Genomic DNA, 56,044 nt, shown 5'->3' with positions numbered 1-56,044 from the left:
CAGCCGGGCCTTCCAGTCCGGCGGCGGCAGCACGTCGTCGTCGAGGAACACCACCCACTCGCAGCACGCCGCGCGCCACCCGGCGTTGCGCGCGGCGGCGGGGCCGCGGCCGCCGGAGCGCAGCACGCGCGCCGAGCGCGTGGCGGGCAGCGGGCCGGGGTCGGGCCGGTCGTCGACCACGATCACCTCGCGCGGCGGCGGGCCGGAGCCGTGCTCCAGCGCGTCCAGCACCACGGCCAGGCTCTGCCTGCCCACGGTCGGGACGACCACCGCGTAGTCCACGCCCGCGCCGGGGTTCGCCGCCGCGCTCATCGCCGCACCACGAACCGGCCGATCGCGAGCAGGTCCACCGGCGCCGAGCCGAAGCACTCCAGCGCGTCACGCGGGTCGTCGACCATGGGCCGCCCGGCGGTGTTCAGGCTGGTGTTGACCACCACGGGCAGGCCGGTGCGCCGCTCGAACTCGGTGAGCACGCGCGCCACCAGCGGTTCGTCCGCCGGGTCCACGGTCTGGGCGCGGGCGGTGTGGTCCACGTGCACCACGGCCGGGATGCGGTCGCGCCACTCGGGCTTCACGTCGTGCACGAACAGCATGTAGGGGCTGGGGAGCGGTCCGCGCTCGAACAGCTCGTGCGCGCGGTCGGCCAGCACCATCGGCGCGATCGGCCGGAACTGCTCCCGGCCCTTGACCTCGTTGAGCCGGACCAGGTTCTCCTCCTTGCCGGGGTGGGCCATCAGCGAGCGGCGGCCCAGCGCGCGCGGGCCGTACTCGCTGCGGCCCTGGAACCACGCCACGACCCGGTCCTCGGCCAGCGCCTCGGCCACCGCGACGGCCACGTCCCCGGGCTCCTCGTAGGCGATCGCGGCCCGGTCCAGGTACTCCCGGATCTCGTCGTCGGTCCAGGAGCGCCCCAGGTCGGCGCCCGGCATCGCCCCGGCGGGCTCGCCCGCGTCGGCGACCACGGTCAGCGCCGCGCCGAGCGCGGTGCCCGCGTCGCCGGCGGCCGGCTGCACCCAGACCTCCTCGAACGGGCCCTCGGCGAAGATCCGCGTGTTCGCCACGCAGTTCAGCGCCACGCCGCCGGCCATGGTCAGCCGTCGGTGCCCGGTGCGCTCGTGCAGCCACCGGGCGAGGTCCAGCAGGACCTCCTCCAGCCGCACCTGCACGCTCGCCGCCAGCTCGGCGTGCTCCCGGGTCACGTCCTCGTGCGGCTCGCGCTCCTTGGCCAGGGTCGCCCAGTCCAGCGGCGTGATCGCGAACCCGCCGTCCTCGGTGGCGCGGACGTGCTCGCGCATCAGGTCCAGGTGCCGGGGCTCGGCGTAGGAGGCCAGCGCCATCACCTTGTACTCGTCGCTGGAGCGCAGGAAGCCCAGGTGCTCGGTCAGGTCCTCGTAGAACAGGCCCAGGGAGTGGGGCAGGTGCTGCGCGGCCAGCGTCTCCAGCCGGTGGTCGCGGTAGCTGCCCGCCAGGTGCGAGCGGCACTCGCCGCGGCCGTCGTTGACCAGCACGGCGCAGTCGCCGCCGTAGGGCGCGGCCAGGCCCGCGGACGCCGCGTGCGCCACGTGGTGCGGCACGAACCGCACGATCGCCGGGTCCAGGCCCGGCAGGGCGGTGGCCAGGAAGTACGGGGCGCGGCGGGCGTACTCGGTGCGCAGGTCCTCCCACGGCACGTCGCCGGGCTCCACCAGGTCCGGGTCGTAGGAGTAGGCGACCGCGTCCAGGTCGGCCGGCGTCAGCCCGGCCCGCTCCAGGCACCAGCGGGCGGCCAGCTCGGGCTGCTCCCACGCGGAGAAGGGCACCGGCCGCTTGCCGTGCTTGCGCCGGGAGAAGCGCTCCTCCTCCGCGGCCGCGACCACCTGCCCGTCGACCACGAGGGCCGCGGCGGGGTCGTGGAAGATCGCGTTGATGCCGAGCACGCGCACGGCGTTCCCCTTTCGCTCCTGTGTGGACCGACCGGTCCGACCGGCCCGGCCCCCGGCCCGCCTACCCGACGAGGTGCCGGTCGAACGACCGCCGCAGGCCCTCGGCCAGCGCGATCCGGGGCTCCCACCCCAGCAGCTCGCGGGCCCGGGAGATGTCCGGCCTGCGCCGCCGGGGGTCGTCGGTCATGGCCCCCACGTGCTCGACCCGCGACGCGCTGCCGGTGAACTCGACGATCCGGCGGGCGACCTCCAGCACGGTGACCTCCTCGGGGTTGCCGAGGTTGACCGGGCCGAGGTGGTCGCTGCCCGCCATCGCCAGCAGGCCGCGCACCAGGTCGTCCACGTGGCACAGCGAGCGGGTCTGCCGCCCGTCGCCGTGCACGGTCAGCGGCTCGCCGGCGAGGGCCTGGCGCAGGAACGTCGGCACCATCCGCCCGTCGTCGGGGCGCATCCGCGAGCCGTAGGTGTTGAAGATGCGCACGATGCCCGCGTCCACGCCGTACTCGCGGGCGTACGCGCACGTCAGCGCCTCGCCGTAGCGCTTGGCCTCGTCGTAGACGCTGCGCGGGCCGATCGGGTTGACGTTGCCCCAGTAGGTCTCGCGCTGGGGGTGCTCCAGCGGGTCGCCGTAGACCTCGCTGGTGGAGGCGACGACGACGCGGGCGCCGTTGGCCCGCGCCAGGTCCAGCGCGTGCTGCGTGCCCAGCGCGCCGGTCCTGAGCGTCTCGACCGGCATCCGCAGGTAGTCGACGGGGGAGGCCGGGCACGCCAGGTGCAGGACCAGGTCGACCGGGCCGGGCACGTCGAGCGGGTCGCACACGTCCGCGACGACCACGTCCAGCCCCGGGTCCTCGGGCAGGTTGGCGGGCGAGCCGGTGCGGAAGTCGTCCACGCACACCACCCGCGCACCGCCCGCCAGCAGCGCTTCGCACACGTGCGAACCCAGGAAACCGGCGCCGCCGGTCACCACCGCTCTTTCGAAACCCATGAAAGTGAGCTACCCGGGGAACGCGGGTGTAACCACCGCTTCCCCGGGTACCACCCGCTGGCGCGCCGCGCCGGACCACGCGGTGGACGGCCGGTCGCCCGACGTCTCGGCGGCCGGGTTCCCGTTGCCGCGGTCCCGGGTCGTGGGACCCGGCCGCGCCCTCAGCCGGCCAGGGCGTCCCGCTCCACCACCACGTCCGCCGTGCCCTCCACCCGGTAGCCCACGCCGCGCACGGTGGTGATGAACGAGGCCGCGTCGCCGAGCTTGCGGCGCAACCGGCGCACGTGCACGTCCACCGTCCGGGTGTCCACGGTGCTCGTCCCGCCCCACACGGTGTTCATCAGCGCCGCCCGCCGGTGCACCTGGCGGGGGTGCGTGCACAGGTGGTGCAGCAGGTCGAACTCCAACCTGGTCAGCTCCACCGACCGCCCCCGGCGCAGCACGCGCCGCGAGTCGACCAGGACGCGCAGCGCGGGTTCCGCCCGGCGCCCCGGCAGCTCGCGAACCGGCAGCTCGCGCACCGGCGACCCGACCACGACCTCCGCCTCGGGCAGGTCCAGCGCGGCCCGCAGCGCGTCGGCGAGCCGCTCGGCGTCCTCCACCGCGCGGGACGGGGCGGCGGACAGGCGGATGGCGATCGTCACCTCGACGTTCGTCACACCGGGGAATGCGTTCACGGGGACGATCCGACCAGCGCGGCCGGCTCCGGGTCAACGCCTCCCGGCACGTGGGAACCCTTGACAAGGGGCATGATGGACCCATGACGAGGAGCATCACCCTGAACAACGGCGTCACCATGCCGCAGCTCGGCTTCGGCGTCTTCCAGGTGTCCACTGAGGACACCCACGCCGCGGTGACCGAGGCGTTGCGGGTCGGCTACCGGAGCATCGACACCGCCGCCGCCTACGGCAACGAGGAGCCCGTGGGGCGCGCCCTGGCCGATTCCGGCCTCCCGTGCGACGAGCTGTTCGTGACCACCAAGCTGTGGAACTCCCACCAGGGCTACGACGAGGCGCTGCGCGCGTTCGACACCAGCCTGGGCAAGCTCGGCCTGGAGCGGCTGGACCTGTACCTGATCCACTGGCCCGCGCCGGGTCAGGACCGCTACGTCGACAGCTGGCGGGCGCTGGGCAAGCTGCTCGCCGACGGCCGCGTCCGCGCCGTCGGCGTGTCCAACTTCCAGCCCGCGCACCTGGAGCGCGTCATCGAGGCCACCGGCGAGGTGCCCGTGCTCAACCAGGTGGAGCTGCACCCGTGGCTCCAGCAGGAGGAGCTGCGCGCGTTCCACCGGGCGCACGACATCGCCACCGAGGCGTGGAGCCCGCTGGCCCAGGGCGGCGACCTGCTCGCCGACCCGGTGATCACCTCCCTCGCGGAGGAGCACGGCCGCACGCCCGCCCAGGTGGTGCTGCGCTGGCACGTGCAGCTGGGCAACGTCGTCATCCCCAAATCGGTGACGCCGAGCCGCATCGCGGAGAACTCCCGGATCTTCGACTTCGAGCTCGGCCAGGACGACCTGGACCGGGTCAAGGGCCTCGACCGCGGCCTGCGCACCGGCCCGGACCCCGACACGTTCGGCTGACCGGCCCCGCTCACACCTCGACCGGGCCGCCCGAGCGCCAGTACTCCCCGCCGGCCCGGTCGAGCAGGCCCTCGTCGACCAGGTACCGGCGCACGGTCACGTGGTCGACCTCGCCGCCCTCGCACCACGTCCGCAGCACCGCCACCACGTCCCGCTCGGCGTAGCGCCGACCGGGTTCGAACGCGGTGCTCACCTGTTCGAGGACCGCCCGCCTGCGCTCGCGCTGCGCCGGGAGCCTCACCAGCCGCTCCCCGCGGAGGAACGGGTCCTCCCGGACCCGGTTCGCCCGCTCGACCCGGGTGGCCTCCTCGAACAGCTCCTCGCGCACCCGCAGTCCCGCCGCGTCGCCCACCACCAGGCCGGCGGTCCGCAGCCGGCGCAGCGCGGCCTCCACACCCCGGCCGTCCAACCGGGTCGCGTCGACGACCTCGGCGCTCGTGCGCGCGCCCAGCACGAGCGCCGCCACCACGCGCAACCGCTCCGGTTCCGCCAACAGGCCGATCAACGAGTCAGGGGTCACGGGGGACAGCCAACCTGAACCGCGCCGCCGGTGCACCCGCGTTGAGGGCGGACCTTAATACCCGTGCGCACTGATCTCCTCTTTCCCCTGGCCTCGGTGGAGCCCGTCTTCGGCATGCCCACCGAGCACGCCCGCAAGTTCCAGCAGGTGGCCGCGGAGCAGGACCTGGTCATCGACGTGCGGGCCACGAACCCGCACGCGGTGGCCTGGTTGCGCGCGGGCGCGCTGCCCAAACCGGAGGCCGTCAAGGCCAAGACCATCGACGACCTGGACGTGCGGCTGGGCGCGTCGGCCGGCCACCGCGGCCTGGTCGGCTACTTCCCGCCCGCCTTACCCCGGCACGACCTCGGCGACCGCCTCCTGCGGCGCTACGACCAGCGGCGGGTCGAGTTCGACGCGCTGCGCGAGAAGATGGCCGCGTTCGAGCGGCGCGGCGAGTACGTGGTGCGCGAAGGCGTCGTGCACGGCTACGACCGCCGCGGCGCGCTGCGCCCGCTGACCGGCGACCACGACGTGTTCGACATCCACGCCTCCGGCGGGCGGGCGCTGAGCGACCTCCGCTACGACCGGGCCGTGGCGACCATGATGTCCCTGGACATGGGCGTCACCCACGGCGCCCACATGTACTGGCGGCCCACCACCACGGCGGACCGGGCGATGTTCGAGTCGATCGCCGGCAGCCACGACCCCAAGCTGCGCTTCCACCCCGACGGCACGCTGACCTCGGGCGACTACCGCCGCTTGAACGCCGGGATGAGGACGATCACCAGACCCGCCACCGCCGCCCGCCCGTACGCCAAGGTCTCCAGGGTCGGCAGGCCGAAGGGACCGGTGTCGCCCGCGTCGGTGATGAACAGCCGACCGTAGAGCAGGAGCAGGCCGACGCCGTAGCAGCGGGCGTGGTGGTGGCGCCAGGCGAGCGCGACGCCCGCCAGGCCGGTGCAGACGTACAACGTGTGGTTCGTGCCCTCGCCCATGGGCAGGAAGGGGATCGACGCCATGACGATCTGGAGCACGCCGACCACGAGCGCGAGCAGCTGCGCCCGGCTGAACCGCCCGGTGTCGGACGCGGTCGGGCCGCGCACGGGAGCTGTGTTCCGCATGGGGCCGGACTACCCGGAGCTACCGAGATCATCCCTGGTCAGGGCGTTGTCCTCCCGTGGGGACGCCTGGGGTTACCCGATGGGGTGAGGGGTTGTGCGGGCTGCGTGACGAGGGTGGGCGCGGGCGCGTGGGTGTGACACGCGGCCCGCGCTCCGCCACGCCCCCACCCGCCCTCACCCCAGCAACCGACCGACCTCCGCCCCCGCCCCGCTCGCCGCCTCGGCCGGCTCCCGCCGCCCGGCCAGCACGTCGGCCACCGCCCCGCTGATCACCGCCGAGACCTCCGCGTACCTCGCCCCGTACGCGGTCCGGCTGCGCGCGGTCGCCAGCGGCCCCGCGAACCCCGCCAGGTTCGGGTCCCACTGCCAGGCCAGGTCGTCCACCGTGTCGGTCCGGTTGGGCAGCGCCCCCAGCCCGCCGCCGAACTCGGTGGCGTTGTCGCGGGTCTCGGCGAGCCAGGCGAGCAGGTCCCACGCCTGGTCGACGTGCCCGCTGCCCCGGCCCACCACCCACGTCTGCCCGCCCAGGGCCGTCGCCGTGCCCGCGTCGCCGGCGGGCAGCGGCACCGCCGCCCAGTCCAGGCCGGCCTGGTTGAACACCGGGATCGAGCCGGGCCCGGCGACCACCATGGCGCACCGCCCGTCGGCGAACCGCCGCGCGACCTCGTCGGCGCTCCACCCCGGCAGGTCCGCCGGCGCGCCGAGGTCGTCGACCAGCCCGCGCAGGTGGGCGAGGGCGTCGACACCGGCCGGCGCGCCGAGGTCCGCCACGTCCCCGCCCGCCTGCCACAGCACCGGCAGGAACGTCGCGGTCAGATCCTCGCCCACGGCCGGGAAGCACAGCCCCGCCCGGTCGCCGCCGGTCAGCGCGCGGGCCGTGGCGCGCAGGTCCGCCCAGGTGGCCGGGGGCCCGGCCACGCCGGCCCGCTCGAACACCGCCCGGTCGTAGACCAGCGCCGTCGTGGTGCTGCGCAGCGGGACGCCGTAGAACCTGCCGTCGTGGGTGGCGCTCTCGCGCACCGGGTCCAGGAACCGGTCGGTCAGCGGCCAGTCGGCGAACCGCCCGGTGAGGTCGGCGAGCGCGCCCCGCCCGGCGAGCCGGGGCAGGTCCGGCGAGTCGACGGCCGCGACGTCGGGGAAGGTGCCGGCGGCGGTCGCCCGGACGAGCGCGTCCCGGAACTCCTCGGGCGACATCGACCTGCGCTCGACCCGCACCCCCGGGTGCTCCCGCTCGTAGCGCGCCAGCAGGTGGTCCACGGCCTGGTCGGCCATGGGGGAGTGGGTGAAGTGGTCCCACCAGGTCAGGGACACCTGGTCGGGCGTGGTGGGGTGCCCTCCGGTGCAGGCCGCCGCGGTCAGCAGCATCGCCGCCGTGAGCAGTGCTCGTACACGCATCCCGCTCCACCCTCCGGGGTAGGCGCCCTGGTCCACGGACTCCAGTCGTCCTACTCCGCCGCGGAACGCGGTGTCAAGATCGGTGGTTCAGACCTTTGGCTTCTTCCGGAGCCGGTCCCGGGAGGCGCGCTCGGCGCGGCCCGGTGGAGCGGCCTCCGGGGTCGGGTCGGCCGGCGGCGGCGCGGGCTCGCCGGGCTCGGCCTCGGCGAGGTAGGTGGCGGCCAGCTCGTCGTAGATGGGTGTTGAGCTCATTCCCCGGATCCTGTCCGGCCACCGGTCCCGGCGCTGCCCCTCTCACTCCTGTGGGTTACGTTTTTGGCCGAACGGGGCCGCAGTTGTGCGGAGACGGCCTGGTGGGACCGGGTGAACGGGCGGACCGTCCCGGGACGCGCCGAGTGGAAGGCCCGCCTTCCGGGTGGATCACCCAAGAAAATCCGATGGGTCGGTTTGAGCGCCGGTAACAGGGGTATCCGTGCGCACGATGAGGGCGTAGGCGGCCACCGCCCCCCAGGCCGCCTGGCAAGTCCCGGTCGGACCCCACTCCCCCCAGGGGTCCGACCGGGCACCTCAGCCCTTCGTGGGGTCGTGGCCCCAGTTCATCAGCGAATAGCGCCACGCCGTGTGCTCCACGTCCTTGTCCGGCCGCTGCGCCAGGTGCCGGTGCACGTACCCGACCACCTTGCGCATGTGCCGGTAGTCGTCGTCGCCGAGGTCGTCCTGGCGGGTGCGCAGCAGGGTCACGATCCGACGGCCCGAGGCGTGCCCGGTCGACTCGCCGTCCCCGGCGGAGTCGCCCACCCGCCCGGACTCGTCGGTGCCCAGCCACTCCTCCAGCTCGCCCGCGGTCAGGTTGACCGCCCGCCGGAACTCCTCGCGGGTCCCGCGCCTCTCGTCGTCGTCCACGATCTCCTCCGTTTCGCCTGGTCCCCGGGGGTACCCCTCAGAGGCCGGATGATTCGGACGCCGGATGACCCGATGGGAGAGAAGTCATGGCCGAACAGTTCCGCAAGGGTGAGGACGTGGAGTGGTCGAGCCACGGCTCGACCACCCACGGCGAGGTCCAGGAGGAGATCACCTCGGACACCGAGGCGGCGGGTCGGCGGGTGAGGGCGTCGGAGGACGACCCGCAGTACCGGGTGCGCAGCGCCAAGAGCGGGCGCGACGCGGTGCACAAGCCCTCCGCGTTGCGCCCGCACGACGACTGACGCCCCGTCCCGGTCACCTCACGACCGGGACCCCGGCGGGGTGCGGCGCTTCGGGGCCCGGTGCCGGGGCTGGCTGATCTCCGGCGGCTCCGGCGGGTCCGGGATGGACAGCACGACCGGCTCGCCCGGCGCCACGGTGACCTCCTCCCCGTGGTGCGAGGTGTGCAGCGCGTCCCCGGACAGCACCCGGTAGGTGGCCCGGCCCGGCTCGACCTCCACCGCGAGCAGCGTGCCGCGGAAGGTCAGCCGGAACGCCAGCCCCTCCAGGCCCGGTGGCAGCCGCGGCGCGAACGACAGCGCGCCGTCGTGGTCGCGCATCCCGCCGAACCCGGCGACCAGCCCGATCCACGCGCCCGCCAGCGACGCCATGTGCAGTCCGTTGTGGACGTTCTTGTGCAGGTCGTGCAGGTCGGTGAACGCCGCCTCGGCCAGGTAGTCGTAGGCCAGCCGCAGCGCGCCCACCTCGGCCGCCAGCACCGCCTGCGTGCCCGCCGACAGCGACGAGTCGCGCACCGTCCGCGCCTCGTAGTAGGCGAAGTTGCGGGCCTTCTGCTCCGGGGTGAACGCGTCGCCCCGCACGTGCATCGCCAGCACCAGGTCCGCCTGCTTGACCACCTGCTTGCGGTACAGGTCGAAGTAGGGGTAGTTCAGCATCAGCGGGTACTCGTCGGGCTCGATCCGGTCGAAGTGCCACGCCGCGTGCGAGGTGAACCCCTCGGCCTGCTCGTGCACCCCCAGCAGCTCGTCGAACGGCACCAGCATCCCGTCGGCGGCCTTGAGCCAGGCCGCGGTGTCCTCGGCGGTGACCCCCAGCCGCTCGGCCACCTCCGGGTGCCGCCCGCACGCCTCGACCGCGTTGCGCAGGTTCCGCTGCGCGATCAGGTTCGTGTAGGTGTTGTTGTCCACCACCGCCGAGTACTCGTCGGGCCCGGTGACGCCGTCGATGCGGAACCCGCCGTGCTGGTCGTGGTGCCCCAGCGACATCCACAGCCGCGCGGTCTCCACCAGGATCTCCGCGCCGTGCTCGCGCTCGAACGCCAGGTCGCCGGTCATCGACACGTACTGCGCCACCGCGTGCGCCACGTCGCCGGACACGTGGAACGCCGCCGTGCCCGCGGGCCAGTACGCCGAGCACTCCGCGCCGTTGATCGACCGCCACGGGAACGCCGCGCCGCCCTGCCCGAGCACCTTCGCCCGCTCCCGCGCCTTGTCCAGCGTGGAGTGCCGCCACCGCAGCGCGTCCCGCGCCGCCTCCGGCAGCGTGCAGGCCAGCACGGGCAGCACGAACATCTCGGTGTCCCAGAACGCGTGCCCGTCGTAGCCGGGCCCGGTCAGGCCCTTGCCCGGGATGGCCCGCGTCTCGCCGCGCACCGCCGCCTGCATGACGTGGAACAGCGCGAACCGCACCGCCTGCTGGAGCTCGTCGTCACCCCGCACCTCCACGTCGGCGGCCGCCCAGAACTCGTCCAGGAACCGCCGCTGCTCGGCCAGCAGCCCCTCCCAGCCGGTCTGCCGCGCCCCCGCCAGCGCCGCCTCCACCTGCGCGCGCAGCGCCGGCACCGACCGCTTCGCCGACCAGCCGTAGCCGAGGTACTTCACCAGCCGCAGCTTCCCGCCCGCCGGCACGTCCACGGCCGCGGTGAACCGGGCCAGGTCGCCCTCGGCGCTGATCTCGGTGCGCACCCCGTCGCCGGTCTCCAGCTCGTGGTCCATCGCGGCGGCCATGCGCAGCTCCGAGTTGCGCGCGTGGTGCGCCAGGATCGCCCGGCCGCCCGCGGCGTGGGCGAAGTCCGCCACCAGCGGGTCCTCCAGCGCCGCCGCCACCCGCGGGTCGTCGCTGTCGTGCTCGACCGGCTCGTTGGCCAGCAGGTCGGACTGCACCACCAGCTGCACCCGCTCGTCGGTCTCCACCTCGTACAGGATCGCGGCGACCGCGCGCTGGGTCAGCGACACCAGCCGCTCGCTGCGCACCGTGATCCGACGGCCGGTCGGCGACTCCCACACCGTGCGGCGGCGCAGCGTGCCCGCGCGGAAGTCCAGCTCCCGCTCGTGCTCGTGGGCCTTGCCGTAGCGCATGTCCAGCGGCTCGTCCTCCACCAGCAGCCGGATCACCTTGCCGTCGGTGACGTTGACGATCGTCTGCCCGTCCTCGGGGTAGCCGTAGCCGGACTCCCCGTACGGCAGCGCGTGCTCCTCGTAGAAGCCGTTGAGGTAGGTGCCGGGCAGCCCGCGCGGCTCGCCCTCGTCCAGCGTGCCGCGCATCCCGATGTGGCCGTTGGACAGCGCGAACACCGACTCGGTGCGGCGCAGCTGGTCCACGGCCAGGCCCCGCCAGCGCAGCAGCCAGGGCAGCACCTCCCAGCCCGCCGACCCCGAGCCGTCGGTGGCGCCCTCGGCCACCAGGTCCTCCGACGCGACGTCGTCGGGGGTGGTCGTCGTCCCGCCGGGCGCGGTCGCGGCCTCGCTCGGCCCGTTCGCCGTGCCGCCCGGCCCACCGCCGGCATCCCTGTCGAACGCCATCAGAGCAGCTCCGCCACGTCGTCGACCACCACGTCCGCCCCGTGCGCGAGCAGCGCGTCCCGCTGCCCGGCCCGGTCCACGCCCACCACGTACCCAAAGCCGCCCGCGCGGCCCGCCCGCACCCCCGCCAGCGCGTCCTCGAACACCGCCGCGTGCTCCGGGGCCACCCCCAGCTCGCGCGCGCCCACCAGGAACGAGTCCGGCGCGGGCTTGCCCCGCAGGCCGTCCCGGCTGATCACCACCCCGTCCACCAGCGACCGGGCGAACCGGCTCAGGTCGGCCGCGTCCAGCACCCTGCGGGCGTTGGCCGACGAGGTCACCACCCCGATGTCCAGCCCGAGCGCCGCCGCCGCCTCCAGGTACCGGACCGTGCCCGGGTACGGCGCCACGCCCTCCTGCCGGATGACCTCCTCCAGCAGCTCGTTCTTGCGGTTGCCCACCCCGTGCACGGTGTCGGCGCCCGGCGGGTCGTCGGGCGCCCCCTCCGGGAGGGTCACGCCCCGCGAGGCGAGGAACTCGCGCACCCCGTCGTAGCGGGGGCGACCGTCCACGAACCGCGCGTAGTCCAGCTCGGTGAAGGGCGCCTGGCCGCGCGGGACCAGGAAGTCGTCGAAGGTGCGCCGCCAGGCCCGGCGGTGCAGCACGGCCGTGCTGGTCAGCACGCCGTCCAGGTCGAACAGGCACGCGGTGATCGCGTCCGGCAATCCAAGGGGCATGTCCCGTGTCTACCCCCTTCCCGTCCGGGGTACCCGTTGTCGTCATCACCGCCGTCGGAGGAGGACCACCATGGGCAAGCCGCGCGTGCTGGTCGTGGGGACGGGATTCGCGGGCTACCACTGCCTGCGCGCGCTGGAGCGCGCGCTGCCGCCCGACGCGGCCGAGCTGGTGGCCGTCAACCCGACCGACTACATGCTGTACGTGCCGCTGCTGCCCGAGGTCGCGGGCGGCTCGCTCGACCCGCGCCGGGTCGCCGTGCCGCTGCGCCCCAAGCTGCCGCGCACCCGGCTCGTGCAGGGCAGCGCCACCGAGGTCGACCTGGGCGCCCGCACGTGCTCGGTGGTCGACGTGGAGGGCCGCGAGCAGGTCCTGGGGTGGGACCGCCTGGTGCTCACCGCGGGCTCCGTCACCCGGCTGCTGTCCATCCCCGGCGTGGCCGAGCACGCGTTCGGGTTCAAGTCCGTCGCCGAGGCGGTGTTCCTGCGCGACCACGTGCTGCGGCAGGTCGAGCTCGCCGAGCAGGCGGACGACCCCGCCGAACGCGCCGCGCGCGCCACGTTCGTGGTGGTCGGCGCCGGGTACACGGGCACCGAGCTGGTGGCGCAGGGGCAGCAGCTGACCAGGTCGGCGCTGCGCGGGCGCACCGGGCTGTCCGAGGCCGACATCCGGTGGGTGCTGGTCGACACCGCGCCCCGCGTGCTGCCCGGCCTCGACGAGCGGCTGGCCGGGCCCGCCGCCGGGGTGCTGCGGGGCCGGGGCGTGGACGTGCGGCTGGAGACCAGTGTCGAGGAGGTCGCCCCCGGCTGCGCCCGCCTCACCGACGGCACGGAGATCCCCACCCGGACCGTCGTGTGGTGCGTCGGCGTGCGGCCGGACCCGCTGGTCGAGTCGGTGGCGGTGAAGACGGAGAAGGGCCGGATCTCGGTCGACCCCACGCTGGCCGTGCCGACCCACCCGCACGTGTTCGCCGCCGGCGACGTGGCGGCCGTGCCCGACGTGTTCAACGGGGGCGCGCCCACCCCCATGACCGCGCAGCACGCGCAGCGGCAGGGCAGGCTGGCTGGCCGCAACGTGGCGGCCTCCCTCGGCCACGGCGCGGTGGGCACCTACCGGCACCGCGACCTCGGGTTCGTGGTGGACCTGGCGGGCGCGCAGGCGGTGGCCAACCCGCTGCACGTGCCGCTCACCGGGCTGCCCGCGAAGGTCGTGGCGCGTGGCTACCACCTGCTGGCCATGCCGGGCAACCGCCTGCGGGTCGCGGTCGACTGGCTCACCGACCTGCTCGCCCGGCGCCAGGTCGTGCAGTTCGGGCTGGTGCCGCAGGCGGGCGTGCGGCTGTCGGACGCGGATCGGGTGCCGGTCGTCAAGCAGTCCTGAGGGGTCGTTCTCCTCGGGTGGGTCCCGGTCAGGCTGTCAGGCGGGCTTGAGCGGGTCGTGGCCGATGGACATCAGCCGGTGCCTCCAGTGGGCCTCGCCGGCGGTGGGCTCCAGGTCGGCGCGGCGCTGCTCGTGCACCCGGTCCACGACCTTGCGCATCACCCTCACGTCCTCGGTGGTCAGGTCGGTGCGGCGCTTGCGCAGCACCCGCAGGACCTCCTGGCCGGTCGGGGTGCCGGCCTGGTCGGGGACGGTCTCGCTGTCCTCGTCCGCGGAGCGGGTGCGCAGCCAGTCCGCGAGTTCGTTCGAGGTCATGTTCACCACGCGGTGGAACTCGTCCCACAGGGTGTCGGTCATGGGGAAGGGGATTGCCGCTCGGGGCGTCCGCGAAACGGACGAGTTCCGAAGAGTTCGCCAGAGTTCGCCGGCCTTGGGGACCCGTTCGTCGGGGCGGGCGCCACGCCGGACCCGACGCAGCGCCCACCCCGTTCCCTCGGCCCTCGTTCCCCGGCCCGGGGTCTTCCCCCGGTCCGGGGTAGTGCCCTCAGCTCGGTTCGTTCTCCCGGCTCGGGTCGTGCCCTCAGCCCAGGTCGGGCGTGAACTGGCCCTTGGCCACGCCGACCGCCTCCGCCAGCGCCTCGGGGGTCGAGGTCCCCTCCGCCCCCACCACGGCGGTCCACAGGTCGATCGACCCCAGGCTGAACTCCTGCGCCTCCCCGGTGGCGGCCATGGCCACGGGGTCGACGTCCTCCTCCACCTGCCCGGACAGGAACAGGGCGAGGCCCAGCAGCCCGCCGTCCCACCCGGGACCCACGTAGAGCGCGCCCGCGCCGCCGGCCACCATCTCCGGCGGGACGGTGTGCTCCAGCTCCACCGTCGTCCGATCGCCCTCCGGGGTCAGCCGCACGTGGACGATCGACGTCTCACCGCCGAAGGTGACCTTGAGCAGCTTCGGGGGAGCGCAGGTCAGGATCTCGCCGCCCGCGTTGCCCTCCAGCTGGAAGTTCCCGCCCTCCCGCAGGTCGCCGCTGATCGGCATGAACCAGCGCCGCAGCCGGTCGGGGTCGGTGATCGCCTCCCACACGTCCTCGGCCGTCGCCTCGTAGGTGCGGCGGAGCAGCACGCCCACGACCTGCTGCCCGTCGTCCTTGCTCAGCTCGCGGCCGATGGCCTTGAGGTGGTCGGCCATGTCGATCACTCTTGGTCCTCCTTGAGTCGTCTCTCACGCTTGCCACGCGCGAGTTCGGTGGCCAGCGCGTCGAGGTGCCCGCTCCAGAACCGGCGGAACCGGTCGAGCCACTCGTCCACCTCGCGCAGCCCCTGGGAGTCCACCGCGTAGAGGCGGCGGTTGCCCTCCACGCGGACCTGGGCGAAGCCGTGCTCGCGCAGCACCCGCAGGTGCTGGGAGACGGCCGGCTGGGAGATGCCGAACTCCTCGCGGACCACGTCCGTGACCGCCCCGGAGGCCAGCTCACCTTCGGCGAGCAGCTCCACGATGCGGCGCCGAACCGGGTTGCCGAGAACGTCAAAAGCGTGCACGACCTGCATCTTTCAACTTGAAACTTATATAAGTCAAGACTTGGGACTCCAAAATTGTCGGTGGTAGGTGGCAACATCTTCGAACGGGTGTTCGGTACGCGTTCGAAGGGAGCTGTGCGATGCGAGTTCGACTTGATCCCCGTCAGTGGCCCGGCCGTGTCATCCCAGAGACCGACACCGAGATCGACACGGCGGTCGAGGCGTTCTGCCTCCGCGCGAACTGGACGGACGCGAACCGCGCCGCCCTGCGCCGCGTCGCCGAGCCCTGGTTCACCGAGGGGTGGTGCGTCGACGCCCTGCTGGCGGCGGTCGACCGCAGGCCCGACGGCACGAAGCAGGGTAGCCCGAGGAACCGCGACCAGGTAGCGCACGACTTCCTCCGTGCGCGGCTGAGGTCGTGGTGGGAGGGGGGCGCGCGCAGGGCGCGCCCCCCCGTGCCGGGCATGACGCTGGGCGCGTGGTGGCGCATCAACCGCCGCAACACGCGCCTGACCCAGCCCAAGCAGGCCCGCCCGCTCAGCGCGGCCGGCACGCTGGCGCGGGAGCAGTCGCGCGAGCGCGTCAGAGCCCGGTTGAAGGACCCGGTCGAGCGGTCGAGAGAGCTGGCACGGCGCAGGCAGGAGGTCCTGGACAGCCTCCTGGTACCCGGCCTGGCACCCCCCACCTTCGAGGACTCCAAGCGGCTGCTGGCGGAGATCCAGGTGCCGGCCCACCCGGTGTGCAGCAGGTGCGGCTGCCGGCAGGGGGTGCTGCCGTCAGCGGCTTGAACAGCGGGAACGCCACCCCCGCCGTCGGTTGCCCCGGCTCCGCCGGTGCCACCACCGGAGGCGCCACCCCCGTCGGCACCTGCCCCGTCGGCACCCTCGGCCCCGGAGTCCACCTCGGGGCCGGCGCCGAACACGATCGAGTGATCATCGGCAGAACATGTACGAAAACAGGGGCCTCGATCATCGGTTAGAAGAACACGGAGCCCCCGAACCACCCACCCCCAGCCGACCACCCACCCGCCCCGTCCACCCACCGTTCTCCCACCCATCACGCCAACCCCACTCCTAGACCAAATCCCCGCCAACCGCCCGGCCCGAGCCCCACCGCCACCACCCGACCCGGCCCGACCTCGAACCAGACCAGAACGGGAGACCCCGGCCAACGCCAACCCCGACCCTACGGACCACCCCGACCACCCACCGCCCCACCAACAGCACCACACAAGCAGCCCGGCCGAAGCGTCACCACCGGAGCACCACCACCGGCCCCCAGCCCCACCGGCCCCGGCCAGCCCGCCCCGCTCCACCGCTCCACCGCCCGACCTGCCTCGCCCAACTCAGCCTCACCCAGGCTGTCGGCCCACGGAAGACGTCCTGGGACGCGGTGGCTGATGCAGGCCGGCACGCCCGCCCCCCGGGCAAGCTGTCGAAGCTGCCTGATGCGGCCCTCCCAACCCTGATCCGCCGCGACGCCGTCTCGCTCGCGCTGGGACCACTCGCATCGAAGTCGCCCGCGCCCGCCTTGCCCGCGCCCGCCTTGCCCGCGCCCGCCTTGCCCGCGCCCGCCTTGCCCGCGCCCGCCTTGCCCGACGCCGAGAAAGTCAGGCGCAACCGGCCTTCCCCAGCCCTCGCCCTTTGGCCTGCCTCACCTCCGCATCCCCGCTGGCCCGGTTGCGGCCTGTCTCGTCGTGTTGGCTTCGTTGCTGCGCGTTGCCCGCGCCGTCCTGCGCAAGATCACCTTTGCGGTCGCTGGTCGCCTGAACGTGGGATGAAGGGCGGGATGAGGTCACCTGGTCAGGTGAAATGCGCCCTCCCGTCGTGCGGATACGGGGAGTGCTGGTGGTGCCTGGGCGCCGGCTTCCGGTAGTAACGCCCGGTGTTGAAATCCCGGACTTGGCGAGTGTGGCTCGTCGGGGATGCTCGTGATGATGCCGAGCGGGAGGCGTTGGTCGGCGCGGGTTGTGGTGAGGTCGGGCCCTATCGCGTGACGGATCTGATCAGCGGCGGCTTGCGCTTCGAACCTGGCGGCACCAACTGGCAAGGGCAGGGGCACGGGCCGGTCCTGGTCAACTGCGTCGGACGGTTGCTGCTGGTCAAGTCCTTCTCGACGGTCACCCTGGTCGGGCATGCCTCCGCTGAGTGCCCGACGCCTACCTCCTGGCCTCCGCCCGCGCCGGGGTGGTGCGTGACCTCTTCGCCGCCCGAGGGGTGCGCCCCGACCGGATGAAAACCTCGGTCAGTGTCGACGCCGCACCGGAGAACTCGGACCCGGTCACCCGCCAGGTCGACGTTCTGGTCAACTAGTCCCCCGCCCGCAGCTCTGAGGAGTGCCAGTGTCCTGGTTGTTCACCCAGTCGTTCATCCTCTGCGCATTGGCGTTCGTCGCCGGGGCGGTCCTCACCTGGCTGCCGCTGCGCGCCACCATCCGCAAACTCCGGGCCGAGAACGCCCACGCCCACCAGGCCGCCCAACCCGCTCTCTCCGCAGCCGAACCCACGGCACTCGTGATCACCGACCTCGATCAGGCACGGGCGACGGACGAAGCGCTGGAAACCGACCTCGCGAAGGTCGGCTCGGAGGCCATCGAGCCGGAAGCAGTTGGGGTTGGGGTTGGGGTGGAGGGGGCGAAGACCGGGGGAGTGGCGACCGGCGGTGGCACTGCGGAGGGGGCTACCGCAACCGACCAGGAGACGCTGCGTCCCACGGCGATCAACCTCGGGACGACCTGGACGGTGTCCAACCCCGCTACAGAGGATTCCAAGCCCTTTGTGATTTCAGTGCAGAACGAAAAGAAGGTTGAGGCGTCCAGCGAGGTGGTCGAGGCGTCCGGTGCGGTGATTGAGGCGTCTGGCGTGGTGGTGGACGACCCGGCAACCATTGAGTTCCCGAGGCAGGTGGAGCCCTCGAAGGAAGCGGAGGAACCGCAGGGGGTGGGGGCACCGGCAGGGGCGGAGGTGCCGGCGGAGGAGCAGCCGCTCACGAAGGCGGAGGGTCTGGAGGCTCCGCAGTGGCTGAAGGACCGCCTGGAAGGCAGAGGGGAAGAGCGGGGCGAGGAGGAGGCCGGGGAAGCGTCGGAAGTTGCGACGTCGCGGCCGCAAACCGAACCGGTCAACGGGGACGAGGCCGCCGGTCAGCCGGTCAACGGGGACGAGACCGTCGGTCGGGAGGAACGCCCGGGTGTGGCGGTGTCGGCAGGTGACTCGCACCGTTCCGACTCGGAGCCGTCACCGAAGGTGGCGAAGGCGGCAGTGTTGACGGCAGCGGCGACGACGGCAGCGGCAACCGTGGTGGAGGCGACGACGGCAACGGCAACGGCAACCGTGGTGGAAGCGACGACGGCAAAGGCGGCACCCAAGGCCGCGACCGTCAAGACCGCCAAGGCCGCAACGGCCAAGGCCGCGAAGGCGAAGGGTCAGAAGGTCGCCCCACCCGCCCTGGTCAAGTGCAACTCCAGGTCCATGGTCTTCCACACCCCGGCCTCCCCCTACTTCAACCGCATGAAGGGCGACGTCACCTTCACCACCCCCGAGGAGGCCGAACGCGCCGGCTACACCCGCTGGTCGCCGAAGCCCAAGACCGCACCGGACCCGACCCCCAAGGCCGGCGCCAACCGATAGCCACCGGCCACCACCGGCGGCCGATCCGACCACCTCACCCCCGCCGGTGGTGGCGCCGTGAGATCAACACCCACAACTCGCGCCCACCTCGTCGCCCCATACTCGCGCGGCATGTGGAAGAACAACGCTGTCCAGCCCGCGACACAGGGCATGGAGTTGCCGGTCCCACGATTCGGTGACCGGCGGGCATAGGCGGGCCAGCTCTGGCACGGGGATCACATCCCCCGTCAGCCTCGATGTCGGATCGGTCGTCCCCCAACCCGAATTCGTTCAAGATCGGTTCAACTCCAGAACCGCCTCCACCGCCTCGCCCAACGTCCACAACCGCCGAGCCCCGGCCGGCACCTCGTTCCACCCGGCCCCGCCGACCAGCACCGCGTGCCCCCGCGCCAGGAGTTCGGCCACCGGCGCGGCTTCGGCGAGGGACCGTTCGTGCGCCCACAACATCACTGAACCGGGTGACAACAGCTCCGCCGCGTCCAGCAGCGCCCCGGCCGGGACCCGCGCCCCGAGGTTGCGCGACGCGCACCCGCGCTCGGCCAGTGCCGCCGCCAGCACGTCCACCGGCAGGGTGTGCTGCTCGTCCGGCGCGCACGCCAGCAGCACCGGCAACCGCCCGGAGAGCGCGACGGTTGCGGTGCCGCGCAAGGCGTCGAGGACGCTCGCCGTCGCCAGGTGCTCGACTTCGACGCCCCGGCCCCGGGTGATCACCCGCTCGCCCAACGCGACCAGGAACGGCGCCAGCACCGACTCCCACGCGTCGACCACGCCGCGCTGCTCCACCAACTCCAGGACCAGCGCTCTCATCAGCGGCGCGTCCAGGCGGGCCGCCGCGCGAGCGAAACCGCGCCCCTCCGCCGAACCGCCCACCGCGAGGGCCTTGGGTCCGCCGCCGGCCCGGGACCTCGCGGGCGGGGACGAGCCCAGGGCGATGGTGGCGGCCGCGGCGGGCGCCATGCCCTGGGCGGTGAGTTCGAGCATCCGGCGCAGCCGGGTCACGTCGGCGGGGGAGTAGCGGCGGTGCCTGCCCTCCTCGCGGGTGTCCGGGCCGAGCCCGTAGCGCCGGTCCCACGTGCGCAGCGTGGTCGGTGAGATGCCCAGCATCCGCGCGACCGCGCCCGCGCTCCACTGCTCCACGCGTCTCCCGCCTGTGCGGATCGGTGCTGAACCGAATCATGGTAACGAGGACGCGTGGCACACGCCCGGAATCGCCAGGAAGGGGTCGGCTGGCGGGGTCGGCTGGGAAGGGCTGGCGGAGGTCGGCTGGGAAGGGCCGGTGAGGGAAAGGGCCGGCCGAGAGGCGGCCGGCGAGGGCCGGCCGGGGAGAGGCAGCCAAGGAGAGGCAGCCGGGAAAGATCAGCCGGGAAAAGATCAGCCGACCACGCGGCGGATCACGTCGACCGGCCCGATCGACTCGATGTCCTGGACCTTCACCGGCACGCCCTCGGTCGAGGCGTGCACGGCGCGCAGCCCGTCGATCGCCATGGCCACGTGCGTCTGACCGCTGTAGTAGATGATCAGATCACCGGCCCTGACCTCGTTGCGCGACACCCCTCGCCCGACCTTGGCCTGCCCGTACGTGGTGCGCGGGATACTGATCCCCACCGACCGGTAGGCCGCCTGCATGAGGCTGGAGCAGTCCCACGAGTTCGGCCCGTTCGAACCGTAGACGTAGGGCTTGCCCCGCTCGCCCAGCGCGAACGCCAGCGCCTGCCCGGCCGCACCCGCGGGCACCGGGATCGGGCCCGTGTCGCCCGCGTTGTTCAACGCCCGGCGCTCGGCGTCGCCCAGCGAGCGGTACGCCTCGCGGGCCTCGTCGATCTGCCGGTCCAGCGCGCCCTTGCGCTGGTCGATCTCGCCGATCGCCTGGTTGGCGCTCGTCGCGGCCTCGGTGGCGCGCCGCGCGGCGTCGGCGGCCTCGTCGACCGCCTCCTCCAGGCCCCGCAACGCCTCGGCGTTGTCGTGCGCCAGCACGCCGAGCGCCGACATCCGGTTGAGGAAGTCCTGCTGGGACTCCGACACCAGCAGCGCGGACAGCTGGCTGAACCGCGCGCCCTGGAACGACGCCTCGGTGAGCAGGTCGACCTGCCCGCGCAGCGCCTCCTGCGCCTCCTCGGCGGTGGCGATGTCGCGGTTGGCCTGGTCCAGCGCGCCCTGCGCCCCGGTCAGCGCCTCCTGCGCCCGCAGGTGCTCCTCGTTGAGGGCCTCGGCCTGCGTGGACAGGTCGTTGTACCGCTTGAGCGCGTCGGAGGCGTTGGGCGGCACGGGGTCCGCCCCGGCGTGGGGCAGCGGCAGGGCGCCGACCAGCACGGCGACTGCGGTGGCCGCCACGGCGGCGCGAACGGTGCGCTGGGCGGGGTTCGACGCCACGGTCTCGCGACCCTCCTCGTAACCGGACCTACCCCGAACGGGTGACCCCGTTTCGGTCTCGGACAGGTTACGGAACCGCGGGACCGCCGTCCACCGGGGCCCGTCCGGGCCCGTCAGCGTGCCAGGCCGGTCAGGTCGGTGCGCCCACCGGGGTGGTCGACGGCGCGCCCGGAGGCGGCGGTGGCGAGCTTCCCGGCCTCCTCGGGGTCGTCGCCGCGCACCAGCGCCACGGTCAGCGCGGCCACGAACGCGTCCCCGCCGCCGGTGGTGTCCACGACGTGCTCCCCGGTCAGCGGCACCACCGCCGAGCCGCCCTCCCAGACCAGCGCGTTCGCCTCGCCGGGGACCTCCAGCGCCACCACCGACGGCCCGCGCGCCAGCAGTTCCCGGCCGGCCGCCAGCGCGTCCCGCGCCCCGTCGATCGAGCGGCCGGTCAGCTGCTCGGCCTCGGTGTGGTCGGCCCGCAGCACGTCCGCGCGGGCCAGCAGGGCGTCCACCTCGCCGCCGGGCACGCCGTCCAGCACGACCAGGCCGGTCGCGGCGCGGGCGGCGGCCAGCGCGGTCCCGGCGGGCTGCTGGAGCTGGATCACCACGGCGTCGGCCGCGGCCAGTTCCGCCGACGCCGCCGCCACGTCGGCGGGGGTGACGAGGGTGGCCTCGGGGATGTCCTCCAGGTAGCGGTACCGGCCCTCGCAGACGACGTCCACGACCAGGGCCGTCCGGGTGCCCGTCCGCTGCGCCACCGCGCCGGTCGCCACCCCGTCCGCCGCGAGCGCCTCGACCAGGAGGCGGCCCTCGCGGTCGTCCCCGACGACACCGAGCAGCACGACCGACGCCCCGAGCTGGACGGCGTCGCGGGCGATGTTGGCGCCCTTGCCGCCCAGCACCTCGCGGCGCTCGGACACCGTGGTGCTGCCGCCTTCCCCCGGCACCTCGGGCACCACCAGGACGAGGTCGCGCGCCACCTGGCCGATCACCGCGATCCGCATGGTTGACCGGTACCCGGCGACCACCAGTTGAAACGGAGCGTTGACGACGGGTCACCGGAAATGCGATCGTAATTCTGGGAGCGCTCCCAGTTACCAGGTCACCGTCGATCTGAATGGAGACATCCGTGCGACTCAAGCGCACCGGGGCGTTGGTCGCCGCCGTGCTCGGCGTGGTCGGGGTGACCACCGTGTTCGTCCAGAGCGGCGTCGCGGTGGCCCACGGGTCCATGACCTACCCCGCCAGCCGCACCTACGCCTGCTACGAGGACGGCAGGCTCGGCGGCAACGGCGACCTGAACCCGACGAACCCGGCGTGCGCCGCTGCCGTGCAGCTCGGCGGCAAGCAGCCGCTGTGGGACTGGTACGGCAACCTGATCAGCCAGGCCGGCGGTCGCCACCGGGACCTCATCGCCGACGGCGACCTGTGCGGCCCGACCACCAAGTACGACGCCTACAACCTGGCGCGCGCCGACTGGCCCGTGACCAACCTCCAGGCGGGCGCGCGGATCACCTTCAAGTACAACGCCTGGGCGCCCCACCCCGGTCGCTGGGACCAGTACGTCACCCGGGACGGCTTCGACGTCACCCAGCCGCTGAAGTGGTCGGACCTGGAGCCCGCGCCGTTCGACAGCGTCACCAACCCGCCGCTGGGCAGCGGCGAGTACGCCTGGAGCGGCACCCTGCCCACCAAGTCCGGCCGCCACGTCATCTACTCGATCTGGCAGCGCAGCGACAGCCCCGAGGCGTTCTACAGCTGCTCGGACGTGAACTTCAGCGGCGGCGGCAACGGCGGTGACACCCGGGCCCCGAGCGCGCCGGGCACGCCGACCGCGACGGCGACGGCGAACTCCGTGTCGCTGAGCTGGGCCGCGTCCTCGGACGACACCGGTGTGGCCTCCTACCAGGTGTTCCGGGAGGCGGGCGCGAACGACGTCCAGGTGGCCTCCGGCTCGGGCACCACGGCCACGGTCACCGGCCTCACCGCCGACACCGCCTACCAGTTCTACGTGGTGGCGCGGGACGCGGCGGGCAACACCTCCACCCCGTCGGCGGTCGTCTCGGTCCGCACGAGCGGCGGCGGCACCGGCACCCCGCCGGGCACGTGCTCGGTGACCTTCGGCGTGGGCAGCTCGTGGTCCGGCGGCTTCACCGCCAATGTGTCGGTGCGGAACACCGGTGCCACCGCGGTCACCGCGTGGGAGCTGGTCTGGGACGTGCCCTCCGGTCAGGGCATCACCCAGGCGTGGTCGGCGCAGGTCGCCGTGTCCGGCGGCAGGGCCACCGCGAAGGGGGCCAGTTGGAACCAGGACCTCCAGCCGGGTCAGTCGGTGAGCTTCGGGTTCAACGGGACGTCGCAGGGAACGCCCGCCACCCCGACCGGCTTCACCCTCAACGGCGCTTCGTGCGCCACGGCCTGATGTTGGCGCGCTGCGCGGCCCTGGCCGCGCTCCTGGTGGGGTCGGTCGCCTGCTCGTCCGGGGCGACCGGCTCCACCGGCTCCACCGACCTGGCGGCCAACGCACTCGGGCCGCCCCTGGCGAACCCGGTCGAGGTGGCCGACTGGGTGCACGAGAAGACCGGGCAGTGCGACGAGGCGCAACCGCGGACGATGGAGGAGTTCCACGACTTCGTCGGCCCGCTGCGCGCCGCGCTCTACGCGCCGTACGTGACGGAGTGGGCGACGTGCCAGGCGGGGCCGTACGAGCGGCTGGGGCTGGTGGTGTTCCGGCGCGACGGGCTGGGTGACTTCCAGCGCGCCTGGCAGGGGGCCCTGTCGAGCGGCGAGGTCCTGGACGACCCGGACTTCGGCTTCGGCAACGGCTTCGCGCTCAGCGGCACGCTCGGCCTGGAGCTGCTGGGCCTGCACCAACTGCGGTGCACCCCGGTGACCCCCGACGACGAGGTGGGCCACACCGTGGCCGCCGAGGCGGAGGGCTGCGTCTACACCCAGGCGCCGGGTCACCACCACTGAGGGGGAGGAAGGTAAAGACGGCTCGTCAGCGCGGCGGTGCGGTGCTCTGCCGCACCACGAGCGTGGTGGCAAGCTCGATTCGGCGGTGTTCGGGCTCTTCACCACGCGCCAGCGTGATGGCGAGACGGGTGCCCGCCGCGGCCATGTCCTGCAGCGGCTGCCGGACCGTGGTCAGCGGCGGGCCCACCCACTGGGCGACCGGGAGGTCGTCGAAACCGATGACGCTCAGGTCCTCGGGCACGCGCAGGCCGGCGGCGCGGGCGGCCTCGTAGACGCCGAGCGCCTGGAGGTCCGAGCCCGCGAACACCGCGGTGGGCGGCGTGGTCAGCTCCAGCATCTGGGCGAACTGCGCGCGGCCGGACTCCACGTGGAAGTCGCCGTAGCGGACCAGGGTCGGGTCGACCGCGAGGCCCGCGGTCTCCAGCGCGGCGCGGTAGCCGTCCACCCTGGCGCGGCTGCACAGCACCCGCTCCGGGCCGCCGATCATGGCGATCCGGCGGTGCCCCAGCTCGATCAGGTGCCGGGTGGCGGTCAGGCCGCCGTTCCAGTTCGTGGCGCCTATGGACGGCGTCTCCAGCTGCGGCTCGCCGATCGGGTCGACCACCACCACCGGGATGTCGCGGGCGCGCAGCTTCGCCAGCTGCTGCGAGGTCAGGTCGGAGAACACCGAGATCACCGCGAGCGGCTTGCGGGCGATCACGCCCTCCAGCCAGCCGTGGCCCGGGGTGAGCCGGCCCTGGGACTCGCTGAGCACGAGCGCCAGGCCGTTCTCGGCGGCCACCTGCTCGGCGCCGCGGATGATCTCCAGCGCCCAGGCGCTCTCCAGCTCGTGGAACATCAGCTCCACGAGGTTGGACCGCCGCGACCGCTCGTCCGACCGCCTCTGGTAACCGTGGCGGCGGATGATCGCCTCGACCTTTTCCCGCGTGTGCGGTGCGACGTCCGCCCGGCCGTTCATGACCTTCGAAACTGTCGGTACCGACACCCCGGCCTCGGCGGCGATGTCCGCGATGGTGATCTTGCTCGTGGCGGTGCCATCCGGGGTTGGCTGGGCTTTCGTCGGCATGGGCCGCAGTCTACGGCAGCAGCACCGGGAGAAGTCCGGTCAATGTGGTGATCGGGGAGCGGTGTGGCTCACTCTGCGGGATACATAGTGGCCGAAATTGTCGAATTGCTTTTCGAAAGTGTCAATGCGCGCGGCGGGGCGTGGCCGTCGGGAGAGAGGTTGAACGGCCACGCCCCTGGCGCGCGGGGCCCCGCGCCGCCGCGGGGCCGGTGCGGCGGTCGGTTACTTGCCGAAGCCGGCCGTGAGGCCGCTCAGCAGGAACCGTCGCCCGAACAGGTACACCGCGAAGATCGGCAGCACGGACAGCGTCACGGCCGCCAGCAGCGCCGGCACGTTGGTGCCGAACTGCCCCTGGAAGTCCCACAGGCCGAGGGTCAGCACGCGCGACGACTCGGACTGCGTGAGCACCAGCGGGAACAGGAACCCGTTCCACGCGTTGAGCGCCGTGTAGACCACCACGGTCATGATCGCCGGCCTGGCCAGCGGCAGGACCAGCGACACCAGCACCCGGAACGGGCCGGCGCCGTCGATCGCCTGCGCCTCGTACAGCTCGCGGGGCACCTCCCGCAGGCTGTTGGTCATCACCAGCGTGGCCACCGGCAGCGCGAACGCCGCCGTGGGCAGGATGATCGCGGCCAGGGTGTCGTACAGGTGCATCCGGGTGATCAGCAGGTACACCGGGATGATCGTCGCCTGCGCCGGGATCGCCAGGCCGATCAGCAGCAGGGTGAACCCGCGCTGCACGAACCACGCGTTGCTCCGCGCGACCGCGTAGGCGCACGGCACGGTGATCAGCACGACGATCGCCACCGTCGCCGCGGTCACGATCACGTTGTTGAGCAGGTACTGGCCGAACCCGCCCGTCAGCACCGTCTTGTAGTTGTCGAGCGTCAGCGCCTCGGGGATCGACCACGCGCTCTTGCCCAGGTACTCGGTGCGGGTGCGCAGCGACACCGTGATCAGGTAGACCAGCGGGCCGAGGACGAGGACCAGCCACGCCAGGGAGAACAACCCGGCGAGCCAGTTCGGACGAGATTTCACGACCCCTCCTGCTGGCTGCTCATCGCGCGGAACCCGCTCCAGCGCATGACCGCCACCGACAGCACCGTGCCGAGCACGACCAGCACGACCGCGATCGCGCTCGCGTAGCCCATCTCGAAACCGCTGAAGCCGGTGATGTACATGTGCAGCGGCAGGATGCGGGTCGCGGTGCCCGGTCCGCCGTTGGTCAGGATCAGCACGGTGTCGAACGTGGTCAGCGAACCGACCAGCATGAGCACCGACGACGTCACGATCGTGTACCGCAACTGCGGCAGGGTGATGTTCCGGAACTTCCCGAACCGCGAGGCGCCGTCGATGGTCGCCGCCTCGTACAGCGACGGCGGGATGGCCCGCGCCGCGCCCTGGTAGAGCAGGGTGTGGAACGGGATGTACTGCCACGAGATCACGAAGACCACGGTGTAGATCGCGATCTCGGTGTCACCCAGGAACAGCGGACCGCCGACGAAGGCGCCGAAGTTCGGGTCGAGCAGCACCTGCCACAGCAGCGCGATCGCCGCCGTGGACAGCAGCAGGGGCAGGAAGAAGATCGAGCTGAGCACCGCGCGGGACCGCTCCTTGCCGGCCGCCCAGACCCCGATCAGCAACGCGATCGGGGTCTGGACGAGCCAGGACACGACCATCAGCAGCACGGTCCGCCCCACCGAGGCGTGGGCCTCGCCGTCCTCCATCAACCGGGTCCAGTTGTCGGCCCCGCTGATCTCGGGAGTTCCCAGGCCGTCCCAGGTCGTGAAGCTCAGGTAGACCACGAGCACCATGGGCAGCGCCGCGAACAGGGCGAAGAACGCGAACGCCGGTGCGGCGTACCAGCCCGAAGGTCGCTGGGAGGACATCAGCGCGCGGCCACCGCGTCGACGAACTGCTGCGGCGAGACCTTGCCCAGGAAGAACTCCTGGAGCTGGGTCAGCATGAACGTGGCGTCGTCGGCGGGCAGGTCCTGGTCCCAGGAGAGCTGGAAGTTCTTCGTGTCCAGCACCATCTGGTAGATGGAGGTCGTGTAGTCGGCGTTGTCGGCCGCCTTCAGCTTCTCCTCCGCGCCCACCACGGGCGGCACGTCACCGGCCGCGACCAGCGCGTCGATGTAGGAGTCCTCGTGCAGCGTGGTGGTGACGAACTTCTTCGCCGCGTCCAGGTTCTTCGACCCGGAGGTGGCCGAGTAGAAGTTGCTCACGTTGCCGACCAGGTTCGACGGGTCGCCCTTGCCGCCCTCGATCGTCGGGAACGCCACCCAGCCCAGGTCGCCCGCCTTGACGAAGTCGGGGCTCTGGCCCAGCTGGTTGGTGTACTCCCAGGAGCCCATCAGGTGCATGGCCGCCTTGCCCTGGGCCAGGATGGTCGACGCGCCACCGGCGTCGTAGCCGACGGAGGCGAAGTTGGTGCCGAAGCCGCCCCGGTCGATCAGCTCCTTGAGCTTGGACAGGGACTCGACCACGGTCGGGTCCTTCCACGCCTGGGGGCCCTCGTCCCGGATCTTCTTGAACACCTCGGGGCCGGCGAAGCGGTCGAGCACGTACTCGGCCCACATCAGCTCGGTCCACGCCTGGGTGCCGGCCAGGGCGATCGGGGTGATGCCCTTGCCCTTGAAGGTGTCGACCAGCGCGAGCAGGTCGTCCCAGGTCTTCGGCGCCTCGACGCCGGCCTCGGCGAACACCTTCTTGTTGAAGAACAGCAGGACCGGCTGCATACCGCGCATCGGCACGCCGTAGACCTTGCCGTCGAGCGTCGCGCCGTCCAGGACGCTGGGGATGAACTTGTCCTTGACGGCCTTGTTCTCGTCGAGCAGCGCGGTCAGGTCGGCGACCTTGCCGGCGTCGACGTACTCCTTGAGGTTGCCACCGCCCCAGTTGAAGAACAGGTCAGGGGCCTGCGGGGACCCGATGGCGACCCGGAGCCGCTGCTTGTACGGGTCGTTGCCGAAGGTCTCCAGGGAGGCGTTGCCGCCCTGGGCCTTGAAGGAGTCGATCGACTTCTGCTCGATCGGGTTGAGCACCGGGTCTTCCAGGGCCCACACCTTGATCTCCCCCGCGCCGGACTCGGCCGGTCCGGAGGAGCCGCACGCGGAAGCCACTGCTGCCGCGACGACGAGCCCCATCGCCATGAGGGGACGCGTCCATGATCGGCGGGACATGCAACCGCCACCCTTCTGCCACGCTGCGGAAATGTTCGTGGCTCGAAACATTTCGAAACATCCACGACTTGCGGAGAACCTAGACGGGTGTCGAACGCGTGTCAAGGCTCACTCTGAACTGAGACGGGATCGCATTTACGCACGTCAAAGGGTCACTCTTGTGTTTCGATCGAGTTTCGATACTATCGGCCCATGCGTCGAGCCACGTTGGCCACGATCGCTGCTGCAGCGGGGGTGTCCCTCCCGACGGTGTCCAAAGTCCTCAACGGGAAGGACGACGTCGGCGCGGAGACCAGGGCTCGTGTGCGGCAGCTCCTCGCCGAGTACGACTACGTGCCCGTCGGGTCCCGCCGGGCCTCGGGACACATGCTGGTGGACCTCGTGTTCACCGCCCTGGACAGCCCCTGGGCGGTGGAGATCATCCGCGGTGTCGTCGACACCGGGCTGCACGTCGTGGTGTCCTCCACCGACAAGCCGCGCCACCACGCCTCGTGGGCGGCGTCGCTGGTGGAGGCCAGGCGCGCGGGCGCGCTCCTGGTGACCTCGCAGCTGACCGCCGCCGACCGGCGGGTGCTGGCCGACTCGCGCATCCCGGTGGTGGTGATCGACCCCGTCGACCTGCCGCAGCCGAACGTGCCCAGCGTCGGCGCCACCAACTGGGCGGGCGGCCTGTCGGCCACCGAGCACCTGATCAGGCTCGGCCACCGCCGCATCGGGGTGATCGGCGGACCGGCCGGGATGCTGTGCAGCCGCGCGCGGGTCGACGGCTACCGCGCCGCGCTGGACCGCGCGGGCATCCCGTTCGACCCCGAACTGGTCAAGAACGGCGACTTCAGGCACGAGGGCGGGTTCCGGCGCGCCGCCGAGCTGCTGGCGCAGCCCCACCGGCCCACCGCGGTCTTCGCCGGCAACGACGAGCAGGCGCTGGGCGTGATCGAGGCCGCCCGCGTCGCCGGGCTGTCCGTGCCCGGGGACCTGAGCGTGGTCGGGTTCGACGACTTACCGGTCGCCGTGTGGTCGTCGCCCGCGCTCACCACGGTGCGCCAGCCGCTGACCGAGATGGGCCGGCACGCCGGCCGGATGCTCGCGGACCTCATCGCGGGCCGCCCGGTCGAGACCGAGCGCGTCGAGCTGGCCACCGAACTCGTCGTCCGATCGTCAACGAAGGAGCCACCGTGCTGAACCCCTGGGCCGATCCCGGCAAGCCGACCGGGGAGCGCGTCGCCGCCCTGCTGGCCGAGCTGACCCTGGAGGAGAAGCTGGCCCAGCTGGTCGGCGTCTGGGTGGGCATCTCCGACGGCGAGGAGGTCGCGCCCGCGCAGCACGAGTTCGCCGAGCCGCTGCCCCCGTGGGACGAGCTGACCAAGCCCGGCCTCGGGCAGCTGACCCGCGTGTTCGGCACCGGGCCGGTGGAGCCGGCGGTGGGCGCCAAGGTGCTGGCCGAGACGCAGCGCAGGCTGGTGGCCAACAACCGGTTCGGCATCCCGGCCATGGCGCACGAGGAGTGCCTGGCCGGCTTCACCGCCTGGCAGGCCACGGTCTTCCCGGTCCCGCTGGCCTGGGGCGCGTCCTTCGACCCCGAGTCGGTCGAGGTCATGGCGCGCGAGGTGGGCCGCGTGATGCGCGACCTCGGCATCCACCAGGGGCTGTCGCCGGTGCTCGACGTGACCCGCGACCCGCGCTGGGGGCGCACCGAGGAGACCATCGGCGAGGACCCGTACCTGGTGGGCCTGCTCGGCGCGGCCTACACCCGCGGCCTGGAGTCCAGCGGGATCGTGGCGACGCTGAAGCACTTCGCGGGCTACTCCGCCTCGCGCGCCGCCCGCAACCACGCGCCGGTCCACATGGGACCGCGCGAGTTCGCCGACGTGGTGCTGCCGCCGTTCGAGATGGCCCTGCGCCTGGGCGGCGCGCGCTCGGTGATGAACTCCTACGCCGAGGTGGACGGCGTGCCGCCCGCCTCGGACCCCACCCTGCTCACCGACCTGCTGCGCGAGCAGTGGGGCTTCACCGGCGTGGTCGTCGCCGACTACTTCGCGGTGTCCTTCCTGGAGACCACGCACGGCGTGGCCGGCTCGCCCGGCGAGGCCGCCGCGCTGGCCCTGGCCGCCGGCATCGACGTGGAGCTGCCCAGCGTGCGCTGCTACGGCGAACCGCTGGCGGAGCTGGTGCGCTCGGGCGAGGTGGACGAGGCGCTGGTGGACCGCGCGGTCACCCGGGTTCTCACCCAGAAGTGTGAACTCGGGCTGCTGGACGAGGACTGGGAGCCCGACTCGCCCGCCGTGCTGCGCGGCGAGCCGATCGACCTGGACCCGCCCGCGCTGCGCGACCTGGCCCGCACCATGGCCGAGCGGTCCGTGGTGCTGCTGGACAACGCCTCCGGCGTGCTGCCGCTGGCGGCGCCCGCGAGGCTGGCCGTGGTCGGGCCGTGCGCGGACGACCTGCTGTCCATGATGGGCTGCTACTCCTTCCCCAACCACGTCGGCGTGCACCACCCCGAGGTGGCACTCGGCGTGGAGATGGACACCCTGCTGGCCGCCGTGCGCAAGGAGTTCCCGGACGCGGCGGTGAGCACGGCCAAGGGCTGCGAGGTCTCCGGCGACGACCGGACGGGCATCGCCGAGGCGGTCGACGCGGCGCGGGACGCGGACGTCGTGCTGGCCGTCCTCGGCGACCTGGCCGGGCTGTTCGGCCGCGGCACCTCCGGCGAGGGCTGCGACGCGGAGGACCTGTCGCTGCCCGGCGTGCAGGGCGAGCTGCTCGACGCGCTGCTGGCCACCGGCAAGCCGGTGGTCCTGGTGCTGCTGGCCGGCCGCCCGTACGCGCTGGGCCCCTACCGGCCGGCGGCCTCGGTGCAGGCGTTCTTCCCGGGCGAGGAGGGCGCGGGCGCGGTGGCCGGCGTGCTCAGCGGGCGGGTCAACCCCTCGGGCAAGCTGCCCGTGCAGGTGCCGCGCACCCCCGGCGGGCAGCCGACCACCTACCTGCACCCGAAGCTGGGCGCCAAGGGCGGCATCAGCTCCGTCGACCCGACGCCGCTGTTCCCGTTCGGCCACGGCCTGTCCTACACCTCGTTCGAGCTGTCGGACTTCGCCTCGGGCGACGAGCTGCCCAGCGACGGCGAGGTCGAGGTCTCGTGCCTGGTGCGCAACACCGGGTCGCGCCCCGGCGCCGAGGTCGTCCAGCTGTACCTGCACGACCCGGTGGCCGGCGTGACCCGGCCGGTGCGCCAGCTCGTCGGCTTCGCCAGGGTCGAGCTGGACGCGGGCGAGCAGCGGCGGGTGACCTTCCGGCTGCACGCCGACCGCACCTCGTTCACCGGCCGCGACGGCCGGCGGGTCGTGGAGACCGGCGAGCTCGTGCTGCTGGTGGGCTGCTCCAGCGAGGACATCCGCTGGGAGCGGTCGATCCAGGTGACGGGCGAGCAGCGGGTCGTCGGCCACGACCGGGTGCTGGTCACCCCGGTCACGGCCGGCTGACGACCGCCACGGGCTGGTCGTGGACGCAGGGACCCCGGGCCGAGCTGCCGGGGTCCCCGGAGAGCTGCCGAGTCCACCGACCAGGCGGCCGCGAGGGGGCTATGGCGGTGGCCCCCTCGCGGTCCGCCGGTGACCGGGTCGCGGGAGGTCCCCCCGCGCCCCCGGTCAGAGGTGCGCGCGCAGGTGGCGCAGCCTCCGCTCGTCGTGCACCCGGGGCACGGTGTGCCCGCTGAACGGGAACACCGCCATCTCCTTCGGCGCGGTGATCTCGTTGTACGCCGCGTACACCGTGGACGGCGGGCACACCTCGTCCATCAGGCCCACGCTCAGCAGCGACGTGGCGGTGATCCGGCGCGACAGCAGCGCGCCGTCCACGTACCGCAGGGTGTCCAGGGCCCGCGGGATCAGCTCCACGTGCTGGGCCAGGAACTTCGAGATCTCCGCGTACGGCTCGGCGTCGGTGAGGGTGACCGCCCGCTGGAAGTCGCACAGGAACGGCACGTCCGCGTGGCACACCCGGACCGCGTCGCCGTTCAGCGCCGCCGCGGCCAACGCCAGCCCGCCGCCCTGGCTGCCGCCGGACACGGCCAGCCTGGTCGCGTCCACGCCGTCCAGCGAGGCGGCCACCTCCACCGCGCGGGCGGCGTCGACCATCAGCCGCGTCACGTAGTAGGTCTCGGGCGAGGCGATGCCCCGCGTCATCACGCCGGGGTGCTCGGGGCCGGCGAACCCGGAGTCCGGCGTGGCGCCCAGCGTCCAGCGCCCGCCCTGGCCGCGGGTGTCCATCACGAACACCGCGTAGCCGGCGGCGGGCAGCAGCACGTGCTCCGAGGGCAGCCCGCGCCCGCCGCCGTAGCCGATGTAGCTCACCACGGTCGGCAGCTCGGCCGCCCCGGACCCGGCCGGCCGGAGGTACCAGCCGCGCACCCGGTCGCCGCCGTAACCGGAGAACTCCACGTCCCACACCGGCAGCGGGCCGTAGACGTCGGCGGCGTACGGGGTCAGCACCGGCGGCAGCGCGGCCGACCCGGCCTCCTCCAGCCGGGCCCGCCACCAGCCGTCGAGGCCCTCCGGTTCGGCGGTGGCGGTGCGGTAGGTCGCGAGTTCCCGCTCGGACAGGTCGAACCAGGGCACGGTGGTCCCCTTTCCCCAAGATCAGTTAAGCGCTTAATCACCCTACCGGGGGGCTCTGTCTCAACAGCGGTCTAAACTCATGATCACGGAGCGAGGAGGCGCGGTGGGAGCTAAGCGTCCGACCATCTCGGACATCGCGAAGGCGGCCGGCGTGTCGACCGGCGCGGTGTCCTACGCGCTCAACAACCGGCCGGGCGTCTCCGAACCCACCCGCCGCCGCATCATGGACATCGCCGACCGCCTCGGCTGGGTGCCCAGCAGCGCGGCGCGCTCCCTCAGCGACGGCCGCGCCAACGCCATCGGCCTGGTCGTGGACCGGCCGGCCAGGGTGATCGGCGTCGAGCCGTACTTCATGCAGCTCATCTCGGGCATCCAGGGCGCGCTCGCGGGTGGGCCCACCTCGCTGCTGCTCCAGGTCACCGACAACGCCGCGGCCGAGCTGGCGGCCTACCGGCGGTGGTGGGGCGAGCGGCGGGTCGACGGCGTGCTGCTGGTCGACCTGGTGCAGAACGACCCGCGGGTGGAGCTGGTGCGGGAGCTGCGGCTGCCCGCCGTGGTGCTCGGGGAGCCGGTGGAGCCGGAGGTCCCGTGCGTGTGGACCGACGACGAGACGGCCGTGGACGAGGTGCTGGAGTACCTGGTCGCGCTCGGGCACCGGCGGATCGTGCGGGTCGCGGGGCCCACCCGGTTCGTGCACACCCAGACCAGGTCGCGCGCCTTCACCACGGCCGCCGCCCGGCTCGGGCTGGGCGAGGCGCGGGTGGTGCACGCCGACTACTCGGACGAGGCCGCGGCCCGGGTCACCCGCCGGGTGCTGACCGGCGCCGCGCCGCCCACCGCGCTGGTGTTCGACAACGACGTGATGGCCGTGTCCGCGCTGGGGGTGGCGCACGAGCTGGGGCTGGGTGTGCCGGACCAGCTGTCGCTGGTCGCCTGGGACGACTCCGCGCTGTGCCGCCTGGTGCGGCCGGCGCTGTCGGCGGTGCGGCGGCCGATCGCGGAGCGCGGGGCGGCGGCGGTGCGGTTGCTGCTGGACGTCATCGGGGGCGGGCCGGTGGAGCAGGTGAAGACCTCGGACCCGGAGCTGGTGCCCCGGTCGAGCACGGGGCAGGCGCCCGCCGGCTGAGGGTTTCGGGGCGGCGGGTTCGGGGGCGGGTTCCCGGGGTGTGGGGTTCCCGCCAAAGGCGCGCGGGTCGGCTGCGCGCAGGTCGGCCGCAGATCGTTTCGGACCGCCCTGCCTCGCCCTGCCCCCCTCGCCTGTGCCCTGCCCCGCGCCGCCTCGCCCGCGCGGCGCAGTCCCACCTCGGCCTGCCCCACCTCGCCCGCGCCGCCCTGCCCTGCGGCGCCTCGCCCCGCGCCTCCCCGCCCCGCCGCGCCGCTCCCACACCCGCACCGCCGCCGCCCCCGGCGCCCGCCCCGCGCGGGTCCTCCGCGCCCGCCGCCGCCCACTGCGGTTGGGCGCGGGCGCGGTCGAGCACCAGGTGGAGCCGCGCGGGCCCTCCGCCGCCCGCCACCCACCGACCGTCATCCCGGCCTAGACGCGGGAGGCCCGTTCGGGGCACACTTAGGCCCGCGTCTGGGAGCGTTCCCAGTTCCGCTGCTGCCTGCCCAAAAAGGCCGCTGACCTGCCGTTTTGCGCAAAACTGCCCGTTGACACTTAAGCGGTTAATTGCTTTGGTGTGGGTGTCCGCCCGTCGGGCGGGCGCGCTGCCCTGCGCTCGCAATGTCAGTGTCGACAACTCCGCGAGGTACACCCATGCGCAAGCGATTCGCCTTGGCCGGCGCAGCCGTCGCCGCCTTGGTCCTCTCACTGCTGACGGTGGTGCCGGCCCAAGCGGCCGCCGGCTTCACCGTCAACAACGGGCGCCTGTTGGACGCCAACGGCAACGACTTCGTGATGCGCGGCGTCAACCACGCGCACACCTGGTACCTGGACCGCACCACCCAGGCGCTGAAGGACATCAAGGCCACGGGCGCCAACACCGTCCGCGTCGTCCTCTCCAGCGGTGACCGGTGGACCCGCAACGACGCCTCCGACGTCAGCAACGTCATCGCCCAGTGCAAGGCCAACAAGCTCATCTGCGTGCTGGAGGTGCACGACACCACCGGCTACCAGGAGCAGAGCGGCGCGGTCAGCCTGGCCCGCGCCGTGGAGTACTGGAAGAGCGTCCAGACGGCCATGGCCGGCCAGGAGAAGTACGTCATCCTCAACATCGGCAACGAGCCGTGGGGCAACACCGGCTACACCGGGTGGACCCAGGCCACCAAGGACGCCATCACCTCGCTGCGCTCGGCGGGCTTCGAGCACACGATCATGGTCGACGCGCCGAACTGGGGCCAGGACTGGGCCTTCACCATGCGCGACAATGCCCAGTCGGTGTTCAGCGCCGACCCGCGGAAGAACACCGTGTTCTCCATCCACATGTACGGCGTGTTCGACACGGCGGCGGAGATCAACGACTACCTCAACCGGTTCGTCTCGGCGAAGCTGCCGATCGTGGTCGGCGAGTTCGGCTTCGACCACAGCGACGGCAACCCCGACGAGGACACCATCTTCGCCACCACCCAGCAGCTCAGGCTGGGCTACCTGGCCTGGTCGTGGTCCGGCAATGGTGGCGGCGTCGAGTACCTGGACATGGTGACCGGCTTCAACGCCTCCCAGCTGACCAGCTGGGGCCAGCGGGCCGTCAACGGCGCCAACGGCATCAAGGCCACCTCCCGCGAGGCCAGCGTCTACGGCGGTGGCGGCGACCCGACCGACACCACCCCGCCCAGCGCGCCCGGCACCCCGTCCGCGTCCGGCGTGACCTCCAGCTCCGCCACGCTCACCTGGGGCGCTGCCACCGACAACGTCGGCGTGGTCGGCTACGACGTGGTCCGGGTCAGCGGCACCACCGAGACGGCGGCGGGCAGCTCCGCCACCACCAGCACGACCGTCACGGGCCTGTCCGCGGCCACCACCTACACCTTCGCGGTGTACGCGCGCGACGCGGCGGGCAACCGCTCGACCCGCTCGACCTCGGTCAACGTCACCACCCAGAGCGGTGGCGGCGGCCCGGCGGGCTGCGCGGTCACCTACCGGCTCGCCGGCCAGTGGCAGGGCGGGTTCCAGGGCGACGTGAAGATCGCCAACACCGGCACCGCCGCGGTCAGCGGTTGGACGCTGCGCTGGACCTGGGCCAACGGCCAGACCGTGTCGCAGTCCTGGGGCGCCACCACGAGCCAGTCGGGCAGCGCGCTGAGCGCGACCAACGTGGCCTACAACGGGACCATCCCGGTGAACGGCTCGGTCAGCTTCGGCTTCATCGGCTCGTGGAACGGCACCAACGCCGCGCCCACGGCGTTCACCCTCAACGGCTCCAGCTGCACCACGGCCTAGGGGGGATGACGATGTCGAGGAAGATCGCGGTGGGGGCGCTGCTCGCGGCGCTCGCCACGGTGGTGGGGCTCCTCGTGACCGTGCCGGGGCAGGCGTCCGTCCAGGCCGCCGCCCCGACGCGGATCATGCCGCTCGGCGACTCGATCACCGGGTCGCCGGGCTGCTGGCGCGCGCTGCTGGACCGGGACCTGCGCGCGGCCGGGCACACGAACATCGACTTCGTGGGCACCCGCGCCGGTGACGGCTGCGGCTTCGCCTACGACGGCGAGAACGAGGGCCACGGCGGCGCGCTGGTGACGGCGGTGGCCGACCAGAACCAGCTCGTGGGCTGGCTCGACACCGCCGACCCGGACGTGGTGCTCATGCACTTCGGCACCAACGACGTGTGGAGCAACAGGTCCACGGCGACCGTCCTGGCCGCCTACTCCAAGCTGGTGGACCAGATGCGCGCCAACAACGCGTCGATGAGGATCATCGTCGCGAAGATCATCCCGATGGCGGCGAGCGCCTGCGCCGAGTGCCCCCAGCGGGTGGTCGACCTCAACGCGGCGATCCCCGGCTGGGCGGCGGGCAAGTCCACCGCGCGGTCGCCGATCACCGTGGTCGACCAGTGGACCGGGTTCGCCACCGGGAGCGACACCTACGACGGCGTGCACCCGAACGCCGCCGGTGACCGCAAGATCGCCGACCGGTGGATCCCGGCCGTGGTGTCCGCGCTCAACGGCACCACGCCCACGTCCACCTCCACCTCCACCAGCACGACGACGACCACGACGACCACGACGACCACGACCACGACGCCGCCGGGCGGGACGTGCGCGGCCGAGGTCAGGATCGGCAACCGGTGGCCGGGCGGGTTCTCGGCGACGGTCGTCTTCCGCAACTCGGGCACGTCGGCGGCCCGCGGCTGGTCGGTGCGCTTCGACCTGGGCGCGGGCATGACCGTGGCCCAGGGCTGGAACGGCACCTTCAGCCAGAGCGGCCGCGCCGTCACGGTGACCAACACCGCGTGGAACGGGTCCGTCCCGCCCGCGGGCTCCGTCACCGCCGGGTTCAACGGCACCGGCGACGCGACCGGCTGGAACCCCGTGCCGACCTGCTCGTCGGCCTGATCGGTGTGTGCAGGGGGTACCGGCGCAAATCTGGTACCCCCTGCACCATTCAGGAGAGACGGGAGCAGCGTGCACCTCGGGCTTGCTACTGCTGCCTGACGCGTGGCACCCCGCCTTTGCGGCCGATGTCGAACGCAATGCGATAAACGTCCGGGAGATCCAGTCTTTTGTTGGTTCTGATGGTCATGACACCTAGATCGATCAGTTCGACTATGAGTCCGTCGTAGTCAGTGTTGAGTGGTCCGGTGGCGAACATGATTTGATTTTCTGAGTCGTCTTCGGACAATTTGCTTGTCCTTGACCTTTGTGTGGACAGCTCAGTGCTCAGATCCGCTTCTCTCCAGCGCCTGACCACTTCATCCTTTTCGATGGGAACTTGAGAGCCACGCAGTGGATCAATTGCGTTGGATACCCACGGCGTATCTTCTTTGACTTCCAGCACGCGGATCTGTGAGGCGTGCTGTACTCCCTGGCGGATCGCATCCCAGTGCAGCGCATGGGCATGTCCTGAAAAGTCTTCCTGAGTGCTTTGCGTCGCACGCCACAGCGCACTGAGAAAACTTCGTGGGCTTACCTGCTGCCGCCCATCTGCGAGGTGGTTCGGCAACCAGGTGTATGTGTAACCTTTCCGGTGGTCCGTTCCCATGTACTTGCTGGCGATGCGTTCGAGGACTTCTCGTTGCTTGTTTTCATCGCCGCTGAAGCGGTCTGCCCAGCCGGTCTCGGTTCGGAATTTTTCACTGTGTTCGGAAACCGCGCCACTCATGTAGTGGAACAGCAGGGCGTAGAGACTTGTTTCCGTCCAGCGCAGGTCCGTGATATTTGCGAGAAGTTTTGACGCATCGGCAAAGTCGAGTCTTGCGGTATCGAACATGTCGTACCGGATGAACAACTTGACCCGAAGATTGCGAGTGCTGGTGCGCAGGTTGAGGGCTAGTTCAAAGATTCCCCTGGCAAGCTGGTCGGCGATCCTGCGATCACTGTGCAGGCGGTCCATTGCATCGAAAAGAAGCAGTTTTATCCGATCATCCCGGCCTGTCTGCTCATCGACGTCCAATATTACGTCTTCAACCTTGCCGGGATTGGCCACCACCCATTGTACCCGTTCTGGCCAGTCCTCGATGGTGGTCAGTTCTGTGACGCCGAAACCATACAGCGCCACCGCTGTCCAGATGTCCAGTGGTTGAAACTTCTCCACCAGGGATTGAAGTCTCCTGGGATTGGGGTATTGCTTGCTCAGCTTCGCACCGAAGCCCGCAAGGGTATCTACCCTGTTCAATCGATCCAGGCGATAATATTTGGCTGCTATTTCTCGGAGGGAGTCGTCCTGGAGAGCTTTGAACCACACTGTTTTGCCAACGCCGCGGCCGCCGCGTACGACTGTGGTGTCGGGATCCAGCGCGTTGCGGTGGCCTGACGGGGTGAACAAGGTTTGCGGATCCGGATCGATGGTGTCTGCATCGACGACTGCGGGCAGTGCTGCGCCCAGCAACTCTCGATATTCAATGGCCGTCAACATTTCAAGCACCTTCTTCAAGCGTTACCGATACTGCTTCGACAAATTCTCGGTACGCTGCTTCGATCAGGTCCGAACCTGCCCAAGAGGTGTTACGGCTTGGGTCCAGTCCGACGAGGTCCAGGCTGTGCGGAATGGTCAGCGGATAATGAGGGGCTGATTTGTCATTGGGTGCGAAGTTGAACGAATCCAATCCCACCTCTCCCTCCTCGTTGTCATAGAGTGTCATGGCAAAGCATTCTTGGGCATTATCGGCAAAGCTGTGCAGATATGCCTCTGCGTTATTTGAAGGAATCATGGCGGCGACCATTTTTATGCGGTTCCTGAGACGATCCGTGGTGGGGGTGTCCAGTTTTGTCCGCCACTGGTCGAACAGTGCCTGATATCCTTGCCAGGTCTGCGGGTTATCGGTTGCGAACAGCAGGGCGAGGTTGCTCAGTTGCGTGATCGCCACAGCAGCCACGTCATGGATGCCCGCACGACTGTCGAGCAGCACCACGTCAGGCTTCCTGCTCAGCTTGGCGACTTGATCTTCGCAAGCTGCAATGGCATTGGCCAGCCTGCGACCAAAAGTGGCGGCTTCGCGGTCGGGTGTGGCTGGCAGGTCGAAGTAGGCGCGATTGAGCTTGTCCAGGTAGGAGTAGCCACTGCGTGGCCGGCCGCCTGCTGAGGCCAGCCATACTTCGCCATTGCCGTGCAAGTCACCGATGGAATCACTCTTGGTCACAAGGTCTAGGTCGGCGTGGTTTTCAACAGCCGACTCGACCAGGTAGTCCACGATGCCGTGTTCGGCGTACTCGAGGTCGGATCGGAGCAACGAACTGACACCGGGAGACTCGAGGTCGAGGTCGACCACCAGCACTGACTGGCCTTGACGTGCCATGTGGCGGGCTAGGATGAAGGTGGCGGTGGAGCGGCCGACGCCGCCTTTGAAGCCGTACAGGGCTATCCGCTTGCCTGCGGGTTCCTCGGCGGGTCTGAGCCAATCGGCCCCAACCGTGCCGCGCTCGACGACGCTGACGCGTCCGGAATTCGCCATGAATCTCGGAACGGGATGACGGTCCGGTGAGTTCAGGACTTGGCCCGGCGCGAAAAGGGTGTCCACCAGCAGGACGGGTTGCTGGCCGGTGAACGGCCCACATGCGGCCTGTAGACGGTTCCGCAGCTCCAGGATTCTCGGGTCGGAGTCGAGAAGATTTACGACTATTGATGACCGGCCGAGCAGGTCGCGCATGAGGATGACGTCGGTATCAAATTCCCTGGCGACGTCGTTGGCGATTTTTAGGGCGCCGGACCACGCTTCGTCAAAGCGGATCTTCACGTTAGCATCCCATCAAGGTGGGCCTGTTCGAGAATGCTGATCACTGCTCGAGCGGCGGACAAGTGGTTCGATACCGTGGTCGCGGTCAGATGTGTTCCATCGCAATATCGATCATCGACCTTCCAATCCGCGAACGGTTGTGAGGTGAGCAAGGGGATCAGCGCGCTCGCCGACCTGTTCTGCACGATGGTCACCATCTCGGGCCACAGGGTGTTGACATGCTTCCTGATAGGTCCGTTGGCGTTCGGGTGCACAACCAGGTCTTGTGGATTGATATGTCCCCCGAGGAAGCCGGCGATCAACGCCTTGAGCGCGCACTCGGCGGCCAGCCCTGCGAGATGGTCTGCGTTGGCGGGTCGGGCATGGGCGTGCAGCAGATCGGCGTCGTCCATGTGGCGCCTGGCTGAGGAGTCGAAGTCGGTTTGCGGGGTGGTTGACACCGCGACAGAGTACCGGTTGGCGCCTTGGCGGCAGGAGATGAGGCCATGTCAGGTGTGCCGTGACCTGCGTCCCTGTGACGCCTCAGGATGCTCGGAGTTCCGGCTCAAAAAGCTTGCGGATCTTGACCGCGGTCCGGTTCGCAGACATGCTTGAGCATTGCTGCGCATGTCGCTGTTGCCTTTTCGGGTGTTCAGGCGTCCATCTCTGGGCTGAGGCTCCGTTGCTTCTGTAGTCACACGCCCGACGGGCCGTATGTCCTCGCCCTCGAGAATGAGAGATGAGGACTCTTGGAGAGGGGTACGACGGTCCGCCGGAAGGCCGTGGACGGTTCGGTGACCCGCGCCGACGAGGCATCGCAGGTCGCTCGTCAGTAGCCCGGAAACAGGGATGGGGGACCGTAATCGGGCACAACTCGCCGATGTGGACTCCAAGGGCTGGATCGGGCAGTGGATCCGTGAGGCGCGGGAGCGCGGCGAGTTCGATGGCCTGCTGGATGGTGGCACCACGCCGGCGACCCCGCGCACCACCACCCTCCGTGAGATGACCCAGCTCACGATCGGGCGTGTAGAGAAGCCGCCACCGGCTTCGTCAGTGGGGGTGAGCGCCAAGATGGGCGCGAACCGCACCGAAGAGTCCGACATACGGCCCGTTCCCGGAGTCCAAGGAGCTGTCGGCGGACTGCTGGCCGGTCGAAACCACGCCGGAGCGCGCGCTCGAGATCGCCGCGAAGGCGTTCGCCGCGCCCGGCCCGAACGGCGTGCCGCTCGGCCGGCCGATCGAGGTGCGCGAGCTGATGTCGGCCCCCGCGGCGCCCGACCTGTGAGCCGGGTCGTCGAGGACCTGCCGCGCGAGTGCGCGCCGGGGGTCCTCGGCGCGTTCGCGCGTCGCCGCGGCGACTTCGCCCTGGCCGAGGACGCGGTGCGGGAGGCGCTGCTGTCCGCCGCGCGGCACTGGCCGGTCGACGGCCTGCCGGACGACCCGCGCGCCTGGCTGACCAGGGTCGCCGAGCGCAGGATGACCGACCTGGTCCGCAGCGAGGCCGCCCGCCGCCGACGCGAGCCGGCGGTCTTCCGCGAACCGCCGCCCGGCGACGTGGTGGACCACGACGACACGCCGGTGGTGCTGTTCCTGTGCGGCCACCCGGACCTCACGCCCGCCTCGGCTATCGCGCTGACCCTGCGCGCGGTGGGCGGCCTGACCACCGCCGAGATCGCCCGCGCGTTCCTGGTGCCCGAGGCCACCACGGCGCAGCGGATCAGCCGGGCCGAGCAGAAGCTGCGCGGGGCGCGCTTCGCCCCGCCGGGGCCCGACGAGTGGGCGTCCCGCCTGCGGTCCGTGCTGCACGTGCTCTACCTGATCTTCAACGAGGGCCGCACCAGCAGTGCGGGCGGCTCGCTGCACCGCACCGAGCTGTCCGGCGAGGCAATCTGCCCGGCCCGGCTCCCGCACGCCCGGCTGCCCGCCGACGGCGAGGTGGCCGGCCTGCTGGCGCTGATGCCGCTCACCGACGCCCGCCGCCCCGCCCGCACCCGGCCCGACGGCTCGCTGGTGCCGCTGGCCGAGCAGGACCGGGCGAGGTGGGACCAGGCGCTCATCGTCGAGGGGATCGGGCTGATCACCGAGGCGGTCGAGCGCGGCCGCCCGCACGACGAGCACGCCCGAGCAGCGCTACCCGGTGGACAGGGTGGCCCGGCTCGCGCGCTGAGCGCCGGTCCCGTCTTCGGTACCTTCGGAGGTGGGGTGGTGGACGTGACCGAGCGCAAACCCGCCGGTGTGGGCTTCGAGGGCTGGATCGAGCGGCAGATCCGCGAGGCGCAGGAGCGCGGCGAGTTCGACGACCTGCCGGGTGCCGGCAAGCCGCTGGGCGGCCTGCGGGAACCGTACGACGAGCTGTGGTGGGTGAAGGACAAGCTGCGCCGCGAGGAGGGCACCGCGCTGCCGCCCACGCTGCTGCTGCGCAAGGAGGCCGCGGCGGCGCGGGAGGTGGCCGGGCGGGCGTCGTCCGAGGCCGAGGTGCGGCGAATCCTGGCGGGGATCAACGCCCGGATCGAGGACGCGATCCGCAAGCCGATGTCCGGCCCGCCGCTGAACCTGATGCCGTTCGACGTGGAGCACGTGGTGGGGGAGTGGCGCGGGTCCGCCGCCCGGACCGCCCGCCAGGCCCCTCCCGGGACCTCTCCGGCTGACGAGCGCCCCGCTGCGCCGGGCCGCCTCGCGGGGACCGCCCCGGTCGACGAGCGCCAGGCCCCTCCCGGGACCCCTCCGGTCGACGAGCGCCCAACTCCGCCGGGCCGCCTCGCCGGGTTCCTCCGGCGGTTCCGCCCGGCTGCGGGGCGAGCGGAGCACCGCGAGCAGGCGTGATCCGCCCGGGTGTCCCGACCGCGTCGGCGGTCAGGGCACCCCCGCCGCGTCCAGCAGCGCCGTCGCGGTGCGGACGCCCAGGCCGGCCAGCGGCTCGGCCCGGACCACCGCGCGGGCCGAGGCGCCGTCGAAGACCACGGTCAGCTGGGCGGCCAGGGTGTGCGGGTCGGCGACGCCGGCGGCACGCGCCTCCACCGCGAAGAAGTCCGTCAGGCCCTGCTTGAACCGGCGCGCCACGGCGTTGGCCGGGTGCCCGGGGTCCTTCAGCTCCACCGCCGTGGCCACCAGCGGGCAGCCGCGGTAGTCCGGCGTCCCGGTGAGTGCGTCCTGGGCCCGGAAGACGTGCAGGACGCGGTCGCGCGGGGTGCCGCCCGCCGGCGGGAGCAGCAGGGCGTCGTAGGCCGGGCCGCGGCGGTCCAGGCTGGCCGCGATCAGGTCGTCCTTGCTCTCGAACAGCTGGTACATCGACCGCTTCGAGACGCCGGCCGCCCGGCACAGGGCGTCGACGCCGATCCCGACGCCCTCCCGGTGGAACAGCTCGCCCGCGGTGTCGAGCAGGCGGTCGCGTGGAGACGTCACACCGGCAGGTTACCCCGGCGCTTGCGCGGAGGAAACCGATCTGTTTACATCGGTGGAAACAGATCGGTTTCCACACTCGGAGGAACACCATGACGACCCTCAACGGCGCGACCGCGCTCGTCACCGGCGGCAACCGCGGCATCGGCAAGGCCCTGGTCGAGGCCCTCTACGCCAGGGGCGCGCGGAAGGTCTACGCCACCGCCCGCGACCCGCGCACGGTCACGCACCCCGACGCCGTCCCGCTCACCCTGGAGGTGACGGACCCCGACTCGGTCGCGGCGGCCGCCCGCGAGGCCGACGACGTGACGGTCCTGGTCAACAACGCGGGCGGGCTCGTCCAGGCGTCCTTCCTCGACTCCCCGGTGGAGGACGTCCGCCGCGAGTTCGAGACCAACTTCTACGGCCCGCTCAACGTCACCCGCGCCTTCGTCCCGGTGATCGAGCGCAACGGCGGCGGCCACCTGCTCAACGTCGCCTCCGCCCTGTCCTGGGCGGCCCTCGGCGGCTCCTACAGCGCCTCCAAGGCCGCCCTGTGGTCCCAGACCAACTCGCTGCGCCTGGACCTGCGCACGCGCGGCATCCGCGTCACCGGCCTGCACGTCGGCTACGTCGACACCGACATGGCCTCGGACGTCACCGCGCCCAAGAGCGACCCGCGCCACGTCGCGGACCTCGCCCTGGACGGCATCGAGGCCGACGCCCACGAGGTGCTGGCGGACGACGTCTCGCGCCACGTGAAGGCCGCGCTGGCGCAGGACGTCACCGTGCAGTACCCGGTGCTCGCCGGCTGAACCGGCAGGGAAGCTTTGCGGGCAGGTGCTTCCAGGTCACAGTCGCAAGGCGACAGTGCTGAGAGGACGGTGCAGAGGGGACGGTGCGGTCTCAGGCGCTCGCGGCCGGGTCCGCCCGACCGGCGGCGGGTGTCGCGGGCAGGGGCACGGGCGGGACGAGGGCCGCCGGGACGAGCGCCGCCGGGGTGGCCAGCCTGCTGAGCCTGTGCCGCCACGGCGTGACCGGCCGCCCGCCCCGCGCGGTGACCACCGAGACCACCTGCGCCCCGACCACGGCCGCGGTGAAGCCCTCCGCCTCCTCGCGCACGTCCGCGTCCGCCACGACCTCGCCCGCCGCCGCGGCCCGGTCCAGCAGGTCGCGCACCACGGCCGTGAGGCAGGCGAAGTGCACGCCGGCCACCAGGTCGAACAGCTCACTGGTGTAGAGCAGCCGCACCCCGACCCGCACGGTCCGGTCCTCGCGCACCAGCAGGCCCATCCGCTCGGTCAGGGCGACCAGCGTGCGCAGCGGCCCGGCCCCGCCGCCCTCCAGCTCGGCGCGCACGTCGTGCCAGCGGCGGAAGTACTCCTCGACGACGGCGACCGCGAGCGCCTGCTTGGACGGGAAGTGCCGGTACAGCGCGCCCTTCGTCACCGAGACGTGCCGGCAGACGGCCTCCAGCGACGTGGCCTCGTAGCCGTGGCGGTCGAACAGCTCGATGCTCGCGGCGACCAGGGCGGCCCTGGTGCGGGCTCCCCGGGCCGGATCGTTCACGCGGGTCCTCCACGGCTTCGGTGCTGTGACACAGAGTAGTTTCCCGTGCACGAGAGGTCAACGCGGTGGTTCGACGCGCAACCCCGCCCACACCTCCGGCCGCACCACGGCGGGCAGCCAGGACCGCCAGACCCGGACCAGGCCCCGGGTCACCGCGTCGGCCGCGTCCACCCCCATGCCCACCAGGTGCGCGCCCACCAGCTCGGCCACGAGCCCCTCCGCCAGCGCCGGCAGGTCGCCGTCCTCGCGCAGCTCGCCGCGCGCCGCCGCGCCCCGCAGCAGGTCGTGCGCGGTGGAGCGCCACCGCGCGAGCTGCCGCTCGGCCACCTCCTCCGACACCGGCGACCGGAACACCAGCCGCCGCACCGCCGGGTCGTCCGCCGCGTACCCGAGGTCCACCAGCACCTGCAACGGGCTGCGGTGCACGCGCTGGAGCCGCTCGCGCGCCCGCGCCCACTCCCGGGCGTGCGCCTCCACCAGCGCCACCGCGAGCGCCTTCTTCGAGCTGAAGTGGCCGTACAGCGCGCCTTTGGTGACCCCGGCGCGGAGGCAGACGTCGTCCACCGTGGCCCGCACGTACCCGTCGCGCTCGAACACCTCGGCCGCCGCCGCGAGCAGCTCGTCCCGGGTCGTCACCGCCGTCTGCGGGTCCACCGGGCCACCGCCGCCGCCCGCTCCAGCTCGCGCGCCGGGGTGTCGAGCACCCGACCCAGCCAGGCCCGCCAGTACGGACCGGGGATGCGCTTGCCGCGCTCCCATCGGGACACCTCCTCGCGGGTGACGCTGGCGTTGCCGGAGGCCGCGTGGAGCCGCGACGCCAGGTCGTGCTGGGTCAACCCGCGCCCTCGGCGCAGCTCCGGCAGGAGGTCGCTGATCGGTCGGGGCTCGTCCGGCACGGCGGCACCTCTCCTCGGCGATCGGTCGCGATCGTCATCCTGGCACCGATCCGTGCGGCCAATCCGGTGATACCGGCGGAACACCGGCGGTCCCCAGCGCGCGGGCGAGCGCCAACGTGTCGGCGTACCACCGGAAGTCGCTGATCAGGTCGTTCCGGACGGATACCGCCAGGGCGAAGTCGAAGGACCGGGATTCGCCGCTCACGTGCACCCGCGCGTGCAGCCGCCCGGTCAGCACGGCGTCCGCCCCGGCGGCCACCAGCCGCCCGGTGGTGACGCCGGTCAGCTCGAACGCGCCGAGGAAGGCGAGGAAGAACGCCTCGACCTCGCGCGGCGAGCGCACCGCCTCCGGCCACGGCGCGCCCGGCACGGGCACCGCCCACCACCGCACCCGGTCGGCGAACAACCGGCCCGCGCCCGCGGCGTCGGCGGCCGCCCCCCGGGCGACCAGCCGCTCCACCGCGGCCGTGGCCCCGCCTACCACCGCGGCCCGCTCGGGCGGGGGACGCCCGGCGGTGCCCCGGGTCCCGGCGGCGCGGCGGGGGTCGACGGTGTCACGGGCGCCTCCCGGCACGCGGTGGTCTCCGGACTCCCCAGTGTGGGGCGGGCCGGACCCGGGCGCACGGGGCCATTGGGGTGCCCCCGGGTGGGGCCGGTCGGCTCCGCGCGGCGCGGACCGGAGGTCACCGCCGGGCGGCCACCGAGGTGACGTCCCGGTCGGTCCCGCGCGGCGTGGACCGGGGGAGCCCGCGGGTGGTACCGGCGGACGGGGCGGCCCCGCGCCCGCCGCTCCGGGTAGTCCTGTTGTCCGGTCCTACCGGCTCGCGGAGTTCCCGACCGCCGCCCGACCCGCCCGCCCGCACCCGACCACTCGAATTCGATTCGAATTCGACGAATCGTCGAAACGGACCGTCGAACGCACATCGAACCAGGTTACGTCGTTGACGTGTGCCGAACACTTTCGTAATACTCTGTTCGCACTTCTGGATAGCGTTCACGGATATGAACGAACTCGCCGGGGAAGGCCCCTCGACATGCGGATTATCAGTTCTGCGCTAGTGCTCGCCTGCGCCCTCGGCGCGCTGGTGCCCGCAGCCGCGCAAGCAGGTCCCGACCTGGGCAGACAGGTCCTGGAGCCCGGGAACGGCTGGGCGTCGAGCGGTACCGGGACCACCGGTGGGTCGAAAGCGACAACGGAGCACGTCGTGCGCACGGCCGCGGAATTGCGGGCCGCGCTGGTGGCGCCCGCACCGCGCCTGATCAAGGTCCGGGGCGTCATCGACGTGCGCCAGGACTGCGCCTCTTACGCGGTCGACGGATACACCCTGCCCGCCTACCTGGCGGCCTACGACCCGGCCGTCTGGGGACGCGACAGCGAACCCAGCGGCCCGCTGGAAGATGCCCGCGCCGCGTCCGCGCAGCGGCAACTGGCGGCGATCGGCTTCCCGGTGGGGAGCGACACCACGATCGTCGGAGATGGGCGCGGCGCGGGCATCACGGGCGCGAGCCTGCGCATCCACAGCGCGAGCAACGTGATCGTCCGCAACCTCACCTTCCGCGACACCCGCGACTGCTTCCCGCAGTGGGACCCGACCGACGGCGCCGAGGGCAACTGGAACTCCGCCTACGACGCGGTGTCCCTCCAGCGCGCCACGAACGTGTGGGTCGACCACAACACCTTCACCGACCAGCCCCACCCGGACAGCGCCGCGCCGAGCTACTTCGGCCGCCCGTTCCAGCAGCACGACGGCTCGCTGGACATGACCAACGGCACCGACCTGGTCACCGCGTCGCACAACCTGTTCGAGGACCACGGCAAGACGATGCTCATCGGCTCGTCGAACACCTCGACCACCGACCCGGGCAAGCTGCGCGTCTCCGTGCACCACAACGTCTTCCGCAACGTGGAGGAACGCCTGCCGCGCGTGCGCTTCGGCCAGGTGCACGTCTACAACAACCTCTACGAGCCCGGCCCGACGTTCGTCTACGCCTGGGGCGTGGGCGTGCAGTCCGCCCTGTACGTGGAGAACAACTACGTCAGGCTCGGCGGCGGCGGCTCCGTCGAGGACCTCATCTACAACTGGGGCGGCACCGCCATCACCGAGACCGGCACCCTGGTCGACGGCAGGCCGGTCGACGTGCTGGCCGCCTTCAACGCCGCCAACCCGACCGCGCGGCTCTCCGGCGACGCCGGGTGGACGCCCACGCTGAACCGCGGCCTGGAGCCCACCCACCGGATCAAGAACCTCAGGGCGGGCGCCCTCCAGCGCGAGCGCTACCACGTCGCCAAGGGCACCGACTTCGACACCGTGCAGGCCGCCGTCGACGCCGCGCCCGCCGGCACCACCATCACCCTCGGCAAGGGCGTCTACCGCGAGGTCCTCCGGGTCCCCGCGACCAAGCGGGACCTCACCCTCAAGGGCTCCACCGGCACCGCTCGCGACGTGGTCATCGACTACGACAACGCCGGCGGCACCCCGAAGCCCGACGGCACCACCCACGGCACCACGGGCTCGGCCACGGCCACCATCGAGGCCGACGGCTTCACCGCCCGCGACCTGACGTTCAGCAACTCCTTCGACCGGGCGGCGCACCCGGAGATCACCGCCACCCAGGCCGTCGCGGTCAAGGCCACCGGCGACCGGCAGTACTACGACCGCGTCCGCTTCCTCGGCCACCAGGACACCCTGTACGCCGACACCAGGTCCGCCGACACCCGGGCCCGCCAGTACTACCGGGGCGGCGAGATCGTCGGCGACGTCGACTTCGTCTTCGGCCGCGCGACCGCCGTGTTCGACCAGGTCAGGATTCACGCGCTGCACCGCGACGGCGAGCCCGCCGGGTACGTCACCGCCGCGAGCACCCGCCGCGACAACCCCCACGGCTTCCTCGTCGTGAACTCGACCATCACCAGCGACGCCCCCGACGGCTCCTACTACCTGGGCCGCCCGTGGCACCCCGGCGGCGACCCCGACGCGATCGGCTCCGTCGTCATCCGCGACACCAGGCTGCCCGCCGCGGTCAAGGCCGCCCCGTGGACCGACATGTCCGGCTTCCCGTGGCGCGGGGCCCGGTTCGCCGAGTACCGCAACTCCGGTCCGGGCGCCGGCACCGGCGCCGACCGGCCCCAGCTCACCGCCGAGCAGGCCCGGCAGCACACCGTCCGCGCGTACCTCGGCGACTGGATCCCCGCATGAGGACACGCACCTGGGCGCCCTACGCGCTCATCGCGCCGACGCTGCTGCTGATGGCGGTGTTCCTGGTCTACCCCATCGCCAGCGTCGTCTACTACAGCCTCCAGCGCTACAACGTGACCCAGCCGTGGAAGAACGGCTTCGCGGGTCTCGACAACTTCAAGCAGATGCTGTTCGACGACCCGCTGTTCTGGCAGAGCCTCGCGTTCAGCGCCAAGTGGGTGCTCGTCGAGGTCGGGCTCCAGCTGCTCCTCGGCCTGGTCCTCGCCCTGATCGTCAACGAGACGTTCGTCGGGCGCGGCGTGGCGCGGGCGCTGGTGTTCTCGCCGTGGGCGGTCTCGGGCGTGCTCACCACGGGCATCTGGATCCTGCTGCTCAACCCGTCCACCGGCATCTTCCAGGTCCTCTCGGAGTGGGGCATCGGCTCGCCGGGCACCTCGGTGCTGGGCAACCCCGACACGGTCTTCGACGCCCTCGTGGTGACCGAGCTGTGGCGCGGCGTGCCGTTCTTCGCGATCCTGCTGCTCGCCGACCTCCAGAGCATCCCCAAGGACCTCTACGAGGCGGCGTCCGTGGACGGCGCGAGCCGGTGGCGGCGCTTCACCAGCGTCACCCTGCCGCACCTCAAGGACGCGATCATCCTGTCCACCCTGCTGCGCGCGGTGTGGGAGTTCAACAACGTGGACCTCATCTACACCCTGACCGGCGGCGGGCCGGCGAACCAGACCACGACCCTGCCGCTGTACGTGGCGCGGCAGGCCGTCGACTCGCACAACTTCGGGTACGGCTCGGCGCTCACCGTGGCCGGGTTCCTGATCCTGCTGTTCTTCTCGATCGTGTACCTGCGGGTGTCGAAGTTCGGGAGTCGGGCATGACCGAGACGCTGGGCAAGACCGACACCCTGGTGCGCGAGGTCGTCGACACCACGCACGCGCAGCCGCCGACCCGGCGCCGCCGCCGCCGCGCGGTGGCCGAGGAGCCGGGCAAGCCGTGGATGATCCACGTGCCGCTCGTGCTCTACCTGCTGTTCACGCTCGTCCCGTTCTACTGGATGCTGGTGTTCGCGGTGCGGCCGGCCGGCTCGACGCAGCTCGTGCCGTGGCCCATCTCGTTCGAGCACTTCGACACGGTGTGGAACGACATCGGGTTCGGCGTCTTCTTCTACAACAGCGTGGTCATGGGCCTGGGCGTGCTCGTGTTCGTGACCGTGCTGTCGGTGATGGGCGGGTACGCGCTGGCGCGGTTCCGGTTCCGCGGCCAGCGGGTCTTCCTGCTGGCCATGCTGTGCAGCCAGTTCATCCCCGGCGCGATGATGCTGATCCCGCTGTTCGTGATCTTCAAGGGCCTCGGGCTGCTCAACAGCATCACCGGCCTGGTGATCGCGGAGGTGGCGTTCCAGCTGCCGCTGTCGCTGATCCTGATGGCCGGGTTCATCCGCAACATCTCCGTGGAGCTGGAAGAAGCCGCGATGGTCGACGGCTGCTCGCGCCTGCGGGCGTTCTTCGCGGTCGTCCTGCCGCAGCTCAAGCCCGCCCTGGTGGCGGTCGGGTCGTTCGCGTTCATCGGCGCCTGGAACAACTTCCTGTTCGCGCTGATGTTCGCCACGAGGCAGGACAAGTTCACCCTGCCGGTCGGCCTGAGCTACACGCTGGGTGAGTTCAACACCGATTTCGGAGCACTCGCCGCCGGTGGCGTGGTCGCGGCCGTGCCGGTGGTCCTGGTTTTCGCCGTCGTGCAGCGGTTCCTGGTGCAGGGGCTCAGTGCCGGGGCTGTGAAGGGATAGGAGCATCATGAGAAAACTGCTGGTCGCCGTGGCCGCCGCCGCGCTGGCGCTGTCCGCCTGCTCGTCCGAGGGGGGTGCGGGGAACGACGGGAACGTCACCATCACCTTCTGGGACAACAACGGCGGACCCGCCCGCGAGCCCATCTACAAGGAGCTCATCACGCGCTTCGAGGCCGCGAACCCGACCATCAAGGTCGAGTACGTCGGCATCCCCAGCGCGTCGGTGCAGCAGAAGTACGACACCGCCATCGCCGGCGGCGAGACGCCCGATGTGGGCGGCGTGACCACCTCGTACCTCGCGCACCTGGTCGGCCAGGAGGCGCTGGTCCCCCTCGACGACCGCATCAACGGCGGGTCGCTGAAGGAGAAGCTGCTGCCCTCGCTGGTGGAGACGGTCCGCCAGACCGCGCCGGACGGCAAGCTCTACATCGTCCCGTCCTCGGCCAACATGGACATCATCTGGTACCGCACCGACTGGTTCCAGGACGCCGGCATCGAGCCGCCGAAGACCTGGGACGAGTTCGTCACCGCGGCCACGGAGCTCACCGACACCGGCGCGAACAGGTACGGCTACACCATCCGCGGCGGCGCCGGCTCGGTGTTCCAGCTGATCACCGAGGCGTACGCGTACTCCGGCGTGGACGAGTTCTTCGAGGACGGCCGGAGCACCCTGGGCGACGGCGCGAACGCCGAGCTGGTCGACAAGGTCGCGAAGCTCTACAAGAAGGCCACGCCCGAGGCCGACGTGAACAACAGCTTCACCCAGATGATCGCCCAGTTCACCGGCGGCTCGGTCGCGATGATGCACCACAACCTGGGCTCCTACAGCGACGTGACCAAGGCGCTCGGCGACAAGGTCGCCGCGATCCCGCTGCCGGTCGGCCCCGGCGGCAAGCGGACCGTCGTGCCCAACCCGACCGACGGCTTCGCGGTGTTCAAGAACAGCGAGAACCAGGACGCGGCGTGGAAGTTCGCCGAGTTCCTGACCTCCGCCGAGTCCAACAGCTACTGGAACGAGAAGGTCGGCCAGATCCCGGCCAACACCGACGTGCGCGGCGCGGCCTGGATCGACGAGGCCGCCCACGTGAAGATGGCGCTCGGCGTCCTGGAGGACCCCGCCACCATCCTCGTGCCCGCGCCGGTCTACCTGCCGCAGTACTCCTCGATCACCAAGACCGACAGCGAGCCCCAGTACCAGAGGGTGCTCCTCGGCGAGCTGAGCGCCCAGCAGTTCCTCGACGACATGGCGACCAAGCTCACCGAGGCGCAGAAGGAGTGGGAGGACCGCAAATGATCGAGCGCGTCGAGGTGTCGGTGTTCACGACCACCGCGTGGACCGCGGTGGACCCGCACGGGCACCGGCACCCGAGCGCCGAGCACGAGATCCGCGAGGCCGTGCTGGAGATCACCGACTCCGACGGCGTGGTGGGCCGCGTGCAGGCGCACCCCGACCAGCTGCGGCCCGCCGTGCTGGAGTCGATCGTCAAGCCCGTGCTGATCGGGGCCGACCCCTGGGACCGCGAGCTGCTGTGGCGCAGGATGGCCCGCAAGCAGCGCGGCTCGCACGGCCGGTTCACCGACCGGGCGCTGGGCTACGTCGACACCGCGCTGTGGGACCTGGTGGGCAAGCGGGTCGAGCTGCCGGTGTGGAAGCTCATCGGCGGCGCCCGCTCCCGCATCCCCGCCTACGCCAGCACCATGTGCGGTGACGAGATCCCCGGCGGCCTGTCGACCCCCGGCGACTACGCCGGGTTCGCCGAGCAGCTGGTGGCGCGCGGGTACCGGGCGATCAAGCTGCACACCTGGATGCCGCCGGTGCCCGGCGCGCCGAACGTGCGGGCCGACATCGCCGCCTGCGAGGCCGTGCGCGAGGCGGTGGGTCCGGGCGTGGCGCTCATGCTCGACGCCAACCACTGGTACTCGCGCACCGAGGCGCTGGAGCTGGGCCGCGCCCTGGAGCAGCTGGACTACTACTGGTTCGAGGAGCCGATGGAGGAGGCGTCGATCAGCTCCTACCGGTGGCTGTCCGAGCAGCTGTCCATCCCGGTCATCGGGCCCGAGGTGGCGTGGGGCAAGCACCTGAGCCGCGCCGAGTGGGTGACCTCCGGGGCGTGCGACATCCTCCGCGCCGGGCCCACCGACGTGGGCGGCATCTCGCCGACGCTCAAGGCCCTGCACCTGGCCGAGGCGTTCAACATGGACTGCGAGGTCCACGGCGACGGCGCCGCCAGCCTGGCCGTGCTGGGCGGCACCGACAACGGCCGCTGGTACGAGCGCGGCCTGCTGCACCCGCTCCACGACTTCGACCGCGTGCCGCCCCACCGGCTCGCGCTCGCCGACCCGCTCGACGACGAGGGTTTCGTCTCCCCGTCGACCTCTCCCGGACTGGGGGACGAGTTCGACGTCGAGCACATCCGCAAGCACACCGTCGAGAGGTGGTGATCACGGTGTAACACCCGCGACCGCCGCCAGGACCACCGCCGCCAGGAGTACCGCCGCCGGTTCCTTTTCCATCCACAGTCGTATGGAGGAAACCGCATGTCCCGCAAGACATCCCGTGCGCTGCTCGCGGCCACGGCCCTGGTCGCCACCGCAGTCGTGGTGGCACCCTCGGCCAACGCCGCGTCGTTCAACCTCCAGGGTTGGGCCACGCAGTGCGGCGGCACCACCGGAGGTAGCGGTGGCACGACGGTCAACGTCGGCAGCGACGCGACCGCGTTCATCAACGCGGCCAAGTCCACCACCACCTCGATCATCCGCGTCTCCGGCACGATCACGCTGTCCAGCATGACGAAGGTGGCGTCCAACAAGACGATCATCGGCGTCGGCTCGGGCGCCACGATCTCGGGCCACGGCCTCAACGTGTCCGAGGCGAACAACGTCATCATCCGGAACCTGAACTTCAGGAACTGGAAGGACGACGCGATCAACGTCCAGTACTCGACGCGCGTCTGGATCGACCACAACAGCCTGTCCAACGGCTACGACGGCGCGATCGACGTCAAGCGCGCGTCCGACTGCGTGACGATCTCGTGGAACAAGATCAGCAGCCACGACAAGTCCATGCTGCTGGGCCACAGCGACGACAACGGTGGCGAGGACCGCGGCAAGCTGCGGGTCACCTACCACAACAACTGGTTCGACGGCACCGGCCAGCGCCACCCGCGGGTCCGCTTCGGCAACCCCGTGCACGTCTACAACAACTACTACGGCGGGGTGACCTCCTACGGTGTCGCCTCGACGGAGGAGGCCGGCGTCCTCGTCGAGGGCAACTACTTCGAGAACACCGAGGACCCGTTCCACCGCGGCGAGGGCAGCTCCGACCCGGCCAACCTGGTGGCGCGCAACAACCACTTCGTGAACTCGGGTTCGGGCGACCAGGGCGGCAGCGTCAAGTCGATCCCCTACTCCTACTCGCTGGACGCGGCGAGCGGCGTGAAGTCGACCGTGCAGTCCGGCGCGGGCGTGGGCAAGGTCTCGGGCTGAACCCCGGCCTGACCCCTCCCGTCCCGGTGTGACGACGGCCCCCGGCGGTTTCCGCCGGGGGCCGTTCCCGTGGGCCGGGGTGGGTGGGGCCCGGTCAGGCGGTGGCGACGGGCTGCCGGAGGATCGTGCGCAGCTTCTCGGGCGCGACCCGGCGGGGATCGCTCAGGTAGACCTCGTGGTGCCTGCCGGTCGGGCGCAAGCCGTGCTCGGGGATGAACCGGTGGTGCATCCGGTGCAGGACGTCGGCCTCGTCGTCGTAGGGGCCGAGGTGCAGGGTCTGGACGCAGGTGCCCTCGTCGAGCGACCGGAGTTCGAGCCCGGCCAGGGCGGCGGACCGCCCGCCGGCCGCGACCTCCGCCACCGCCGCGTCGACCCCGTCCCGCGTGGTCCAGTCGGGCACCACGATCATCAGCGTCCAGCTCCAGCGGCTCTTGTCGCGCCGCGACGTGAACGCCTCCGGGTCGTCGGCCCACCAGAGGCCCTCCAGCGGCATGACGACGTAGTCCCGGCCGAGCTCCCGCTTGCTCGCGAACTTGAGCCGGTAGGCGACCGGGTAGAGCGCGGCCAGCGCGTCGGCGTAGTCCTGGCCGGTGTTCGGGTCGCCGCGGCCGTCGACCGCGAGGTACCTCAACGGTGGCACCTCGACCACGCGGAACTCACCGTGCCGCGCCCGGTAGCAGTCGAGCTGCTTCTTCAGGTCGACCTTCGTCGTCGTCTCGCGTGCCTGCCAAACCCGGTCCACCGCCCCACCCTAGTGCCGGGGCCGGGTGCGGCGGGGCCTCGGGAGCCGTCCCGCGGCCCCACCGCTCGTCCCGGCACCGCCGGACCGGCTACCCCGGGATCCGGGGCAGGCTCCCGGTCGGGCTCTCGTCGGGCGGGGGGTTGCGCGGGTCGTCGTCGTCCGGCTTCCGCGGCTCGTCGGGGGACATGGTCACCTCCTCTCCTCGGATTCGGGCTCGGGCACCGCTCCGGTTCCGGGGTAGGGCAGGACCAGCACGGTGACGTCGTCGCGGCTGCCGTGCTCGCGGGCGGCCTCGACGAGCAGTTCGGCGCAGTGCCCGGGGTCGTGCCCGTGCCCGGCGAGCAGGGCGGCGAAGTCCCCGGGCGGCAGCTTCAGGCCGTCGGAGGCCAGCACCAGCAGGCGGGCGATCGCCTCGACGCCCTCGACGCCGCCGACCGGGACGCGGGCGAGGCTGTGCAGGAGCTGGTGGTCGTGGGCGGCGGCCTCGGCCTCCGCCGCGCCGGCGCGGCGCAGCTCCTCGCCGACCGTGTGGGGCGAGGTGAAGCGGCGCAGCGCGCCGTCGTCCTTGAGGCCGTAGGCGGCGCTGTCGCCGGCCCAGGCGATGCGCCAGTGGCCGCCGGGGCGGACCGACGCGACCACCACCGCGCCGTCGGGCCCGGGTGCGTCGGAGAGCGGCTCGGTCCACGCCTCGGCGGCGGCGACGAGGCCGAGCACCGGCGTCCGCCGGGCGGCGACCCGGGCCGCGGTGGTGGCCGCCACCGCGGCGAACTCGACCACCTCGCGCCCGGAGCCGGTGCCGTCGACGACCGCGGCGGCGAGCACGCCGTGGTGGACGTGGTGGGCGTGGGCGTCGGCGTTGCGCGGCCGGTTCGGGCCCCGTGAGGTGGCGGCGCCGACCGTGCGGCGGGCTGTCGGTGTCGCGGTCATGGCGGCGTGTCCTCCCCGGAGCCCGCCGGGCCCGGCGGGTCCTGACCGAAGGTAGGGGCCCCGCGGGGGCGGTGGCGCGACCGTCACCCGTCGGTG

At 72.0% G+C, this 56,044-nt stretch carries 53 protein-coding genes (1 of these 53 running past the window's edge); 22 read left to right on the top strand and 31 right to left on the bottom strand.

Annotated elements, in window-relative coordinates; translation table 11 throughout:
• From ACFP3R_RS11985 to ACFP3R_RS11970, 4 genes are all read right to left on the bottom strand, one after another.
• Nucleotides 1-312, bottom strand: the 5' portion of a protein-coding gene (locus tag ACFP3R_RS11985) for a glycosyltransferase family 2 protein (RefSeq protein ID WP_380635523.1). It extends 723 nt beyond the left edge of the window; 312 of the gene's 1,035 nt are visible here — the first part of the coding sequence; its start codon is at nt 310-312; its stop codon lies off the left edge, out of view.
• Nucleotides 309-1,922 carry a carbamoyltransferase family protein gene (locus tag ACFP3R_RS11980; RefSeq protein ID WP_380635521.1) on the bottom strand — a complete coding sequence of 538 codons (1,614 nt, stop codon included), beginning with the start codon at nt 1,920-1,922 and terminating at the stop codon, nt 309-311. Before ACFP3R_RS11980 ends, ACFP3R_RS11985 begins: the two co-directional genes overlap by 4 nt.
• A gap of 61 nt (nt 1,923-1,983) precedes the next feature.
• Nucleotides 1,984-2,910, bottom strand: coding sequence for a UDP-glucuronic acid decarboxylase family protein (locus ACFP3R_RS11975; protein WP_380635519.1), 927 nt, complete (start codon nt 2,908-2,910; stop codon nt 1,984-1,986).
• A 161-nt stretch (nt 2,911-3,071) separates the two neighbouring features.
• Complete coding sequence (locus ACFP3R_RS11970) at nt 3,072-3,569, bottom strand: winged helix-turn-helix domain-containing protein (protein ID WP_380635517.1); 498 nt, start codon at nt 3,567-3,569, stop codon at nt 3,072-3,074.
• Nucleotides 3,570-3,670: 101 nt separating this feature from the next.
• Here ACFP3R_RS11970 and ACFP3R_RS11965 point away from each other — a divergent pair, with 101 nt between their 5' ends.
• Entirely contained in the window at nt 3,671-4,492 is an 822-nt protein-coding gene (locus ACFP3R_RS11965; RefSeq protein ID WP_380635514.1) for an aldo/keto reductase, read from the top strand.
• Between the two features lie 10 nt (nt 4,493-4,502).
• Here the strand turns inward: ACFP3R_RS11965 and ACFP3R_RS11960 are convergent, their stop codons facing one another.
• The gene (locus ACFP3R_RS11960) at nt 4,503-5,012 is read right to left on the bottom strand and encodes a DUF2087 domain-containing protein (protein WP_380635511.1); all 510 of its coding nucleotides are present in this window, start codon (nt 5,010-5,012) and stop codon (nt 4,503-4,505) included.
• Nucleotides 5,013-5,075: 63 nt separating this feature from the next.
• Between ACFP3R_RS11960 and ACFP3R_RS11955 the strand changes: the two genes are divergently transcribed.
• On the top strand, nt 5,076-5,879 hold the full coding sequence (locus ACFP3R_RS11955; protein ID WP_380635510.1) for a hypothetical protein: 804 nt from the start codon (nt 5,076-5,078) through the stop codon (nt 5,877-5,879).
• 410 nt (nt 5,880-6,289) lie between these two features.
• Here ACFP3R_RS11955 and ACFP3R_RS11950 read toward each other — a convergent pair whose 3' ends face one another.
• From ACFP3R_RS11950 to ACFP3R_RS11940, 3 genes are all read right to left on the bottom strand, one after another.
• The gene (locus tag ACFP3R_RS11950) at nt 6,290-7,510 is read right to left on the bottom strand and encodes an ABC transporter substrate-binding protein (RefSeq protein ID WP_380635508.1); all 1,221 of its coding nucleotides are present in this window, start codon (nt 7,508-7,510) and stop codon (nt 6,290-6,292) included.
• An 87-nt stretch (nt 7,511-7,597) separates the two neighbouring features.
• A complete protein-coding gene (locus ACFP3R_RS11945; RefSeq protein WP_380635507.1) occupies nt 7,598-7,762 on the bottom strand; it encodes a hypothetical protein in 165 nt (54 codons plus the stop codon).
• A gap of 315 nt (nt 7,763-8,077) precedes the next feature.
• Complete coding sequence (locus ACFP3R_RS11940) at nt 8,078-8,413, bottom strand: DUF3140 domain-containing protein (protein ID WP_380635505.1); 336 nt, start codon at nt 8,411-8,413, stop codon at nt 8,078-8,080.
• A gap of 86 nt (nt 8,414-8,499) precedes the next feature.
• On the opposite strand from ACFP3R_RS11940, the gene ACFP3R_RS11935 reads away from it, so the two are divergent.
• Nucleotides 8,500-8,715: a hypervirulence associated TUDOR domain-containing protein gene (locus ACFP3R_RS11935; protein ID WP_380635502.1), complete on the top strand. Its 216-nt coding sequence runs from the start codon at nt 8,500-8,502 to the stop codon at nt 8,713-8,715.
• Nucleotides 8,716-8,733: 18 nt separating this feature from the next.
• Here the strand turns inward: ACFP3R_RS11935 and ACFP3R_RS11930 are convergent, their stop codons facing one another.
• Together ACFP3R_RS11930 and ACFP3R_RS11925 are read right to left on the bottom strand one after the other, a co-directional pair.
• Nucleotides 8,734-11,235, bottom strand: a complete 2,502-nt coding sequence (locus tag ACFP3R_RS11930) for a glycoside hydrolase family 65 protein (RefSeq protein WP_380635500.1) — start codon at nt 11,233-11,235, stop codon at nt 8,734-8,736.
• Entirely contained in the window at nt 11,235-11,951 is a 717-nt protein-coding gene (locus tag ACFP3R_RS11925; protein ID WP_380635498.1) for an HAD family hydrolase, read from the bottom strand. Before ACFP3R_RS11925 ends, ACFP3R_RS11930 begins: the two co-directional genes overlap by 1 nt.
• A 70-nt stretch (nt 11,952-12,021) precedes the next feature.
• Between ACFP3R_RS11925 and ACFP3R_RS11920 the strand changes: the two genes are divergently transcribed.
• Nucleotides 12,022-13,329 carry an NAD(P)/FAD-dependent oxidoreductase gene (locus ACFP3R_RS11920; RefSeq protein ID WP_380635497.1) on the top strand — a complete coding sequence of 436 codons (1,308 nt, stop codon included), beginning with the start codon at nt 12,022-12,024 and terminating at the stop codon, nt 13,327-13,329.
• A gap of 36 nt (nt 13,330-13,365) precedes the next feature.
• Here the strand turns inward: ACFP3R_RS11920 and ACFP3R_RS11915 are convergent, their stop codons facing one another.
• From ACFP3R_RS11915 to ACFP3R_RS11905, 3 genes are all read right to left on the bottom strand, one after another.
• Nucleotides 13,366-13,686: a DUF3140 domain-containing protein gene (locus tag ACFP3R_RS11915; protein ID WP_380635494.1), complete on the bottom strand. Its 321-nt coding sequence runs from the start codon at nt 13,684-13,686 to the stop codon at nt 13,366-13,368.
• 223 nt (nt 13,687-13,909) lie between these two features.
• On the bottom strand, nt 13,910-14,518 hold the full coding sequence (locus ACFP3R_RS11910) for an SRPBCC family protein (protein WP_380635560.1): 609 nt from the start codon (nt 14,516-14,518) through the stop codon (nt 13,910-13,912).
• Between the two features lie 5 nt (nt 14,519-14,523).
• Entirely contained in the window at nt 14,524-14,868 is a 345-nt protein-coding gene (locus ACFP3R_RS11905) for an ArsR/SmtB family transcription factor (RefSeq protein ID WP_380635557.1), read from the bottom strand.
• Between the two features lie 119 nt (nt 14,869-14,987).
• Here ACFP3R_RS11905 and ACFP3R_RS11900 point away from each other — a divergent pair, with 119 nt between their 5' ends.
• From ACFP3R_RS11900 to ACFP3R_RS11890, 3 genes are all read left to right on the top strand, one after another.
• A complete protein-coding gene (locus ACFP3R_RS11900) occupies nt 14,988-15,635 on the top strand; it encodes a hypothetical protein (RefSeq protein ID WP_380635491.1) in 648 nt (215 codons plus the stop codon).
• 1,359 nt (nt 15,636-16,994) lie between these two features.
• On the top strand, nt 16,995-17,159 hold the full coding sequence (locus ACFP3R_RS11895) for a hypothetical protein (RefSeq protein ID WP_380635490.1): 165 nt from the start codon (nt 16,995-16,997) through the stop codon (nt 17,157-17,159).
• 29 nt (nt 17,160-17,188) lie between these two features.
• Nucleotides 17,189-18,472, top strand: coding sequence for a sunset domain-containing protein (locus ACFP3R_RS11890; protein WP_380635488.1), 1,284 nt, complete (start codon nt 17,189-17,191; stop codon nt 18,470-18,472).
• 270 nt (nt 18,473-18,742) lie between these two features.
• Here ACFP3R_RS11890 and ACFP3R_RS11885 read toward each other — a convergent pair whose 3' ends face one another.
• The 3 genes from ACFP3R_RS11885 to ACFP3R_RS11875 all read right to left on the bottom strand — a co-directional run bounded on the left by ACFP3R_RS11885 (nt 18,743) and on the right by ACFP3R_RS11875 (nt 21,831).
• Nucleotides 18,743-19,609, bottom strand: a complete 867-nt coding sequence (locus tag ACFP3R_RS11885) for a MerR family transcriptional regulator (protein WP_380635486.1) — start codon at nt 19,607-19,609, stop codon at nt 18,743-18,745.
• Nucleotides 19,610-19,843: 234 nt separating this feature from the next.
• Nucleotides 19,844-20,842: a C40 family peptidase gene (locus tag ACFP3R_RS11880; protein WP_380635484.1), complete on the bottom strand. Its 999-nt coding sequence runs from the start codon at nt 20,840-20,842 to the stop codon at nt 19,844-19,846.
• A 113-nt stretch (nt 20,843-20,955) separates the two neighbouring features.
• A complete protein-coding gene (locus tag ACFP3R_RS11875; protein ID WP_380635482.1) occupies nt 20,956-21,831 on the bottom strand; it encodes a PfkB family carbohydrate kinase in 876 nt (291 codons plus the stop codon).
• A gap of 125 nt (nt 21,832-21,956) precedes the next feature.
• Between ACFP3R_RS11875 and ACFP3R_RS11870 the strand changes: the two genes are divergently transcribed.
• Both ACFP3R_RS11870 and ACFP3R_RS11865 read left to right on the top strand, forming a co-directional pair.
• The gene (locus ACFP3R_RS11870; RefSeq protein WP_380635480.1) at nt 21,957-23,249 is read left to right on the top strand and encodes a lytic polysaccharide monooxygenase; all 1,293 of its coding nucleotides are present in this window, start codon (nt 21,957-21,959) and stop codon (nt 23,247-23,249) included.
• On the top strand, nt 23,234-23,803 hold the full coding sequence (locus ACFP3R_RS11865) for a hypothetical protein (RefSeq protein WP_380635479.1): 570 nt from the start codon (nt 23,234-23,236) through the stop codon (nt 23,801-23,803). The genes ACFP3R_RS11870 and ACFP3R_RS11865 overlap by 16 nt, the downstream gene beginning before the upstream one ends.
• 25 nt (nt 23,804-23,828) lie before the next feature.
• Here the strand turns inward: ACFP3R_RS11865 and ACFP3R_RS11860 are convergent, their stop codons facing one another.
• From ACFP3R_RS11860 to ACFP3R_RS11845, 4 genes are all read right to left on the bottom strand, one after another.
• On the bottom strand, nt 23,829-24,869 hold the full coding sequence (locus ACFP3R_RS11860) for a LacI family DNA-binding transcriptional regulator (RefSeq protein ID WP_380635477.1): 1,041 nt from the start codon (nt 24,867-24,869) through the stop codon (nt 23,829-23,831).
• 222 nt (nt 24,870-25,091) lie between these two features.
• On the bottom strand, nt 25,092-25,910 hold the full coding sequence (locus tag ACFP3R_RS11855; protein WP_380635476.1) for a carbohydrate ABC transporter permease: 819 nt from the start codon (nt 25,908-25,910) through the stop codon (nt 25,092-25,094).
• The gene (locus ACFP3R_RS11850) at nt 25,907-26,761 is read right to left on the bottom strand and encodes a carbohydrate ABC transporter permease (protein WP_380635474.1); all 855 of its coding nucleotides are present in this window, start codon (nt 26,759-26,761) and stop codon (nt 25,907-25,909) included. The genes ACFP3R_RS11855 and ACFP3R_RS11850 overlap by 4 nt, the downstream gene beginning before the upstream one ends.
• The gene (locus ACFP3R_RS11845) at nt 26,761-28,020 is read right to left on the bottom strand and encodes an extracellular solute-binding protein (protein WP_380635472.1); all 1,260 of its coding nucleotides are present in this window, start codon (nt 28,018-28,020) and stop codon (nt 26,761-26,763) included. The genes ACFP3R_RS11850 and ACFP3R_RS11845 overlap by 1 nt, the downstream gene beginning before the upstream one ends.
• Nucleotides 28,021-28,248: 228 nt before the next feature.
• Here ACFP3R_RS11845 and ACFP3R_RS11840 point away from each other — a divergent pair, with 228 nt between their 5' ends.
• Nucleotides 28,249-29,238, top strand: coding sequence for a LacI family DNA-binding transcriptional regulator (locus ACFP3R_RS11840; protein ID WP_380635470.1), 990 nt, complete (start codon nt 28,249-28,251; stop codon nt 29,236-29,238).
• Nucleotides 29,232-31,532 carry a beta-xylosidase/alpha-l-arabinosidase gene (locus tag ACFP3R_RS11835; protein ID WP_380635468.1) on the top strand — a complete coding sequence of 767 codons (2,301 nt, stop codon included), beginning with the start codon at nt 29,232-29,234 and terminating at the stop codon, nt 31,530-31,532. The genes ACFP3R_RS11840 and ACFP3R_RS11835 overlap by 7 nt, the downstream gene beginning before the upstream one ends.
• A gap of 165 nt (nt 31,533-31,697) precedes the next feature.
• Here ACFP3R_RS11835 and ACFP3R_RS11830 read toward each other — a convergent pair whose 3' ends face one another.
• A complete protein-coding gene (locus ACFP3R_RS11830) occupies nt 31,698-32,666 on the bottom strand; it encodes an acetylxylan esterase (protein WP_380635465.1) in 969 nt (322 codons plus the stop codon).
• 103 nt (nt 32,667-32,769) lie between these two features.
• Here ACFP3R_RS11830 and ACFP3R_RS11825 point away from each other — a divergent pair, with 103 nt between their 5' ends.
• The 3 genes from ACFP3R_RS11825 to ACFP3R_RS11815 all read left to right on the top strand — a co-directional run bounded on the left by ACFP3R_RS11825 (nt 32,770) and on the right by ACFP3R_RS11815 (nt 37,157).
• Complete coding sequence (locus ACFP3R_RS11825; protein WP_380635463.1) at nt 32,770-33,792, top strand: LacI family DNA-binding transcriptional regulator; 1,023 nt, start codon at nt 32,770-32,772, stop codon at nt 33,790-33,792.
• Nucleotides 33,793-34,422: 630 nt separating this feature from the next.
• Nucleotides 34,423-36,045, top strand: a complete 1,623-nt coding sequence (locus tag ACFP3R_RS11820; protein ID WP_380635460.1) for a cellulase family glycosylhydrolase — start codon at nt 34,423-34,425, stop codon at nt 36,043-36,045.
• An 11-nt stretch (nt 36,046-36,056) separates the two neighbouring features.
• Nucleotides 36,057-37,157 (top strand): cellulose binding domain-containing protein, encoded by a 1,101-nt coding sequence (locus tag ACFP3R_RS11815; RefSeq protein ID WP_380635459.1) that lies wholly within the window; start codon nt 36,057-36,059, stop codon nt 37,155-37,157.
• Nucleotides 37,158-37,242: 85 nt separating this feature from the next.
• On the opposite strand, the gene ACFP3R_RS11810 is transcribed toward ACFP3R_RS11815, so the two are convergent.
• The 3 genes from ACFP3R_RS11810 to ACFP3R_RS11800 are packed head-to-tail and all read right to left on the bottom strand — an operon-like array spanning nt 37,243 to nt 40,434.
• Nucleotides 37,243-38,694, bottom strand: a complete 1,452-nt coding sequence (locus tag ACFP3R_RS11810) for a hypothetical protein (RefSeq protein WP_380635457.1) — start codon at nt 38,692-38,694, stop codon at nt 37,243-37,245.
• Complete coding sequence (locus ACFP3R_RS11805; protein WP_380635455.1) at nt 38,678-39,994, bottom strand: KGGVGR-motif variant AAA ATPase; 1,317 nt, start codon at nt 39,992-39,994, stop codon at nt 38,678-38,680. The genes ACFP3R_RS11810 and ACFP3R_RS11805 overlap by 17 nt, the downstream gene beginning before the upstream one ends.
• A complete protein-coding gene (locus ACFP3R_RS11800; protein WP_380635453.1) occupies nt 39,991-40,434 on the bottom strand; it encodes a hypothetical protein in 444 nt (147 codons plus the stop codon). The genes ACFP3R_RS11805 and ACFP3R_RS11800 overlap by 4 nt, the downstream gene beginning before the upstream one ends.
• A gap of 820 nt (nt 40,435-41,254) precedes the next feature.
• Between ACFP3R_RS11800 and ACFP3R_RS11795 the strand changes: the two genes are divergently transcribed.
• Nucleotides 41,255-42,796 (top strand): DnaJ family domain-containing protein, encoded by a 1,542-nt coding sequence (locus ACFP3R_RS11795; RefSeq protein WP_380635451.1) that lies wholly within the window; start codon nt 41,255-41,257, stop codon nt 42,794-42,796.
• 30 nt (nt 42,797-42,826) lie between these two features.
• On the opposite strand, the gene ACFP3R_RS11790 is transcribed toward ACFP3R_RS11795, so the two are convergent.
• On the bottom strand, nt 42,827-43,375 hold the full coding sequence (locus ACFP3R_RS11790) for a TetR/AcrR family transcriptional regulator (protein ID WP_380635449.1): 549 nt from the start codon (nt 43,373-43,375) through the stop codon (nt 42,827-42,829).
• 89 nt (nt 43,376-43,464) lie between these two features.
• On the opposite strand from ACFP3R_RS11790, the gene ACFP3R_RS11785 reads away from it, so the two are divergent.
• Nucleotides 43,465-44,166, top strand: coding sequence for an SDR family oxidoreductase (locus ACFP3R_RS11785; protein WP_380635447.1), 702 nt, complete (start codon nt 43,465-43,467; stop codon nt 44,164-44,166).
• Between the two features lie 91 nt (nt 44,167-44,257).
• Here the strand turns inward: ACFP3R_RS11785 and ACFP3R_RS11780 are convergent, their stop codons facing one another.
• The 4 genes from ACFP3R_RS11780 to ACFP3R_RS11765 are packed head-to-tail and all read right to left on the bottom strand — an operon-like array spanning nt 44,258 to nt 46,390.
• A complete protein-coding gene (locus ACFP3R_RS11780) occupies nt 44,258-44,920 on the bottom strand; it encodes a TetR family transcriptional regulator (RefSeq protein ID WP_380635445.1) in 663 nt (220 codons plus the stop codon).
• Nucleotides 44,921-44,977: 57 nt separating this feature from the next.
• The gene (locus tag ACFP3R_RS11775; protein ID WP_380635442.1) at nt 44,978-45,574 is read right to left on the bottom strand and encodes a TetR family transcriptional regulator; all 597 of its coding nucleotides are present in this window, start codon (nt 45,572-45,574) and stop codon (nt 44,978-44,980) included.
• Complete coding sequence (locus ACFP3R_RS11770) at nt 45,553-45,816, bottom strand: helix-turn-helix domain-containing protein (RefSeq protein WP_344035596.1); 264 nt, start codon at nt 45,814-45,816, stop codon at nt 45,553-45,555. Before ACFP3R_RS11770 ends, ACFP3R_RS11775 begins: the two co-directional genes overlap by 22 nt.
• A gap of 34 nt (nt 45,817-45,850) precedes the next feature.
• Nucleotides 45,851-46,390: a nuclear transport factor 2 family protein gene (locus tag ACFP3R_RS11765; RefSeq protein ID WP_380635439.1), complete on the bottom strand. Its 540-nt coding sequence runs from the start codon at nt 46,388-46,390 to the stop codon at nt 45,851-45,853.
• A gap of 631 nt (nt 46,391-47,021) precedes the next feature.
• On the opposite strand from ACFP3R_RS11765, the gene ACFP3R_RS11760 reads away from it, so the two are divergent.
• The 6 genes from ACFP3R_RS11760 (at nt 47,022) to ACFP3R_RS11735 (ending at nt 54,279) form a co-directional block, all read left to right on the top strand.
• Entirely contained in the window at nt 47,022-49,013 is a 1,992-nt protein-coding gene (locus ACFP3R_RS11760) for a pectinesterase family protein (RefSeq protein ID WP_380635437.1), read from the top strand.
• Nucleotides 49,010-49,885, top strand: a complete 876-nt coding sequence (locus ACFP3R_RS11755) for a carbohydrate ABC transporter permease (RefSeq protein ID WP_380635435.1) — start codon at nt 49,010-49,012, stop codon at nt 49,883-49,885. Before ACFP3R_RS11760 ends, ACFP3R_RS11755 begins: the two co-directional genes overlap by 4 nt.
• Nucleotides 49,882-50,793, top strand: a complete 912-nt coding sequence (locus ACFP3R_RS11750; RefSeq protein WP_380635433.1) for a carbohydrate ABC transporter permease — start codon at nt 49,882-49,884, stop codon at nt 50,791-50,793. Before ACFP3R_RS11755 ends, ACFP3R_RS11750 begins: the two co-directional genes overlap by 4 nt.
• A 7-nt stretch (nt 50,794-50,800) precedes the next feature.
• Nucleotides 50,801-52,087: an ABC transporter substrate-binding protein gene (locus tag ACFP3R_RS11745; protein ID WP_380635430.1), complete on the top strand. Its 1,287-nt coding sequence runs from the start codon at nt 50,801-50,803 to the stop codon at nt 52,085-52,087.
• Entirely contained in the window at nt 52,084-53,235 is a 1,152-nt protein-coding gene (locus ACFP3R_RS11740) for an enolase C-terminal domain-like protein (RefSeq protein ID WP_380635428.1), read from the top strand. The genes ACFP3R_RS11745 and ACFP3R_RS11740 overlap by 4 nt, the downstream gene beginning before the upstream one ends.
• A 96-nt stretch (nt 53,236-53,331) precedes the next feature.
• On the top strand, nt 53,332-54,279 hold the full coding sequence (locus tag ACFP3R_RS11735) for a pectate lyase family protein (protein ID WP_380635427.1): 948 nt from the start codon (nt 53,332-53,334) through the stop codon (nt 54,277-54,279).
• A gap of 94 nt (nt 54,280-54,373) precedes the next feature.
• Here ACFP3R_RS11735 and ACFP3R_RS11730 read toward each other — a convergent pair whose 3' ends face one another.
• Nucleotides 54,374-55,021: a GyrI-like domain-containing protein gene (locus ACFP3R_RS11730; protein WP_380635425.1), complete on the bottom strand. Its 648-nt coding sequence runs from the start codon at nt 55,019-55,021 to the stop codon at nt 54,374-54,376.
• A 189-nt stretch (nt 55,022-55,210) separates the two neighbouring features.
• A complete protein-coding gene (locus tag ACFP3R_RS11725) occupies nt 55,211-55,948 on the bottom strand; it encodes a PP2C family protein-serine/threonine phosphatase (RefSeq protein ID WP_380635422.1) in 738 nt (245 codons plus the stop codon).
• Nucleotides 55,949-56,044: the final 96 nt, after the last annotated feature.

The sequence above is a fragment of the Saccharothrix lopnurensis genome, assembly GCF_042658445.1.
GTDB classification, from domain to species: Bacteria; Actinomycetota; Actinomycetes; order Mycobacteriales; family Pseudonocardiaceae; genus Actinosynnema; species Actinosynnema lopnurensis.
The sequence above is the reverse complement of the archived record's forward strand: the minus strand, read 5'-3'. Positions and strand labels throughout refer to the sequence as shown.

What these genes read in the sequence shown, in the direction of transcription:
- ACFP3R_RS11875 (WP_380635482.1), bottom strand. Translation starts at nt 21,831, where the DNA reads ATGCGGATCGCGGTGATCGGCCAGGTGGCGCGCGACCTCGTCCTGGTG.
- ACFP3R_RS11735 (WP_380635427.1), top strand. Translation starts at nt 53,332, where the DNA reads ATGTCCCGCAAGACATCCCGTGCGCTGCTCGCGGCCACGGCCCTGGTC.
- ACFP3R_RS11950 (WP_380635508.1), bottom strand. Translation starts at nt 7,510, where the DNA reads ATGCGTGTACGAGCACTGCTCACGGCGGCGATGCTGCTGACCGCGGCG.
- ACFP3R_RS11925 (WP_380635498.1), bottom strand. Translation starts at nt 11,951, where the DNA reads ATGCCCCTTGGATTGCCGGACGCGATCACCGCGTGCCTGTTCGACCTG.
- ACFP3R_RS11755 (WP_380635435.1), top strand. Translation starts at nt 49,010, where the DNA reads ATGAGGACACGCACCTGGGCGCCCTACGCGCTCATCGCGCCGACGCTG.
- ACFP3R_RS11785 (WP_380635447.1), top strand. Translation starts at nt 43,465, where the DNA reads ATGACGACCCTCAACGGCGCGACCGCGCTCGTCACCGGCGGCAACCGC.
- ACFP3R_RS11725 (WP_380635422.1), bottom strand. Translation starts at nt 55,948, where the DNA reads ATGACCGCGACACCGACAGCCCGCCGCACGGTCGGCGCCGCCACCTCA.
- ACFP3R_RS11820 (WP_380635460.1), top strand. Translation starts at nt 34,423, where the DNA reads ATGCGCAAGCGATTCGCCTTGGCCGGCGCAGCCGTCGCCGCCTTGGTC.
- ACFP3R_RS11930 (WP_380635500.1), bottom strand. Translation starts at nt 11,235, where the DNA reads ATGGCGTTCGACAGGGATGCCGGCGGTGGGCCGGGCGGCACGGCGAAC.
- ACFP3R_RS11935 (WP_380635502.1), top strand. Translation starts at nt 8,500, where the DNA reads ATGGCCGAACAGTTCCGCAAGGGTGAGGACGTGGAGTGGTCGAGCCAC.
- ACFP3R_RS11900 (WP_380635491.1), top strand. Translation starts at nt 14,988, where the DNA reads ATGCGAGTTCGACTTGATCCCCGTCAGTGGCCCGGCCGTGTCATCCCA.
- ACFP3R_RS11745 (WP_380635430.1), top strand. Translation starts at nt 50,801, where the DNA reads ATGAGAAAACTGCTGGTCGCCGTGGCCGCCGCCGCGCTGGCGCTGTCC.
- ACFP3R_RS11860 (WP_380635477.1), bottom strand. Translation starts at nt 24,869, where the DNA reads ATGCCGACGAAAGCCCAGCCAACCCCGGATGGCACCGCCACGAGCAAG.
- ACFP3R_RS11850 (WP_380635474.1), bottom strand. Translation starts at nt 26,761, where the DNA reads ATGTCCTCCCAGCGACCTTCGGGCTGGTACGCCGCACCGGCGTTCGCG.
- ACFP3R_RS11920 (WP_380635497.1), top strand. Translation starts at nt 12,022, where the DNA reads ATGGGCAAGCCGCGCGTGCTGGTCGTGGGGACGGGATTCGCGGGCTAC.
- ACFP3R_RS11910 (WP_380635560.1), bottom strand. Translation starts at nt 14,518, where the DNA reads ATGGCCGACCACCTCAAGGCCATCGGCCGCGAGCTGAGCAAGGACGAC.
- ACFP3R_RS11840 (WP_380635470.1), top strand. Translation starts at nt 28,249, where the DNA reads ATGCGTCGAGCCACGTTGGCCACGATCGCTGCTGCAGCGGGGGTGTCC.
- ACFP3R_RS11845 (WP_380635472.1), bottom strand. Translation starts at nt 28,020, where the DNA reads ATGGGGCTCGTCGTCGCGGCAGCAGTGGCTTCCGCGTGCGGCTCCTCC.
- ACFP3R_RS11815 (WP_380635459.1), top strand. Translation starts at nt 36,057, where the DNA reads ATGTCGAGGAAGATCGCGGTGGGGGCGCTGCTCGCGGCGCTCGCCACG.
- ACFP3R_RS11975 (WP_380635519.1), bottom strand. Translation starts at nt 2,910, where the DNA reads ATGGGTTTCGAAAGAGCGGTGGTGACCGGCGGCGCCGGTTTCCTGGGT.
- ACFP3R_RS11915 (WP_380635494.1), bottom strand. Translation starts at nt 13,686, where the DNA reads ATGACCGACACCCTGTGGGACGAGTTCCACCGCGTGGTGAACATGACC.
- ACFP3R_RS11945 (WP_380635507.1), bottom strand. Translation starts at nt 7,762, where the DNA reads ATGAGCTCAACACCCATCTACGACGAGCTGGCCGCCACCTACCTCGCC.
- ACFP3R_RS11965 (WP_380635514.1), top strand. Translation starts at nt 3,671, where the DNA reads ATGACGAGGAGCATCACCCTGAACAACGGCGTCACCATGCCGCAGCTC.
- ACFP3R_RS11750 (WP_380635433.1), top strand. Translation starts at nt 49,882, where the DNA reads ATGACCGAGACGCTGGGCAAGACCGACACCCTGGTGCGCGAGGTCGTC.
- ACFP3R_RS11740 (WP_380635428.1), top strand. Translation starts at nt 52,084, where the DNA reads ATGATCGAGCGCGTCGAGGTGTCGGTGTTCACGACCACCGCGTGGACC.